The following is a 57,056-nucleotide window of genomic DNA, read 5'->3' as shown; positions in this document are numbered from 1 at the left end:
TGTCGATCATGGACAGCGCGGAACCTTCGCCGGTGGCCCAGTCCGGCCCGAGGTCATCGAGGCCGGCGTCGCGGTAGCGCTGTTTGCCGCGGTCCAGGGCATCACGCACCAAAGAGATGCACTGGTCCAGGCCGTAGCTGCCGTAGTGGACGTCTTCCTCCGGTTCGGGCGTGGTGGAGAGCATGTCGTCCCCCTCGCGCACCATGTTCCTGAGCCGGAATTCCAGGGGATCCATACCGATGCCAACAGCCAGCTCATCGATGGCCGACTCGATCGCGAAGATCGTCTGGCTCAGCCCGTAGCCGCGGAAGGCCCCGGCGGGCACGGTGTTGGTGTAGACGGCGTGTGCGTCCACTTTCTTGTTGTCGCACTTGTACACGGCCAGCGATTCGCCGCAGCCGTGGAACAGAACGCCTGGGGCGTGGTTGCCGTAGGCGCCGGTGTTGGTGACCACGTCCAGCTGCAGCGCGGTGAGGAGTCCGTCCTTGCTGGCGCCTGCCTTGAGCTTGATGGTGAAGGGGTGCCGGGTGGTGGCGGCCGTGAACTGTTCCGTGCGGGTGAACTCCAGCTGCACGGGCCGGCGCAGCGCGAGCGCGGCGAGGGCAACGAGGTCCTCGGTGAGCATTTCCTGCTTGCCACCGAAGCCGCCGCCCACGCGTCCGGCGACCACGCGGATGCGGTCCTCGTGCAGGTCGAAGACGCGGCCCAGGGTGCGCCGGACCAGGAACGGCACCTGGCTGGAGGAGCGGACCACAAGGCGGTCTTCGTCGTCGAACCAGGCAATGGAGGAGTGCGTTTCCATGGCAACGTGCTGCACCCGCTGGGTCCTGTAGGTGTGTTCGTGGATGAAGTTGGCAGCGGCGAAGCCGTCCGCCACGCTGCCCAGTTCCGAGTGCAGCTCGACCACCACGTTCTGCCGCGGGCGCGAGATCCTGGCCTTTACGGCGTCCTTGTCCCCGTGCAATGCCGGGGCGCCGGGAAGCATGGCGTCCTGCGGGCTGAAGACGGTGTCCAGCAGCTCGTATTCCACCTGCAGGGCACGGGCTCCGGCCTCGGCGGCGCCCACGGATTCGGCCACGACGGCGGCGACCCGCTGGCCGATGAACCGCACCACGTCATCGAGCACGCGGGTGTCGTCTGGATCGTCCGTGTACAACTCGTGCTGGGCGGTGGAGAAGAACTGCGCCGGGGCGTCCTCGTGCGTGAAGACCGCCACGACGCCGGGCACCTGGAGTGCGGCGTTTTTGTCGATGGCGACGATCCGCGCGTGGGCGTGGGGTGAGCGGAGCAGTTTCAGGTGCAGCAAGCCCTGGAGCTCTTCGGCCGGGACGTCAAGGGTGTAGCGGGCGGTGCCGGTAACGACGGCGGTGCCCGCCGGGGCGGGCACGTTGTCGCCGAGCTGCCCGGCCCGGGATGCGGTGGCGCCGGCCGTGCCAGCCGCCGCGCCGGCGTCGTAATTGTGCTTGTCGCGGGTCCCGCACACTGCGTCGGCGATGGAACGGTAGCCGGTGCAGCGGCACAGGTTGCCCTTGAGGCTGCGGGGCAGATTGGCCTTCTGTTCGTCGTCGAACGTGGCTGCGGTCATCATCATGCCGGCCGTGCAGAAGCCGCATTGGAAGCCCTGTTCGGCCAGGAACTGCTCCTGCACGGGGTGCAGACCGCCGCCCTTGGCGAGCCCTTCGATGGTGGTGACGGCCTTGCCCTCGGCGCGGACGGCCGGGTAGATGCAGCTGTGTACCGGGGTGCCGTCCACGTGGACGGTGCAGGCTCCGCAGTCGCCGCCGTCGCAGCCCTTCTTGACCCCGAAATTGCCCTGTTCGCGCAGGAAGGTGCGCAGGCACTGGCCGGGGCGGGGGCCGGCCGAGGTGGCGGTGCCGTTGATTTCGATTGCCATGCTCAGCCCTCCTTCTGCTGCGGGTTCTGGGTTGATGGGTGTTATGGTTGCGCGCTCGGCTGCGGCGACGTGGCGTGCGGCGGGCCGGAAGGTCCGGTCCAGAAATCGCCCGAAACGGTGAGCCGTTCTTCAAGCAGTTCCGCACGGATCTCCTCCGCGAGCCGGAGGGTCATGTCCCGGCGCCACTCGGGCAGCCCGTGGATGTCGTTGTGGTACAGCTCCGCCGGGATGGCCTTCCCGACGGCGGCCGCCAGTGCCGTGGGGCCAGGCATCTTGGCGGCGGTGAACCGCAGCTGCACGGGGCGTTTGGTGGCGGCGGTGACGGTGATAACCAGGCCGCCGTCGGCGTCGCGCCGTCCGATCAAGAGCACCCCGGAGCGGCCGAGGTTGCTGAGCGAGAGCCGGCGGAAGGCCACCTTTGACGACAACGACGACGCCGGCAGGTGGATGCTGCGCAGGAGCTCGCCGGGTGCCAGGCTGTTTTGCCCGTCCCCGGTGACGAACGTGGCCACCGGGACCGTGCGGCTGCTGCCGCCGGGGCCGAGGATGGTGGCGGTGGCGTCCAGCCCTGCGCAGAGCGAAATCATGGGACCGGCCGGGAGCGAGGTGCACAGGTTGCCGCCCACGGTAGACATGTTCCAGACCTTGAACGAGGCCACGAAGGAGTCGCAGGAGGGGCGGACCAGATCCAGGGCGGGCCAGTCCCGGCCCGCCACGGCATCCGAAGCCGGCAGGGCGTAGAGCTCGGCCACGGTGCAGGTGGCGGCGAGTTCGATTCCGGCGTCGCCCACGGTCACGGCCGGCCAGCCCGCTTCGCCCAAATCCAGCAATCGCTTCAGGACGGTACTGCCGTAGGAGAACAGGACGGTGCCCCCGGCCAGCCAGGCATCACCGTCGCGCCAGTCGGCCGGGTCCGTAGTGGTGACAACGGCCTCGATGGTGTTCATGTCCATGGGTCCTCCTGGCGGGGTTCGTGCGCAGAGCGTGGTTCTGATGTGGGGTGGATGGGGCCGGAGCCGTCCTTGAGCGGCGCCAGCGAGGCCTGGCTGTGTCCGGCCCGGCCACGGGCGGCGATGATCTCGGCCGTGATGGACACCGCGACCTCGGCGGGCGTGACGGCGCCAAGGTCGAGGCCGATGGGCGAATGCAGCCGTTCCAGCGCTTCCGCCGGGGTGCCGTCCGCGAGCAGCGCGTCGATGCGCTGGCGGTGGCTGCGGCGCGAGCCCATGGCGCCCACGTAGGCCAGCCGCAGGCGGAGAGCGGTTTCCAGCAGCGGGATGTCGAATTTGGGGTCGTGGGTCAGCACGCACACCACGGTGCGGCCGTCCACGCGTCCCGCGGCTGCTTCTGCGGCAAGGTAGCGGTGCGGCCAGTCAGTGACCACGTGGTCGGCGGCGAGGAAGCGGCTTTGCCGGGAGAACGCGGGGCGGGCATCGCAGAGCGTGACGTCATAGCCGAGGAGTTTGCCGGCCGGGAGCAGCGCGGCGCCGAAGTCGTTGGCCCCGAAAATGAGCATGCGTGCGACGGGGAGCCGGCTTTCCACGAAAAGGGTGATGGGTTCGGGGCGGGTCTGGTCCGTGCTGTCGGAGCAGCCATCGGGTGGTGCCAAGCGGACCAAACCGGTGCGGCCGCCTTGGAGCAGTGGCTCGAGCTGGGCGGCTGCCGCGTAGACAGTAGCGGGATGGTCACCCACCAGCCGGGCAAGTTCCGGGGACTCCATGGCGCGGAACCGCACAGGATCCTGCACGACGACGACTCCCCCGCCGGCGTCGAGCCTGCGGATCAGTGCCACGGCCGCGGTGGAATGATGGCCCGCCAGGCTGTTCAGCATGGCGACGTCCATGGCCTCCAACGAGTATCCGAGCGGCTGGATGTGGACTTCCAGCTCCCCTCCACAGCTCAGCCCGACGGCGAACGCGTCCTCGGCACTGTAGCCGAACAACTCAAGGCGGCTGCCGCCGTCGCGCATTGCCGCAAGGGCGGCGTCCACCACGGCGCCTTCCACGCATCCTCCGGAGAGGCTGCCGAGGACGTCCCCGTGCTCGGAGACCACCATGGAGGTGCCGAGCGGCCGGGGCACGGAGCCGCCCGCGGCAACGATGGTGGCGACGGCGCAGCGCTGGCCGGAGACCGCGGGCCGCCAGCTTCCCAGTGAAGGTATTAGGTCCAGCATGGCAACACGTCCTTTACCACTGAGGTCCCGGACGGAAAGCTTGTCCGGAGCAGTACGAGGTCATGCCTCATAATCTCATTCCTTGCTGGTGTAGAGGGAGAGTGAAGGGAGTTGTTTAAGAGGACCGGGGCGGGGCCTCTAATCCCGCCCCGGTCCGTGACGGAGCAGCCGCACTCCACCGCCGCCCGCCGTCGTGGGTTCCGGTGCTGCGGACCACGGCGGCGGACGCCTACTCAATGCGGTGGGTGCGGATGGACCGCCGTTTGAGCCGCCCGCATGGGCGGTTACGCCGGGGGCCTACACGCCCATCAGGGCGTTGATGGGTCCCCGGGCGAAGTAGATGATGAAGCCCGCGGTGACTACCCACATGAGCGGATGGACCTTCCTGCCCCTGCCGGACGCCGCGCTGACCACGGCGAAGGAGATGAAGCCGACGCCGATTCCGTTGGCGATCGAGTACGTCAGCGGCATGGTCACGATGGTCAGGAAGGCCGGCAGCGCAATGGCGAACTTGGTGAACTTGATCTCGCTGATCTGCGCCATCATCATCGCGCCCACCACCACCAGGGCGGCTGCTGCCACCTCGAGCGGCACCACCGAGGTCAGCGGCGTAAAGAACATCGAGCCCAGGAACAGCACGCCAGTGACCACGGAGGCCAGGCCGGTGCGGGCTCCTTCGCCGATGCCGGCCGCGGAGTCGATGTACACGGTGTTGGACGAGCCCGACGTCGCACCGCCGGCTACCGCACCCAGGCCTTCGACGATGAACGCCGACTTCAGCCTGGGGAACGTGCCGTCCTTGTGCGCCACCCCGGCGCTCTTCGCGAGACCGGTCATGGTGCCCATGGCGTCGAAGAAGTTGGTGAACACCAGGGTGAAGACGAGCATCGTGGCGGCGAGGCCACCGATCCGCGAGAACGAGCCGAAGATGTCGAACTGGCCCACGAGGCTGAAGTCCGGGGCGGACACCAGCTGGCCGGACAGCACGGGGGTGTTGAGGTGCCAGCCGCCGGGGTTGTCGGCGCTGCCGGGTCCGATGCGGAACACGGCCTCAGCAACAGCCGCGAGGGCAGTGGTGGCGACAATTCCGATCAGAATCCCGCCCTGGACCTTGCGTGCCACGAGGATGCCCATGGTCAGCAGGCCCACAACGAATACAAGCGTGGGGATCGAGGTAATGGATCCGTCCGTTCCAAGCTGGACCGGCGGACCGCCCTTGGTGGCACGGACAAAGCCGGAGTCCACAAAGCCGATGAAGGCGATGAACAGGCCGATGCCCACGGTGATGGCGGCCTTCAGCTCCTTGGGAACGGCCCGGAAGATGGCAGTCCGCAACCCGGTGGCGCCGAAGATGACGATCAGGATGCCGTTGATGACCACGAGGCCCATGGCTTCAGGCCAGGTGACTTCCTGGATGACGGCCACGGCCAGGAACGAGTTGATACCCAGCCCTGCCGCGAGGCCGAACGGAAGGTTCGCGATGAGCCCGAACAGGATGGTCATCACGCCGGCCGTAAGCCCGGTCACAGCGCCCACCTGGGCGGCAGAGAGCCATCCGCCGGCAACGTCTGTGGGGGCCTTATCCGCGCTGAAGCCGCCCAGGATCAGCGGGTTGAGGATGACGATGTACGCCATCGTGAAGAAGGTGACCAGGCCGCCACGGAATTCGCGGGCCAAGGTGGATCCGCGTTCGGTGATCTGGAAGAAGCGGTCCAGGGCGGCGTTGGTTACCGGAGGCTTGGCCGGCTGCTTTAACCGCTTGACCTGGGGTTCTCCGCTTTCCGGTCCGACGTGCTGCCCGTCAATGATTGTCATGTCAGCCACCGGCCCTAGTAGTCGATCCTGGAGTCAAGCGTGTTCCAGGTGTTGAACGGTTCCAGCGGCGCGGGCGCCTGAGGGTCGCCCAGTTCCAGCTTGGCTACCGGCATCAGGGCGCCCCGGTTCTCGTTCTCGAAGAATTCGTAGAAGACGGCGTCGTCGAAGCCCACCGAGGCGGCGTCGTGACGGTCCGCGGCGAAAACCACACGGTCAATGCGGGCCCAGAGTGCGGAGGCCAGGCACATGGGGCATGGCTCGCAGCTGGTGTACAGGATGGCTCCACTAAGATCGAACGTACCGAGTTCGCTGCAGGCCCGGCGGATGGCCGTGACCTCTGCGTGTGCGGTGGGATCGTTAGTGGCGGTGACGCGGTTGACGCCGTCGAAGGTTTGACCGTCGGCGGTGACGATCAGGGCGCCGAACGGGCCCCCGTTGTTCAGGACGTTGGCAGTTGCCAACTGGATGGATCTGGCCAGAAATGCTTCGGCCGTGACGGTGGTACTCATGGTGCGTACTCCCTTTGCTGTGGAAGCCGGTACCCCGTTGCGGGACCAAAAGAACCAGTTGCGACGGTTACCAGGCTTCAGCATGTGCTGTGAAGGTTAAGTTGCGCCTGGTAGATAGCTTCCCGGGTAGGGCGCCCGCCTTTGGCAATATTGAGACTAGCACCGGAATGTGAGCCGCGCCATAGTTTTTGGAAATTTAATTTCGCCATGTGAAATCCGTGGTTCCGAACTGTCACAATCGGCGGGCGTTGACGGGTTGCCGTGAGCCACTTTACGCTGATGGCGGGCCGCCACTTTCGCAGTGCCGGTCACCTGGATCAGCAGACAGGGCCTCACTGAGCTGGAACCTTTCGGCACCGAAAATCTTCGGCACCAACAGACAAGGAACCGCACATGACCCTGACACGTCCGCACGCCGCCGCATCCAGGCTCTGGATCAAAAACCCTCTCTCCGCCTTCACGGCGAACGGCCTCGACGCCTCAGGCGGCCTTGTGGTCGCCGGCGGAAAAATCGTTGAGGTCCTGGCCGCCGGGCAGCAGCCGTCCGCCCCCTGCCAGGAGACGTTCGACGCCGGCAACCACGTGCTGCTCCCCGGCCTGATCAACACCCACCATCACTTCTACCAGACCCTCACCCGGGCCTGGGGGCCGGTGGCGAATGCCCCGCTGTTCCCCTGGCTGCAGAACCTTTACCCGGTCTGGGCGCGCCTGACTCCGGACAGTTTGGAACTCGCGGTGAAAGTGGCCCTGGCCGAGCTGCTGCTCTCCGGCTGCACCACGGCAGCCGACCACCACTACCTGTTCCCCGCGGGGCTTGAGGACGCGATCGACGTGGAGGTCGGCGTCGTACGCGAACTGGGCATGCGGGCCACACTCACGCGCGGCTCCATGACGCTCGGCGAGGACGACGGCGGCCTGCCGCCGCAGTCCACGGTGCAGCACCCGGAGATCATTCTGGCGGACAGCGAACGCCTTATTTCCCAGTACCACGAGCGCGGCGACGGCGCCGTCATCCAGATTGCCCTGGCCCCGTGTTCGCCGTTCTCGGTGACCAAGGAAATCATGGCCGAGAGCGCAGCCATGGCCGAACGGCTGGATGTCCGGCTGCACACGCACCTCGCCGAGACCATCGACGAGGAGGACTTCTGCCACTCGATGTTCGGCCTGCGCACCGTGGACTATCTGGAAAGCGTCGGCTGGCTGGGCAACCGCACCTGGCTGGGCCATGGCATCCACTTCAACGACGACGAGATCGGCCGGCTAGGTGCCGCGGGCACCGCCGTCGCCCACTGCCCGACGTCGAACATGCGGCTCGCGTCAGGCACCGCGAGGGTGCTGGAACTTGAGGCCGCCGGGGTGCCGGTGGGACTGGGCGTGGACGGATCGGCGTCAAACGATGCCTCCAACATGATCCTCGAGGCCCGGCAGGCGCTCTATCTGCAGCGGCTGCGCTACGGCGCCGATGTTCCGGTGGAACGCGCGCTTGGGTGGGCCACGCGGGGCTCCGCCGCCGTCCTGGGCCGCAACGATATCGGCCAGTTGGCACCCGGGATGCAGGCCGATGTGGCACTCTTCCGCCTCGACGAGCTTCGATTCTCCGGCAGCCACGATCCGGTGGCGGCGCTGCTGCTGTGCGGGGCGGACCGCGCGGACCGGGTGATGGTGGGCGGAGAATGGCGCGTGGTGGACGGGCAGATCCCGGGCCTGGACGTCGCGGGGCTCGTTGCGGAACACTCGGCAGCGGCGCGGAAGCTGATGGCCGGGTAGGTCTATTCTCGCCGTTTCCATGGTTCCCTGCGCACACGACGCTCAGCGACGTCGTACCTGCAGGGGACCGTCGAAACGGGGCCCAAACACCAGGTCTGGCTGCCACATCCGATCGTTGCTAGCGTGGCGGAATGAGCCCGTCGAAGACCCCGGCCGAGATCCTCAACATTGCCGGCACCGAGGTGCGCATCTCGAGTCCGGACAAGGTGGTGTTCCCCGATCCCGGGCTGACCAAGCTCGCTCTGGTGCGCTACTACCTCGCCGTCGCGGATGGGGCGCTGCGCGGTGCGGGCGGCCGGCCAATGGTGCTCAAGCGCTTCCCTAAGGGCATCGACGCTGAGCCGTTCTTCCAGAAGCGCGTGCCCGAAAACCACCCCGACTTCATCGACACGGCGACGTTGCACTACGCGTCGGGGACGTCGGCTAAGGAGGCCGTCATCCGGGATGCCGCGGGCCTGGCGTGGGTGCTGAATCTTGGCTGCCTCGACCTCAACCCCCATCCCGTGCGCGCCGAGGACCTCGAGCACCCCGACGAGCTCCGCGTCGACCTCGATCCGATGCCGGGAGTCGGCTGGTCCCAGATCGTTGATGTCGCGTATATCGCGCGGGAAGTCCTCGACGACGTCGGACTTGTGGCGTGGCCGAAGACGAGCGGGTCGCGCGGACTCCACATCCTGGTGCCCATCGCGCCGCAGTGGTCGTACCGCGACGTGCGGCTCGCCGCCGAGACCCTGGCCCGCGAGGTCGAGAACCGCGCTCCCGGCCTCGCCACCGCGCGGTGGTGGAAGGAGGAGCGCGGCGAGAGTGTATTCGTCGACTTCAACCAGAACGCAAAGGACCGCACCGTGGCATCCGCGTACTCAGTCCGGTCCCTGCCCGATGCCCGGGTCTCGACTCCGCTCACATGGGACGAGGTCCGCTCCATCCGGCCGGATCAGTTCACTGTGCCTACGGTGCTCAAGCGTTTCGCAGAGGTGGGAGACCCGCACGCCGGCATCGATGACGCGGTCGGCACACTCGACGAACTCCTCGCCTTGGCTGCCGAGCTCGGCCGCGCCGAGAAGCCTCCGCGCGGCGGAGACGGCTCCGGCCGCCGGCAGTCGGTGATGCCTCTCATTGAGATGGCCCGGACCACGTCCAAGCCCGAGGCGCTCGCGGCGCTCGGCGAGTGGAAGTCCCGGCATGCGGATCTCGTCCCGGCCCTGCATCCGGCCGATGTGCTCGTCGACGGAATGCGCGGGACAAGCTCGCTCTGGTACAGGGTGCGGGTGAACCTGCAGCACATCCCCGAAGCGGAGCGTCCCACGCAGGAGGAGCTCATCGCCAATTACGACCCATGGGCCGGCAAGGAGTGGCTGGGGCGCCCGGGGCAGCAGCTCTAGGGACGCCGGCCGCCGAAGCCCGGCAGGCCGTGGACCCAACGCGAGAAGCGGCCCGGAACATGCTCCCGGTCTGCGGGCAGATAGAAGTCCGGATCCGTTCCGCCTCCGAGGGGGAGGTAGAACTCCTGGACGGCGGGTGCTGCCGTGTCTTCCGGCGCGACCGGCGTTGTGTCCTGCTGGTACATCTGATCCTCCTTCGAGGTGGTTGAGGGGTACTGCGATGATTCCGCAAAGTGGAAAAGAACTTTTGCTATGTGAAATAGCCTAGACTGCCGGGTCTCGGTACGTCAACGTTCCAGGAGACTCTCAGTCACAAAGCGATTTTTCAGATTGTGATGTACACCACCCCCTAGCTGGGCTATTCTGTACCTAACTCGTGGCGCAAGTCACGTAACCTGGGAGCAGCAGGCAGGGTCGTAATGAGCTGGCATCAATGGATGTCGGCTCTTTTTTGTTGGGTCGGCTCCACCAGAAACGCGCTTGAAACACGCGCTTAATTTCGTTGGTGGACCTTTAGGGTTCCACCTCGCAGAAGTTGGGATATGACCATGAGCAACAAAATCGTCCTCGGCGACAACCAGTACGGCAAGGCAGAAGTCCGCGTCGTCAAAGTCACCCGCGACACCGACCGCCACCAGATCGAAGACCTGAACGTCACCTCGCAACTGCGCGGCGATTTCCAGGCTGCGCACCTCCAGGGCGACAACGCACACGTCGTCGCCACGGACACCCAGAAGAACACCATCTACGCCTTCGCCCGGGAGGGCGTTGGCTCCCCCGAAGCCTTCCTGCTTCGCCTCAGCGAGCACTTCACCTCGGGCTTCGAATGGGTCACGGGCGGCCGTTGGGAAGCCGAGTCCTACACCTGGGACCGGATCCAGGCGCACGGCTCCGAACACGACCACAGCTTTGTCCGCAACGGGCAGGAAGTCCGCACCGCCGTTGTGGTCCGCGAAGGCGCCACAACGCACCTGATCTCCGGACTCAAGGACCTGACCGTTCTGAAGACCACGCAGTCCGGCTTTGTCGGCTACCCGCGCGACAAGTACACCACACTGCCGGAGACCACAGACCGCATCCTGGCCACGGACGTCTCGGCCCGCTGGCGCTACAGCACCGGCCTGGATCTCGGGGCCACGGACTTCAACAAGAGCTACGACGACATCAAGGGACTCCTCCTTGAGGGCTTCACGGAGAACTACTCCCACGCCCTGCAGCAGACCCTGTTCGACATGGGCAAGAAGGTCCTGGAGGCACACGGCGAAGTGGACGAGATCAAGTTCTCGATGCCCAACAAGCACCACTTCCTAGTTGACCTGTCCCCGTTCGGCCTCGACAACCCGAATGAGGTCTTCTTCGCCGCGGACCGCCCCTACGGCCTGATCGAGGCCACGATCCAGCGCGAGAACTCGGGCTCGGCCCCCGCTGCGTGGAACGGCATCGCCGGGTTCTGCTGACCCGCACCGTCACCACCCCGCCCCGGCCTGGAGTTTTTGTCCACTTAAAGCGACTTCAGTACCCGTGAACCCGCTGCATCTGCCCAAAAACTCCGGGCTGGGGCGACCCAGCCGAACAAAGTTAGCCAGACCACGTTAGCCAGACAAAGACGTCTGCCATGAACCAGAAAGTCTGCTGTGAACCTCAAGAAAAAGTCCCCCAGCTTGGCCGCCAAGACCGGCCGCCAGCCCTCCGACCGTCCCGAAGACCAGCGCCTCTCCATTGGCAGCAGCTTCGCCTACGGCTTCCAGCACGTCCTGACTATGTACGGCGGCATCATCGCCCCACCGCTCATCATCGGAGCCGCAGCTGGCATGTCCTCAACGGACATCGGCCTGCTCATCGCGGCTTGCCTGTTTGTCGGCGGCCTGGCCACCATCCTGCAAACCGTGGGCATCCCGTTCTTCGGCTCGCAGTTGCCGCTGGTCCAGGGCGTTTCGTTCGCCGGGGTCTCCACCATGGTGGCCATCGTCCACGGCGGCGGGGGCATCCAGTCCGTCTTCGGCTCGGTCATCGTCGCCTCGCTCATCGGCCTGGCCATCACCCCATTGTTCTCCAGGATCATCCGATTCTTCCCGCCGGTGGTCACCGGCACCGTCATCACCACCATCGGCCTGACGCTCATGCCGGTGGCCGCCAACTGGGCCATGGGCGGCAACAGCAAGGCACCCAACTACGGCAGCGTGGCCAACATCGGCCTGGCCGCCGCCACCATGGGCATTGTGCTGTTGCTGAGCAAGGTGGGCAGCGCCACGATCTCGCGGCTGTCCATCCTGCTGGCGATGATCATCGGGACGGCCATCGCGTTCGTCACCGGCATGGCCGACTTTTCCAAGGTGGGACAGGGCGAGATCGTCGCGTTCCCCACCCCGTTCGCCTTCGGCCCGCCCACGTTCCACATTGCGGCCATCATCTCCATGCTGATCGTCATCCTGGTGACCCTGACCGAGACCTCAGCAGACATCATCGCCGTCGGCGAGATTGTGGGGACCAAGGTGGATTCCAAGCGCATCGGCGACGGCCTGCGCGCAGACATGCTCTCCAGTGCGATCTCGCCGATCTTCGGCTCCTTCACCCAGAGCGCCTTCGCCCAGAACGTGGGCCTGGTTGCCATCACCGGCATCAAGAGCCGCTTTGTGGTCAGCGCCGGCGGCGTCATCCTGGTGGTGCTGGGGCTGCTGCCGGTCCTCGGCCGGGTGGTAGCGGCGGTGCCCACGCCCGTCCTGGGCGGTGCCGGCGTCGTACTCTTTGGAACGGTGGCCGCCAGCGGCATCCGGACGCTGTCCAAGGTGGAGTACAAAAACAACATGAACCTGATCATCGTGGCGGCGTCCATCGGCTTCGGCATGATTCCGATCGCGGCGCCGGCCTTCTACGACCAGTTCCCGTCCTGGTTCGGCACCATCTTCCACTCCGGCATCAGCTCCGCGGCCGTAATGGCCATCCTGCTGAACCTGCTCTTCAACCACCTGAAGGCCGGCAACTCGGAGAACCAGTCCGTATTTGTGGCCGGCACTGGCCGGGTGGTCACCGAAGCTGACGTGAAGTGCCTCGCCGACGGCGACCGCTTCGAGGGCGGCAAGCTAATCGACGCCGAGGGCAAGGAAGTCCCGGTGGAGTCGTCGTCGAAGTCTGACCACTAGGCAAACCGTCCACCCCACCACCACGCAAAGCGCGAACTGGCAGCAAATGCCCTCAAATGTGGAATTTGAGGGCATTATCTGCCAGTTCGCGCTGTTTTGGTTGGACGCTGTTGTGGTTGAGGTAGGACGACGGCGGGACGCGTCAGTTCTGGTTGAGCTCCGCCGAGATCGCCATCGCGGCCTGGCGCAGCAGCGGCACGGCACGGTCGGCGAAGCTCTGGTCCACCCGCGTGATCGGTCCGGAGACCGAGATGGCGGAGGGGGTCGGCGCGTTGGGCACGGCCATCGCGAAGCAGCGCACGCCGAGCTCCTGCTCTTCCTCGTCAATGGAGTAGCCGCGCTCACGGATCAGCTTGAGATCGGCAAGGAGGGAATCGATATCGCCGATGCTCTTGGCCGTGGGGGTGGGCATGCCGGTGCGGGAGACGATGCCGCGCACCACGTCGTCGTCCAGCTGGGCCAGGATCGCCTTGCCGACGCCGGTGTCGTGCGTGTGGGCTCGGCGGCCCACTTCGGTGAACATGCGCATGGAGTGCATGGAGGGCACCTGGGCCACGTAGATGACCATGTCCGAATCCAGCACGGCCATGTTGGAGGTTTCGCCGAGGCGCTCGACGAGGTTCTTCAGCTGCGGGCGGGCCACGGCTCCAAGCTGCTTGTTGGCGCCTTCGCCAAGCCGGATCAGCCGGGGTCCCAGTGCGTAGCGGCGGTTGGGCAGCTGGCGGATGTACCCAAGCGAGACCAGGGTGCGCAGCAGGCGGTGGATGGTGGGCAGGGGCAGATCCGTGGAGGAGGAGAGCTCGCTGAGCGTAACGTCTCCGCCGGCGTCTGTGATGAGTTCCAGCAGTTCGAAGACGCGCTCGACGGACTGCACGCCTCCGGAGGCTTTTTCGGCCATTCCGTTGTCTCCTAGTGGCTCAGATTCTGACAACTCATATCCACATCGTGAAAAGAGTTGCTTAGAACACTCAAGATACAGCACAACAGGGCCGTGAGCGATGCTTCCAAACACGACCGTCAGGGGGTTGCATTTCCACCTTGCAGATAATAATATCCATAATACGAAAACATTTGATTTAAGCGTGGCCCGGATTGGGCCTGTACGAGGAGGAAATTCAATGGCGAACCCGAGCCCCGGAAATTCGATCACCCTGCGCGTCGCCGCGCCGTCGAGCTTCACCGCCACCAGCGAACTGGCTGCGGCCGTCGCTGCCGCCGGCGCAGCCATCACAGCACTTGACGTCACGGAATCCCACCACGACACCTTGGTTGTGGACGTCACCTGCAACACCATCGACGACGACCACGCCACACGCGTCAAGGACGTCCTGAACGCGCTCGACGGTGTCACGGTCCAGCACGTCTCGGACCGCACCTTCCTGATGCACCTGGGTGGCAAACTCGAGGTAGTCCCCAAGGTGGCCCTGCGCAACCGCGACGACCTCTCCCGTGCCTACACTCCGGGCGTCGCGCGCGTCTGCCTCGCCATCGCGGAGGACCCGTCAGCGGCCCGCAACCTGACCGTCAAGCGCAACACGATCGCCGTCGTCACCGATGGTTCCGCAGTGCTCGGCCTGGGCAACATCGGCCCCGCCGCCGCCCTGCCGGTCATGGAAGGCAAGGCCGCATTGTTCAAGCAGTTCGCCAACGTGGACGCCTGGCCGGTCTGTCTGGACACCCAGAACACCGAGGAAATCATCATGATCGTCAAGGCTCTGGCCCCGGTCTACGGCGGCGTGAACCTTGAGGACATCGCAGCCCCGCGCTGCTTCGAGATCGAAAACCGCCTGCGCGAGGAACTCGACATTCCCGTGTTCCACGACGACCAGCACGGCACCGCGATCGTCACCCTCGCAGCCCTCCACAACGCGCTGCGCGTGGTGGACAAGAAGCTCTCCGAGGTCCGCATTGTTGTCTCCGGCGTCGGCGCTGCAGGCTCGGCCATCATCCAGCTACTCAAGGCCCAAGGAGCGCAGCACATCGTTGGCGCCGGCCGCTCCGGAGCCATCCACTCGGGCCAGCAGTACGACGACGAGCACCGCTCCTGGATCGCCGAGAACACCAACGAGGAAGGCTTCTCCGGCACCCTGCACGAGGCCATGGCCGGTGCCGACGTCTTCATCGGTGTCAGCGCCCCGCACGTGATCGGCGAAGAGCAGGTCGCCTCCATGGCAGAGAACGCGATCGTCTTCGCCATGGCCAACCCGACGCCGGAGATCGACCCTGTCATCGCGGCCAAGCACGCCGCCGTCGTGGCCACGGGCCGCAGCGATTTCCCCAACCAGATCAACAACGTGCTGGCCTTCCCGGGCTTCTTCCGGGGGCTGCTCGACGCCGGCGCCAGCGACATCACGCCGGAGATGCTGGTGGCCGCCGCAGACGCGATTGCCAACCGGGTAGCTGACGAAGAGCTCAACGCGAGCTACATTATCCCCAGCGTCTTCGATCCTCATGTCGCCGCCGATGTGGCTGCCGCCGTGGCAGGCGCAGCTCACGCCGCCAGTGCTCTCTAGAAAAGGACTTACGAACATGGCTATCACTGTCACTGACCGCCAGCCGGTCGCCCGTGCCGAAGAGATCCTCACCCCCAAAGCCCTGGCCTTCGTCGAGGAGCTGCACCGGCGCTTCGCCGGCAAGCGCAACGAGCTGCTCAAGGCTCGCGAGGCCAAGCGCGACGGCGTCGCCCGCACCAGCCGCCTGGATTTTCTCCCGGAGACGCAGGAGATCCGCGACGGCGACTGGAAGGTCGCCGAGGCGCCCGCCGCGCTGCAGGACCGCCGCGTGGAGATGACCGGCCCGGCCACCCCGGCCAAGATGGCCATCAACGCCCTGAACTCCGGCGCCAAGGTATGGCTGGCGGACCTCGAAGACGCCAGCACACCCACGTGGCCGAACGTCATCGATGCCATCCTCAACCTGCGCGACGCCGCCCAGGGCACCTTGTCCTACACCTCATCCGAAGGCAAGGAATACACGCTCCGCACCGACGCTCCGCTCGCCGTCGTGGTGGCCCGCCCGCGCGGCTGGCACATGGAGGAGCGCCACCTGCTGATCGACGGCGCCCCCACCGTGGGTGCGCTGGTGGACTTCGGCCTGCACTTCTTCCACACCGCCAAGCAGCTGCTGCTCAACGGCCACGGCCCGTACTACTACCTGCCCAAGATGGAATCGCACCTTGAGGCTCGCCTCTGGAACGAGGTCTTCGTCTTCGCCCAGGACTTCCTCGGCATCCCGCAGGGCAGTGTCCGCGCCACGATGCTGATCGAAACCATCCCGGCCGCGTTCGAAATGGACGAGTTCCTCTACGAACTGCGCGACCACGCCTCCGGCCTGAACGCCGGACGCTGGGACTACCTGTTCAGCATCATCAAGTACTTCCGCGACGCCGGCGAGGAATTCGTGCTGCCGGACCGCGCCACCGTGGTCATGACGGCTCCGTTCATGCGCGCCTACACCGAGCTGCTGGTCAAGACCTGCCACCGGCGCGGCGCCTTCGCCATGGGCGGCATGGCCGCCGTCATCCCCAACCGCCAGCAGCCCCAGGTCACGGCCGCGGCCTTCGACAAGGTCCGTGCCGACAAGACCCGCGAGGCCAACGACGGATTCGACGGCTCCTGGGTTGCCCACCCAGACCTTGTGTCCACGTGCCGCGAAGTGTTCGACGCCGTCCTGGGCGACCCGGGAAAGGGCGGCCGCCCCAACCAGCTGGACAAGCAGCGCCCGGAGGTCAGCGTCACGGCCGACCAGCTGATCGACGTCGCGTCCGCCAGCGGGGACATCACCGAGGCAGGCCTGCGCCTGAACCTCTACGTCGCCGTCGCCTACACCGGCGTGTGGATCTCCGGCAGCGGTGCTGTCGCCATCCATAACCTGATGGAAGACGCCGCGACCGCGGAGATCTCCCGCTCGCAGGTGTGGCAGCAGATCCGCAACAAGTCGGTCCTGGCGGACACGGGCAACACCGTGACCCGCGAGCTTGTCAGCCGCATCCTGGGCGAGGAAACCGAGCGCCTGCGCATCGAGTTCGGCGACCAGCAGTTCAAGGCCTACTACGAGCCGGCTGCCAAGCTGATCAAGGACATCTGCCTGTCCGAGGACTACACAGACTTCCTCACCACGCCTGCCTACGAGTTGGTGTAAGGATGGCTGCGCAGTCCCTGACCGCGGCGGACCTCGCCGCCATCGACACACAGCTGGCCGCCACCGACCAGCTGCTGGAACGCAATTACCCCGGCGACGACGGCACCCGCCAGCCCGTGCACACCGTGTACGTGCCGGCGGACCGTTTCACGCCGTCGTTCGCTGCCGACTGGGGCGCCCAGGCGCTCACGACGGCGGAGGCACACGGCGGACTTGAGAAGCTCGGCGCGCTGCTGGGCCAGGAGCCGGAGCTCGCTGCCGCCGTCGCCGCACGGGTCGCCGCCAAGCTGCGGACGGAACCGATCGAGGACCTGCGCCTCGATTTCGAGGATGGCTTCGGCGACCGCGGCGACGAAGCGGAGGACGTGGCAGCGGTCGCGGCGGCCCGGGCTGTCAGCGAAACAGTGGCCACCGGCACTGCGCCGCCGTTCATCGGTATCCGTTTCAAGTGCTTCGAGGCGCCCACCCGGGCACGCGGCCTGAAGACCCTTGACCTGTTTGTCTCGACGCTGGCCTCCGCCGGCGAACTTCCTGCCGGGCTCATCCTGACCCTGCCCAAGGTCACCACCGTGGCCCAGGTGCAGGCGATGGACTTCGCAGTGTCCCGCCTGGAGGAAGTCCATGGGCTACCGGCCGGCCGGCTCCGCTTCGAGGTACAGGTGGAAACGCCGCAGCTGATCCTCGGGCCGGAAGGCAATTCTCCCGTGGCGCAGTTGCCGCACGTGGTTCCGGGACGCATCAGCGCCCTGCACTACGGCACCTACGACTACAGCGCCTCACTGCAGATCTCGGCCGAGTACCAGTCCATGGAGCACCCGGTGGCGGACTTCGCCAAGGAAGTCATGCAGTTGGCCGTCGCCGGCACGGGCATCCGGCTCTCCGACGGTTCCACCAACATTATCCCGGTGGGCGACGCCGTCGAGAATGCCTGGACGCTGCACGGACGACTCGTCCGCCGCTCGCTTGAACGTGGCTACTACCAGGGCTGGGACCTGCACGCTGCCCAGCTGCCCAGCCGTTTCGCTGCCACGTACGCTTTCTACCGTGAGGGCCTCCCGGCCGCCGCTGCGCGTCTGCGCAACTACGTGGAACGCACCGAAGGCGGGGTCATGGACGAACCCGCCACGGCCCGGGCCCTGGCCGCCTTTGTCCTGCGCGGCGTCCAGTGCGGCGCGGTCGGGATCGAAGAGGTCCAGGCGCTGGCCGGCGTCGAACTCCCCCACCTGACTGCACTGGCGCACCCGCGGCTGGCACAGTCCACTTCGAAGTAAGGATCCAATGATGGGCAAGTACTACTACCCCCAGGGCGGTCTGCCGCCGCAGACGCACCTCACCACGGAACGGGCAATCGTCACGGAGGCCTACACGGTCATCCCCAAGGGCGTCATGACCGACATCGTGACCAGTATTCTGCCTGGTTTCACCAACACACGTTCCTGGATCATTGCCCGCCCGATCTCCGGCTTTGCCACCACGTTCTCGCAGCTGATCGTTGAGATCGGCCCGGGCGGCGGCGCTCCCAAGGCAGAGTTCGAGGCCGGCGTGGAGGGCGTCGTCTTCGTCACCAAGGGCAAGGTCAACTTGACCCTCGATGGGGAACTGCACCAGCTCGAGGAGGGCGGCTACGCCTACCTGGCTGCCGGTTCCACCTGGGGGCTGGAAAACGTCTCGGATGACATCGTCTCCTTCCACTGGATCCGCAAGGCCTACGAGCGGCTTGAGGGTTACGAGGCCAAGTCCTTCGTCACCAGTGACGCGGAAGTTGAAGCCGGCGCGATGCCTGACACCGAGGGCGTCTGGAAGACCACCCGCTTCGCGGACCCCAACGACCTGGCCCACGACATGCACGTGAACATCGTGACGTTCCAGCCGGGCGGTGTGATCCCGTTCCCGGAGACCCACGTTATGGAGCACGGCCTGTACGTCCTGGAGGGCAAGGGCATGTACCTGCTTAACAACGACTGGGTAGAGGTGGAGGCCGGCGACTTCATGTGGCTGCGCGCCTTCTGCCCGCAGGCCTGCTACGCCGGCGGTCCGGGCCAGTTCCGCTACCTGCTCTACAAGGACGTCAACCGCCAGATCCGCCTCACCTAGGCTGCCGCTTTACCGGCTGGCCGCCGAAATCGCCGGAACTGCGCCGGGTCGCCGCAAATTTGCGGCGACCCGGACACGGTTCCGGCGATTTCGCGTTGAGGTGAGCCTCTGTGACAAGACCTGCCACCGGCACCCCTGCTGGCACTCGTCACCGGCTGCAGCAAGCCCGCCGCCGGCGCCGACGGGCTGGCCGTCGTCGGGATCCTCGCCATGGCAGGGACCGCCAATGCGGCGTGGGCGCCGTTCACGGACGGTGTGCCTGCCGCAGCCGGCGGGCAGAAGGTAGCGGCCGGCGTCGTGGACCTCCCGGCGCTGTTCCCGGCGTCGCTGGACCATTTCGCTTACGACGGCAGTCTGACCACTCCACCCTGCTCGGAAGGCGTGCGCTGGCTGATCCTCACGACCCCCGTCGAGCTGGGAGTCGAACAGCTCGCCAAACTTCCTGCGGCCCACGCGGGCAACAGCTGGCCGGTCCAGCCGCTCAATGGCAGGGACGTCTTTGCGGTCGATCAGTAAAGTCGCCGCAGGGCACGCCGCTTCCTAGGTCAGACCGTGGCGGGGTCCGTGTTGGCGCCGCAGAGGATCACGGCCACGCGTTCCCCCTCCGCCGGGACGTAGGCGCCGGAGTGCAGGGCAGCGAAGGCCGTGGCCGCGCCGTGCTCCACGATGATGCGGTACTGCTCCCACAGCAGGGAGCGGGAGGCCACGATGTCCTCGTCGGAGACCAGCACAGCGTGGACGCCGGTACGGACGGCCACGTCGAAACCGATCCGGCCGATCTGCCGGGCCCCCAGGGAGTCGGCGGCGATCCCGGAGATGGTCACGTCCACGGGGGTCCCGGCCGCGAGTGCGGCGTGCAGGGTGGGCGTGGATTCGGACTCGACGCCCACCACTTTGGCCCGGCCCTCCACGGCGGCCGCGACTCCCGCCATGAGCCCGCCGCCGCCCACGGCCACCACCACGGTGTCCACATCGCCCAGCTGCTCCAGCAGCTCGGTTCCGAGGGTGCCGGCGCCGGCGGCAATCTCGGGCTGGTCGTAGGCATGGCAGTAGACCGCGCCCGTCTCGGCGGCGTAAGCCATCGCGGCGTCGTACGCCTCGGAGTACTCGGTACCGCGCTGGACCACGTTGGCGCCGATGGCCCAGAGCTTCTTGACCTTCACGGCCGGGGCAGTCTCGGGCACGAACACGGTGGCAGGGACGCCGAGGTGAGCCGCGGCGTAGGCGTTGGCGAGGCCGGCGTTGCCGCCGGAGGCCACCACAATGCCCACGTCGTCCTTCAGTTCGCCGCGCTCCCGGCAGGCCAGGACCCGATTGAACGCGCCCCGGGCCTTGAACGTGCCGGTGTGCTGCATGAACTCGCACTTGAGCCACACCTCGCCGGGGAACGGGCCGCGGTCTGCCTGCAGCACCGGCGTGACGCGGATCCTCCCGGCAATCCGGGCAACGGCTTCGTCGACGTCGGCGCGTGTGATCATGGGGGAATCCTCGTTCCGGGTGGGTTGCGTAGGTTCAACGCTTCAGGCTATCGCCCGTGTGGGCGGGCCTTAGACAACGCACGAAATATCCCCACGAGCGCCGGTGTTGCCCCGGATATGACAGCCATCGGAATCATCGGAGCAGGACACATTGGCAGCCAGGTTGCCCGCAAAGCGGTCGAAGTCGGCTACGACGTAGTGATCAGCAATTCCCGCGGCCCGCAAACGCTGGCCGCACTCGTCGCGGAACTGGGACCCCGGGCCCGGGCCGCGACGCCGGCCGAAGCGGCAGCGGCGGGCGATTTCGCCGTCGTGACTGTCCCCTTCAGGAGCCTCGGCAGCATCCCCGTGGAGCCGCTCGCAGGGAAGATCGTGATCGATACCGGCAACTACTACTGGGAGCGCGACGGCCACATCCCGGCCCTCGACGCCTTCGAGGCCACTTCCTCCGGGATGGTGCAGGGACACCTGCCCACGTCCAAGGTGGCCAAGGGCTTCAACCACATCCGGTACGGCGAGATCACCACCGACGGAACGCCCGCCGGCACGCCGAACCGCCGCGCCCTGGCCACCGCGAGCGACTACCCAGAGGCCAGCGAGCTCGTGACGAAGCTGTACGACGAGTTCGGCTTCGACACCGTGAACATCGGCCCGCTCTCCGAGAGCTGGCGCGCGGAGCGGGACCGCCCGGCGTATGTAGTGCGACAGAACGCTGCTGAACTCAGCGAGAACCTGGCCAAGGCACCTCGAACCATCTGACGGTTTAACTTGCGATGCCGGCCTGGGGCTATTAATCCATTCGGCGTATTATTCAGGGTGATCCACGTTCTCTTGGCCCCGACGCCGCCCAACCCTGACCGCTGACACTGAAGGATCCGTGAGCCACCTCAACCACAACCATGCGCCGCTGTCTGCCTCCGGCGCCGAAAAGCCACCCCGTACCCTCGGCAAGGACGTAGCCTTCGCCGTGATGATCGGGCTTCTGGGGGGTCTGTTTGGGCTGGCCCCGTGGCTGGTCACCGGCGCGCAGCTTCCACTGCAGAACCTCTGGGGCACGGAGGTGCTGCCGCAGCAGATGCCCCTGTCGCTCCTGCCGTTGAGCCAATACGAACTCACCACGCTCGTTGCTCTGATGACTGTGGGCGGTGCGGCCGCCGGCATGGCAGTGCGGCTCTGGTCCCCTGCCCGACGGCGGCTGGCTACGTGGTGTGCGGCGGCTGGTGTTCTCGCGGTGCAGGCCACTGCCGCGGTTCAGGCGTTCACGGTGCTTGCCGGCGGCTTGGCCGGCGGAACGACGTCGGGGCTCTATTTCGCCGGGCTGCTCTCGGGGGTCATCGCAGCCATCGCCGCGAGCATGGTGGCGCTCCTGCTCGGCTCGGCGAAATCCAGGGCCCTGACGGCCCTGGGCGTCGGACTCGTCGCCGTGCCCCTTGGCTCGTGGGTCGGCGAGTGGGCGGGGAACCTGGCAGGAGCGGGCAATGTCTCGCCCGCGGTGCGCTGGTTGCCCGCTTTGCTGGTCGGCGTGGCACTGGCATGGTGCGGACTCCGCCCCGCCCGCCGCGCAGTGGTATGGCTGGCGAACCTTGGTCTGCTGTGGGTGGTTCCGGCGGTGTTCATCTCCGTCAATTACGTCCTGGGCACACGCCTGCCGGAACGCGACCCGCAGGAATTGGCCCTGATGATCCGACAGATCCTGACGGCTACGCTCGGGCCCGACGGCGGGGCCGGCCCCACCGTGGTGCTGGCACTGGCCATCGGCCTGACAGGCACAGGTGTGCGAGAGTTGGTCCGCCGGCGTCGGCAGAGCTGAGAGCCGGACTCAGCGGGCCGGCACCAGAACTGCCTCCCCTGGCTAACCGTCCACCCAATGTGCCAGGACGGTGAAACCTCCGAGCACCCAACTACGCGGTGATTGGTTCGCCTTATGTACCCGCCGGCCGATCTTGCGCCGCAATAACCATCGGACTGGGTCAGCTCGGCCCAGCCTGGCTAGCCGGAGGTGATCTGCTGGTGGGCTTGATTCCGGGAGTCCTCCTGACGGAGGCAGGGTGGAGCCGACATAGCTTGATGTCACTGAGCCGGACGTACTGCCGTCGAGCGCCAACGATTTCGCATCCATACGCGCGTAGGCCAAGCTCGCGTCCCCCACCGGAAGACCCACCGACACGTTCCGGCTCAGGAGCCCTGATCCTGGTATCCGAACCCGTCGCGCCCCACGCCCCTCTTGACTCCCGCCCCCACCTTCTCTAAACTTTTCATAAAGCAGAATCTAAATTCCACAAAGCGGAAACTCAAGAAGAGCCAAGCAGCCGGGAAGATAGATCAAAGCCCCTCCTCGGAAGGACCTACGATGACGTACACAGTGAACTGCTCCATCCTCTTGACGGAGCTTCCCCTGCTCGAGCGCCCCGCAGCCGCAAAGGCTGCCGGCTTTGACGCCGTCGAGTTCTGGTGGCCCTTCGACACCTCCGTCCCCACGGACGCCCAGGTCACCGGGTTCGAGAACGCCGTCAAGGACGCCGGCGTCCAGCTGACCGGCTTGAACTTCAACGCCGGCAACATGCCTGGCGGCGACCGCGGCCTCGTTTCCTGGCCCGCACGCTCCACCGAATTCCTGGACAACATCGACGTCGTCGCAGGCATCGGCGAGCGCCTCGGCTGCAAGGCCTTCAACGCCCTCTACGGCAACCGCGTGGACGGCGAATCGGCCCAGAAGCAGGACACCATCGGCGCCGAGAACCTCGCCGCGGCAGCTGCCGGCGTCGCGGGCATCGGCGGCACCGTCCTCCTCGAACCCGTCAGCGGCGCCCCAAAGTACCCGCTCCTCACGGCAGCGGACGCCCTCAAGGTCATCGCCCGCGTCAAGGAAGAATCCGGCGCAGAGAACATCAAGCTCCTCGCGGACTTCTACCATCTGGCGGTCAACGGGGACGACGTCGCGGCCGTCATCGAAAACCACGCCAAAGACTTCGGCCACATCCAGATTGCCGACAACCCCGGCCGCGGGGCTCCCGGAACCGGTGAGCTTCCCCTCGGCCAATGGATCGCCCGGAGCCGCGAACTCGGCTACGACGGCTACATCGGCCTCGAATACAAGGAACCGGCGGAAACCGCCTTCGCCTGGGCCATCCGCCAGCGCGTCGCCAACTAAACCACTCAGCTAAATTGCCCACTCGCACTAAAACCCGACTTCAGTAAAGGAATCACAATGAGCAACGTTTCAGTCATCGGACTCGGAATCATGGGCCTGCCCATGGCCATCAACCTGGTCAAGGCCGGCCACACCGTCACCGGTTTCAACCTCAACCAGGACGCGATCGACAAACTCATCGCCGAGGGCGGCCAAGGCGCCACCAGCATCGCCGACGCAGCCAAGGGCGCCGACATCATCATCACCATGGTGCCGGACTCCCCCGACGTCGAAGGCGTAGTCAGCGGCCCGGAAGGCCTCTTCGCCAACGCCAAGCAGGGCGCCCTCTGGATCGACGCCAGCAGCATCCGCCCGGACGTGTCCAAGCGCCTGGCCGACGACGCCAAGGCAGCCGGCATCCGTGCCCTTGACGCCCCGGTTTCCGGCGGCGAGCAGGGGGCAATCGACGGCGTCCTCTCCATCATGGTGGGCGGCGAGGCATCCGATTTCGAGGCAGCCGAGGAAGTCCTGAACGTCGTCGGCAAAACCGTTGTCCACGTTGGCCCGTCCGGCTCCGGCCAGACCGTAAAGGCAGCCAACCAGCTGATCGTGGCCGTCAACATCCAGGTCCTGGGCGAAGCAATCGCCTTCCTTGAGGCCTACGGCGTAGACATGGACGCAGCCCTCAAGGTCTTGGGCGGCGGCCTGGCCGGCTCCAAGGTCCTGGACCAGAAGGGCCAGAAGATGCTGGACCGCAACTTCGATCCCGGCTTCCGCCTGGCGCTCCACCACAAGGACATGGGCATCGTCACCTCCGCTGCCCGCGAAGCCAAGGTGGCCGTCCCCCTCGGCGCCGTTGTCGCACAGCTCGTCGCCGCGACCGTCAACCAGGGCGACGGCGGACTGGACCACTCCGGCCTCTTCAAGCAGGTCCTCCAGCTTTCCGGTCGCAGCTAGTTAGCAGCTAAACCAGCCGCCCCCACAAGGGGCACCAGAACTCAAAAGGGAACAGCCGGCGTCGTACTTTACGACGCCGGCTTCCCCGAACACACCCAACTTCAGCCGGGTTTCGACAGGCTCAACCACCAGCAACCACCGGCAACCACCAAGACTTTCAAGGAGCACACCATGACTAAGATGCGCACCGTAGACGCTGCAGTCGCCATCCTGGAAAAGGAGGGCGCCATCGAGGCGTTCGGCCTGCCAGGCGCGGCGATCAACCCGTTCTACTCCGCCATGCGGGACCACGGTGGCATCCGCCACACGTTGGCCCGCCACGTTGAAGGCGCCAGCCACATGGCTGACGGCTACAGCCGGGCAAAAGACGGCAACATCGGCATCTGCATCGGCACGTCCGGCCCCGCCGGTACGGACATGATCACCGGCCTGTACGCCGCCTGGGCAGATTCCATCCCCATGCTCTGCATCACCGGCCAGGCCCCCGTGGCCAAGCTGCACAAGGAAGACTTCCAGGCCGTGGACATCGAGTCCATCGCCAAGCCGGTCACCAAGATGGCCATGACCATCATGGAGCCCGGCCAGGTTCCGGGTGCCTTCCAGAAGGCCTTCCAGCTGATGCGCTCCGGCCGCCCGGGCCCGGTCCTGCTGGACCTGCCCATCGACGTGCAGATGGCCGAGATCGAATTCGACATCGACACCTACGAGCCGCTGGCCGTCGAGAAGCCCAAGGCCAGCCGCAAGCAGCTGGAAAAGGCCCTGGACATGCTCACCGCAGCCAGCCACCCGCTGATCGTGGCCGGCGGCGGCATCATCAACGCCGGCGCCTCCGCGCAGCTGGTTGAACTGGCCGAACTGCTGAACGTCCCCGTCATCCCCACCCTGATGGGCTGGGGCGCCATCGCGGACGACCACCCGCTGATGGCCGGCATGGTTGGCCTGCAGACCTCGCACCGCTACGGCAACGAGGCCATGCTGGCCTCCGACTTCGTGATCGGCATCGGCAACCGCTGGGCCAACCGCCACACCGGCGGCCTGGACACCTACACCGCGGGCCGCAAGTTTGTGCACATCGACATCGAGCCCACCCAGATCGGCCGCGTTTTCTCGCCGGACCTGGGCATCGCGTCCGACGCCGGTGCGGCGCTGGACGGCCTGATCGAGCTGGCCCGCGAGCGCAAGGCTGCAGGCTCCCTGCCGGATTACTCCGCCTGGGTTGCCGAATGCGCCGAGCGCAAAGCCACCATGCACCGCAAGACGCACTTCGAGAACATCCCCATCAAGCCGCAGCGCGTGTACGAGGAAATGAACAAGTCCTTCGGCAAGGACACCACCTACGTGTCCACCATTGGCCTGTCCCAGATCGCCGGTGCCCAGATGCTGCACGTCTTCGGCCCGCGCAAGTGGATCAACGCCGGACAGGCAGGCCCCCTGGGCTGGACCGCCCCGGCCGCCCTGGGCGTTGTCCGCGGCAAGCCGGACGAGACCGTTGTTGCCCTGTCCGGTGACTACGATTTCCAGTTCATGATCGAAGAGCTGGCCGTGGGCGCGCAGTTCAACCTGCCATACATCCACGTGGTGGTGAACAATTCCTACCTGGGCCTGATCCGCCAGTCCCAGCGCGGCTTCAAGATGGATTACCACGTGTCCCTGGCGTTCGATAACATCAACTCCCCCGAGACCAACGGCTACGGCGTGGACCACGTCAAGGTGGCCGAGGGCCTGGGCTGCAAGGCCATCCGCGTGGAGGACCCCAACGATCTAGGCGCGGCGTTCGACAAGGCCAAGGCGCTCATGAGCGAATACCAGGTTCCGGTGGTTGTTGAAGTGATCCTGGAAAAGGTCACCAACATCTCCATGGGTGTTGAAATCAACGCCGTGAACGAGTTCGAGGACCTGGCCGAGACCCGGGAGGACGCCCCCACGGCCATCCTGGCTCTGCAGAAGTAACACCCGCACAACCCCTGCAGTACTGATTCAATGAAAGGAAGCACCGGCATGCGCGTTGTTATTGCCCCGGACAAGTTCAAGGGCTCACTGTCCGCCCCGGACGTTGCCCGGCACCTCGAGTTGGGGCTGCAGGCAGCTGCCGGTGGCAACCTTGAGGTAACGCTCATTCCAGTGGCCGACGGCGGCGAGGGCACCTTGGATGCCGCCGTCGGCTCCGGCTTCACCCGCCGGAGCGCCACGGTCAGCGGCCCCACCGGAAAGCCGCTCCGGGCAGAGTTTGCGGTCCGCGGCAGCGAGGCCGTCATTGAAATGGCTGCCGCGTCCGGGCTCGCCGCCCTTCCGGGCGGCGTCCGGGATGCGGGCGGGGCCACCAGCCTGGGTACCGGGGAACTGATCAGGGCAGCGCTCGACGCCGGCTGCCGGCAGATCATCCTGGGTGTGGGCGGCAGCGCCAACACCGACGGCGGTGCGGGAGTCCTTCAGGGCCTCGGCGCCAGGCTGCTCGACGCCGACGGCCGGGAACTCCCGGCCGGCGGCGCCGCCCTGGCCCGGCTTGCCAGCATTGACTTCTCCTCCTTCGATGTCCGGCTGGAGGAATCACGCTTTGTGCTGGCCAGCGACGTGGACAATCCCCTGCTGGGCGTTGAAGGCGCTGCGGCGATCTTCGGCCCGCAGAAAGGCGCCTCCCCGGAGGACGTCACAGCACTGGACAACGCTCTGGCCAACTTCGTGCGGGTTCTCGCGGGCGAAATCGGCTCCCGGGCCGAACGAGCCGCGGACGCTCCGGGAGCCGGCGCGGCCGGTGGCGTGGGCTACGCAGCCATAGCGGTACTGGCCGCGACCCGCAGGCCGGGCATCGACGTCGTACTCGAATTCACCGAGCTGGCGGACCGGCTTGCCGGCGCCGATCTGGTGATCACCGGCGAAGGCAGCCTGGACGAACAGAGCCTGCTCGGCAAAACGCCCATGGGCGTGGCCCGGGCCGCCTCCCACGCGGGCGTGCCCGCGATTGCGGTGTGCGGTCGCACCACGCTGGACCGGGAACAGCTCAGCGAAGCCGGCTTCGCACAGGTCTATGCTTTGACGGATCTGGAAGCCAATGTAGATGTATGTATAGCTGAAGCGGGACCGCTTCTGGAACAGCTGGGCAAGCACATCGGCGTGCTGCTCGCGGGCAACCAGCTCGCCGACACCAAGGAGGACCTCCATGTCTGAAGAAACCTATGACCTCGTCATCCGCGGCCGGCGCATCCTCACCACCGCAGGCATCACCGCCCGCGAAGTAGGCATCCGCGGCGGCGTGATCGTCGCCATCGAGCCGTTCGGCAACGGCCTCAGCGGCACGCAGGTCATTGACCTGGCCGACGACGAAACCCTCATCCCCGGCCTCGTGGACACGCACGTCCACGTCAACGAGCCCGGCCGGACCGAGTGGGAAGGCTTCGCCTCCGCCACCCGCGCAGCCGCCGCCGGCGGCGTCACCACCATCATCGACATGCCGCTGAACTCCATCCCGCCCACCACCACGGTGGAAGGCCTCAAGCTCAAGCGCGAAGTGGCCGAAGACCAGGCGTTTGTGGATGTCGGATTCTGGGGCGGCGCCGTGCCCGGCAACAAGGCGGACCTCCGCGGCCTGCATGACGAGGGCGTCTTCGGCTTCAAGTGTTTCCTCCTGCACTCCGGCGTGGACGAGTTCCCGCACCTCGAAGCGGACGAGATGGAGGAGGACATGGCCGAGCTCAAGTCCTTCGACTCCCTTATGATCGTCCACGCCGAGGATTCCCACGCTATCGACCGCGCCCCGCACCCCGGCGGCGACCACTACGAAACGTTCCTGGCCTCCCGCCCGCGCGGCGCCGAGAACAAGGCAATCGCCGAGGTCATCGAACGGGCCCGCTGGACCGGCGCCCGCGCCCACATCCTGCACCTCTCGTCCTCGGACGCGCTGCCCATGATCGCCAGTGCAAAGCGCGACGGCGTCCACCTCACCGTGGAGACGTGCCCGCACTACCTCACCCTGATGGCCGAGGAAATCCCCGACGGCGCCACCGCGTTCAAGTGCTGCCCGCCGATCCGTGAGGCCTCCAACCGCGAGCTGCTCTGGAAGGGCCTGCAGGACGGCACCATCGACTGCATCGTCTCGGACCACTCCCCCTCCACCCTGGATCTGAAGGACCTGGAAAACGGCGACTTCGCCGTGGCCTGGGGCGGCGTCTCCTCACTGCAGCTGGGGCTCTCCCTGATCTGGACCGAGGCCCGGCACCGCGGCATCACCCTGGAACAGGTGGTTTCCTGGATGGCTGAGAAGCCCGCCGCTTTGGCCCGCCTGCACAACAAGGGCCAGCTGGCCCTCGGTTACGACGCGGACTTCTCCATCTTCGCGCCGGACGACGCATTCGTCGTCGACGTCACCAAGCTCAAGCACAAGAACCCCATCACGCCCTACGACGGCAAGGCGCTCTCCGGCGTCGTCCGCAAAACGTTCCTTCGCGGCAACGAGATTGACGGCCGCAAGCCCAGCGGCAAGCTGATCCGCCGCGGCGGCGTCTGAGGCACAGCGCGATGGCCGTCGACATCCATGCCCCGTACCCGCGGCCGCGCGCAGGCTCCCGACCGGGAGCCCGTCCCGGCCTCCAGCCAGGGCTTCAGCCGCGCGGCCTGGCGGTGTGGCTCCAGCCTTGTGAAGGCCAGGAGATCGACCCGGCGGTCTGGGCCCAGGCCGCCCAAGCGGTCCTGGCACGTGCCCGCCAGCTTGCTCCGGTAGCGGACGTCCACCTGTGGACTGCGGCCGGAACCGCAGCGTCCGGCGTCGAAGGTTCAGACGCTTCCGACGGCGGCACTGAAGTTCCCGGAACGGCTGTTTCTGGAACCGCAGAGTCCGACGCCGGAAACGGCACCGCCGCGCTCAACCCGTCAGTATCCCTGGCCGGCCGGCGCAGCATCGTGGCAGTGGATCTGGCCGCGGACACCGTCCTTCTGGACGGAGTCCCGGTCAGCTTCACCCTCATGGAATTCAGCCTCCTGAGGTACCTCGTGGAGAACCAGTCGCGGCCGATTCAACGTGAAGAATTGCAACGCATTCTGGAGTCCCTGGACTGCCCCGGCGCGGCATTCCGCTCCATCGACGTGTATGTTGGACGCGTCCGGCGCAAGCTGGGCTTGGCCCGCCACGCCATCGCCACGGTGCGTGGGGGCGGCTACCAGTTCGTCCCCGGACCGGGCAGCACTGTCCGCGGACCCGCGGAATACTGCATCTAGGCAGCCCGTTGCACCCATAGATTGATCGCCGGCCACGGCGGTTGCCCTACAAGCCAAGGATCGCTACATGACCCAGAAACTCCTCGCCGGAACCCAGGCCCCCGATTTCGCACTGCTCAACGCCGGAGGCCATAAGGTCTCCCTCTCCGATTACCGCGGACGCAACGTCATTGTGTACTTCTACCCGGAAGCCGCCACCCCCGGCTGCACCACGGAGGCCTGCGACTTCCGCGACAACCTCGCCAGCCTGCAGTCCTCCGGCTACGAAGTCCTAGGCATCTCCCCGGACGCGCCTGAGAAGCTGGCAGCCTTCACCGGCGACTTCGCCCTGACCTTCCCGCTGCTCTCCGACGAAGACCACGCTGTGGCGCTGGCCTATGGCGCCTGGGGCGAAAAGCTCGTGAACGGCGAAGTGGTTGACGGACTGGTCCGTTCCACCGTGGTGCTTGACGCCGAAGGCAAGGTCACGCTCACCCAGTACCAGATCAAGGCCCAGGGCCACGTCGCAGCGCTCAAGGCAGAACTCGGCGTCTAGGGATCGCCGTCGCTCCAGCCCAGGCAGTAGTTCTTGACGCAGTGCCGGACCGGTCTTAGTGTCGCAGGGATGTTGCGGTGAACTGGGTCAAGACTGCGCCCTCGGGTCAGAAACAGCGGACGACGGCGGGCCCTCCCGCCGTCGTCCGCTTCCGTTGTGTGCTTGGTTGTGGCCTTCAGGCGTCCGCCCGCGTGATGCCTTCTGGACTCGAGGGTGCCCAGATCGCGGCGATGACGTCGTCCCGAAGGAAATACTGCCGGCCTTCCAAGGGCGTGAGGTTCCCACGGACTATGTAGTAGCCCCGGCCTTCACCCGGACCGCCGGCGGCCCGGTCAAAAGCGTCGAGCATATAGCGGTCCAGCTGCTGGTCCGGGCCGCGCTCCCGAAGTGCTGCCAGTGCGTCCGGCGCGAGGGAACTGATGAGCCCTTGGATATTCGTCATTTCATGCACATCCTTACCGGCACCACTCGGGACATGGTTAATGGCTGCCCCCGCGGGCGGACCCGGGGGGGGTGCCTGCACTGGCTGCATCCATCCCCCGAGTGTAGGACCGGGCCTGAGATCAGGCCAGACCCTATTTCGGGGTTGAGCCGCCCCGACGCCCAGCTCCCGGTTGCCCGGCAGAGGTTGCTCAGAGTGCTGCCCGGAAGCCTTCGACAAACAGCTGCGCCCTTTCGTCCGCGTACTTCTCCAAGGGCACAAGACCCGTGGCGATATCGGAACGTCCGCTCCAGCCCGCCGAATAATTCGGCCGGCCACCGCCCATCAGAGAATGCCGGGCAACCCCTCTGGACCACCGCTTTCCGCCACCCCGGGTGCGCCCGGCGCCGAAAGCCTGTGCTTACTCAGAGTCCCGGGATCCCGCCGAGAAAGAGACCACATGATCAAGCGCCATTCGGACCTCGTCCTGGAAGTCACAGCCCACGATCCTGACACCGTCGAAAACGACCTCAACACCGCCGTGGAAATGGCCCGCGAACACGCCATGCAGGAAAGCCGCCCCGGCATCCTGGTCACTCAACACAGCTTCACCAGCTACACCGTCGCCGTCAGCCGCGACGTCCCCTACGGGCAGACGCACGAAAGGCGCGATCTCGCGTAGCAGTGAAGCAAGCGGACGACGGCGGAACCTCCCGCCGTCGCCCGCTTGCGTTTAGGTCCGTTCCCGCACGGTGCGTTCTAGCTGCGTGTAGACGGCGTTTTGGACGTCTTGGCGTCCACGACGTCCAGTAGCCGGACAGTGCCGTTATTCCAGTTGGCCCTAAGCGCCGCAATGCATCCTTCGACGTCCCCGTTGATGAGGCGCTCCGCTATCTCCTCATGCTCCGAGGCTGACCGCTCGATGACCTCGGTGCCGGCCACAAGTGATCTTTCATAGCGGCGCAAGGTGAGCTTCAGCGACGCGATGATTTCATGGAGGCGCCGGCTCGGACAACCGGAAGTCAGCAGGGTGTGGAACTCATCGTCCCGCCGATCGATTTCACTTGAAGATTCCATTGATGCCGTGAACGACTGGGCCTCCTGCAGCAGCCTGGGCGCGATCTTGTCCAGAGCCTCCTTGGGGGTCAGGTCAATGGCCAACGCCTCCATGGCGGCAATGATCTGGACTACCTCCGCGAAGTCAGCCGCGCTGACCGGAGCCCAGCGGAAGCCTTTGCCGGACTCCCGTTCGATGACGCCCTGCTGAGTAAGCGATATGAGGGCCTCCCGCAAGGGAGTCCTACTGACCCCGAGCTCGGCAGAAAGCGCCACCTCGTTGATCGACGTGCCCATCTTGAAGTCACCGGCACCGACGCGGTCCATGATCACGGTCTCGATCTGCTCGCGAAGCGACTGACGCTGTATGGACATGTTCATCTCCTAGTGAGGTGGCCCGAGTCGCGCCACCAAAATCATGATCGACCATCCCAGCCTAGGCGGCTCATTGCCCGGTCTCTACATTCAGTATACTGTACACAGCAGAGAGGGGGCGACGTTGCCAGAACCATTCATCATCGGACTCATAGTTAATCCGGTCGCGGGGCTAGGCGGACCCATCGCCCAAAAAGGCAGCGATGCGCCGAACATCCGGGAAACTGCCCTTGCCGCCGACGTCGAACCCCAGGCACCTGCACGCGCGCGCCGGGCGCTGGAACAGCTCGTCAGCATGCTTGGGCGGAACGGCCGGAAGTGCCTCGTCATGACGGGCAAAGGAGAACTGGGCGCCGACGCCGCCGACGGCCTGTGCCCCATGGAACTGCTCTCCTCGCGGGACGAATCCGTCCCCGAACGGACCGGTTCTTCCGCAATCGACACCCGAAGGCTCGCCGCCGCCATCAAAGACGCCGGAGCCGAGCTACTCCTCTTTGCCGGCGGAGACGGCACCGCTCGCGACGTCCTTGACGCTGTCGGGGCGGACCTGCCGGTCGTGGGCATCCCCGCCGGCGTCAAGATCTACTCGGCCGCCTTTGCCCTGACGCCCGTGACCGGTGGCAGCTTGGCTGCCGCCTGGCTGATCTCGGACCGGCGGCAAACCTCAGAACGCGAGGTGGTCGACATCGACGAGGACGCCCTGCGGGCAGGCTCTGCCTCACCTTCGCTCCATGGCTGGCTTCGCGTCCCGGTCGACCCCAGCCGTCTCCAAGACAGGAAAACTCCGACGCCGGCAAGCGATAGTGCCGCTGTGGAAGCCCTGGCACGAACGGTCGCCGGCTCCATGACCCCGGGCCGCAGTTATGTCCTGGGGCCGGGCGGCACCACGCACGCCGTCGGCCGGGCCCTGGGCTTGGATCTGAGCAGGCTCGGTGTGGATGTAGTGCGGGACGGCCTGCTCGTGGCACGCGATGTGACCTCCAACCAGCTAGAGCATCTCCTCGACGGCACGCAAGCCACGGTGGTCCTGACACCCTTGGGCGGCCAGGGCTTCATCGTGGGCCGCGGAAACCAGCAACTCACGGCCGCCCTGGTTGACGGCGCCAGCGTTCAAGTCATCGCGACGCCGGCGAAGCTCGCCTCCCTCGGCGGCAGCCCCCTGCACGTTGATACCGGCAGCCCGGAAGGCGATGCCCGGCTGAGCGGTTTCGTCAAGATCCTCACCGGGCCAGGCACGGCAACCGTGTACCCGGTCGGCAACTTCACCACCGAACGATTCGCTACACATCAATAAGAATGGAGAACGGAATGCGACTGCAGAACAAGAAGGCGCTCATCACGGGCGGAGGCTCGGGCATTGGCCGCGCGACAGCCCTCGCCATGGCGGCGGAGGGTGCCGACGTCGCAGTGGTTGATATCAACCTCGCGGCCGCGCAGGCAGTGGCAGCGGAAGCTGAGGCGCTGGGCGTCAAGGCACTCGGCATCGGCGGCAACGTGGCCGACGAAGCCTCCGTGCAGGCTGCCGTGGCCGAAGCTGCCAGCGCGTTTGGGACCATCAGCGTCCTGTTCAACAACGCCGGAATCATTCGCCGTGCAAACGTCATCGACACAACGACGGCGGAATGGGACCAGGTAATGGGCGTCAACGTCCGCGGCGTCTTCCTGATGTGCAAGTCCGTAGTGCCCCTGATGATCGCCAACGGCGGCGGCTCCATCATCAACACCGGCTCGGGCTGGGGCCTGAAGGGCGGCGGCGATGCCCTGTCCTACTGCGCCTCCAAGGCTGCCGTAGTCAACATGACGCGCGCGCTGGCCATCGACCATGGCAAAGACGGCGTACGCGTCAACTCGGTCAACCCGGGCGACACCAACACACCCATGTTGCGCGAGGAAGCCCGTCAACTGTCCCAGGAAGAGGCCAGCTTCCTGACCGAGGCCAACGACCGGCCGCTGCAGCGGATGGGCACGCCGGAAGAGATCGCAGAGGCAGTCGTATGGCTTGCCAGTGACGCCAGCAGCTATGTGACCGGGTCCGCCCTGGTGGTCGACGGCGGCGGCATCGCCTGACCTGTGTGAGGGGAAACAGTGAAGCCCCGTCCTGCGTGCAGGACGGGGCTTCACTATGGACAGGAAACGCCAGCGGTCACTCTTCGCGGTGCGCGAGCCACACGGCGAGGTCAATGAACAACGCGGCCGACCAGCCGAAACCAGTCGTCGCACCGGCCGCCCTCCGGCCGGACAGAGGATTCCAGTACTCGTGCAGTCCGCCACTGCAGACCACCATTTCCACCGTCTTCTCCGCCAGCGCGGTGGCCTCGGCCTCGAGCCCGCTGCGCAGCAGGCCCTGGACTACCAGCCAGTTTACGTTCAGCCAAACGGGTCCGCGCCACATCCGGTCCTGGTTGAACTCCGGCTCGGAGAGCCCCACGGTAGGCAGCGGGGAAGGTGCGCCCAGGGACGCCGGATCCGTCAGCTGCGCGGCCACCGCGGCTTTGACCGGTTCCGGCAGGCGCCCGGTGAGCAGCGGCATCAGCGCAAACGGGGTCACCGTAGTCCGGCGCCCGGCCGGAGTCAGGGCCACAAAGCGCCCCAGCGCCGGATCGAAGCGCCGGTCCACCAGCTGTGCCGCCGTCTTGTCAGCCAAGGAGCGGTGGCTGGCCGCCGTGGCGGCGTCGCCGGCGTCCTCGGCCAGGTCGGCCATTGCGTCCAGGGCCACCACGAGATAGCTGGGGAGGTCCGGCGCGAACACCGGGCCGCCGTCGTCGAACAGCGGCGAATCGTCCAGCCCGGAGGAATAGACGTGCTCATACCCGGGGAGGCCGTCCGGCGTGGGCCGGGCGAACCACCACCCGTGCAGCCGGTCAAGCCCGTCCTTGAGCTCACTCTGGAGCGACGTTCCGCCTACGGCATCGATTCCGCGGGCCGCCCAGGCCGCCAACGGCGGCTTGGTGATGGGCATGTCGGCATCGGTGATCATGGGCGAGTCCGCCCCATGGATCCGGGCCAGCGCGGCCAGGTCGCCGGGCGGCATGTCCCCCACGCAGGCCAGCGTGCCGTGGTCGTGGACCACGTCCGGCAGCCCGCCGTCGGTCGCCTGCTCGGCGAAGAACAGACGAAGCTGGTCTGCCGCCAGCCCGGCATCGCCGTGGCGCAGCCCGATGCTGATGAAGTAGGAGTCCCACTGCCAGGCGGCCACGTAGCCCTGCTTGGAAGGCACGACGGCGTCGATGCCGGGGTGCGATTCCAGCTGGACGATGTTGCTGGCCAAGATCCACCAGGCGTAGCGGACCAGTTCCAGATCACTGCCGCGGACCGCCGGCAGCCGCGCGAACCAGTCCGTCCACCGGCTGGCCGCGGCCGCCAGCAGTGCGGCGTGGCCGCCCGGTTCCGGGACCGCGGCCACCGGTCCCCCGATCCGCAGCAGCAGGCTGCCGCCGGGCTGTATCAGCACCCGGACGGCGCCGTGCACTTCAGGGGAAGCGCCGGCGCCCTCACTGCCGAGCCAGTGGATGGGCATGGCGTCCACCTCGGAGACTGCCTGACCGTCCGCGTCGATGCCGAAGGGCTCCAGCAGCACCGTCACCGGTCCGCCTGTGGCGGACGCGCCGATGCTCAGACCGTCGGCGCCCACCAGCGTCAGGGACGCGGCCGAGGCCCCGAAAGAAATGCCTTCCGGGCCCACGGTGGCGATCTCCAGCGGCCGGCCCGCCCTGTCCAGCACGGCGATCCGGCGCAGATGCGTGGACGTGTCCGGGCTGCGCTCGTAGACGGCGCCGGCGATCCGAAGACCGCCGCCGTCGCCGTCGTTCTTGAACACCAGCAACCGTGATCCGCGGTCCGTCAGCGGCACGTTCAGGAGGTCAATGAGCTGGTCCGCCCCCTCCCAGGCCCGCATCAGGAACCGCCCATGCCGGACATGGCCATGGAGTTGAGGATCTTGCGGTTGCCGATCAGGAAGGCGATCAGCATTGGAACGATGGAGATCGCCGAGGCGGCCATGACCAGCGAGTAGTTGATCCCGCCGTATTGGCCGGTGAACTGGGAGAGCAGCAGCGGCACGGTGAACTGGTTTTCGCTGTTGAGCACGATCAGCGGCAGGAAGAAGTTGTTCCAGGCCCCCAGCGCCACCACGATGGACAGCGCGGCCAGGCCGGGCTTAATGTTCGGCAGCACAACGCTGAACAGGATCCGCCAGCGCCCCGCCCCGTCCAGACGCGCGGCTTCCTCGAGCTCCACGGGCAGCGAACGGATGAACTGGCGGACCAGGAACACCGCAAAGGGATTGCAGAGCACGGCCGGGATGATCAGCGCCAGATGTGTGTCCACCCAACCCAGGGCCGAGAACACCATGTACAGAGGCACGATGGTCACCTGCTGCGGGACCATCTGGGTGGCCAGGAAGAGCACGAACAGGAACTTGCTGCCGCGGAAATCAATCCGGGCAAACGCATAGGCCGCCATGGACGCCGTCAAGATGGTGCCGGCAACGGTGAGCACGCAGATGTAGATGCTGTTCCAGTAGGCCAGCCCGAACGGCGCCGCGTTCCAGGCGTCGGCGTAATTCGCGAAGTTCCACGGTGCCGGGAACAGTCCCAGCGGGTCCGTGATGATCTGCTGCAGGGACTTGAAGGACGTCAGCAGCATCCACAGGAACGGTGCCACCATCAGGAAGCCGCCTACACCCAGCAGTACGTGCAGAAGCACCCTGGAGACCGCGCCGCTGCCGCCACGGCGCCGGGCCGGAGCGTCGGCAATTGCCGGGCTGACCGGGGGGACTTGGATCAATGTTGTTGCCACGGAGTCAGCTTTCGTAGTGGACAAACCGGCGCTGCAGCCCAAGCTGCACGGCCGTGACGAGGAGGGTGAGGAGCAACAGGATAATCGAGGCGGCGCTTGCCATGCCGAACTCGAAGTTCTTGAAACCGTCCTCATAGATCTGGTAGACGATGGTCCGTGCTGAGTCGTCCGGTCCACCGCCATTGGTGAGAATGAAGACGACGTCGAACGTCTGGAAGGAGCTGATCACAGCCACCACGGTGGAGAAGAACACCACCGGGGACAGCAGCGGAAGCCTGATCCGGAGCATGGTGCGCAGCGGGCCCGCGCCGTCCACCTTGGCCGCCTCCAGGATGGCCGGAGAGATGCCCTGCAGACCGGCCAGGAAGATGATCACGTTCAATCCCAGCGAGGACCAGATGGTCACGACGCACACCGCCGGCAGCACAAAACGCGGATCCCCCAGCCAGTCCGGCCCGGGGATGCCGAACACCGTGGCGAAGGACGCGTTCAGGGGCCCGTCCGCCCGCAGGATCTGCTGCCACACCAGCGAGATGGCGATGGAGCTGGTCATCACCGGGGCGAAGTACATGATCAGGTAGCCCGTGCGCCCCCGCAGCCGGTCAAGTCCGACGGCGATCAGCAGGGACAGCGCCAGCCCCACCGGGACGGTGATGAGGGCGATGGCCACGGTGTTGATGATGGCCCGCAGGAACTCCGGGTTGCCCAGTTGGGCGGCAAAGTTCTCCGTGCCCACCCATTCCAGTGCCGTGAGTCCGTCCCATTTGGCGAAGGCCAGGACCATGCCGACGGCGAACGGCAGCAGGACAAAGACGATCATGCCCAGCAGCTGCGGGCTGACGAAGACGAGCCCCATCCAGCGGTCGAGCTTGCGCCAGCCCGCTTCCTTACGTTCCACGGTCGCGGCAGTGTGTGTGCCACCGCCCGGGCGGCCGCCGGAGCGGCCGCCGGTCAGCGTAGCTGCCACGATGTCAGGCCGCCTTGTCCATCAGTGTGGTCAGGGATGCCAACACATCGTCCACGCCGGCCTTGCCCTCGTACAGGGAGAGCATCAGTTCGCTGACGTCCGAGGACAGTCCGGGAACCTTGGCCTCCTTGGCGTAGTTGGAGAACCCGGCGTCACGCAGGTCCAGGAAAGTCTGGGCATGGGCCGGGTAGGACCCGTCCAGCACCACGGCGTCGGCGCCCTTGATCGAGGGGACGGCGTTGCCGCCGTCGGCCAGGCGCAGCGCCTGGCCCTTGGCGCTGAGGAAGCCCACCAGGAAGGTGGTGGCTGCCTCGGGCGACTTGGACTTGGCGTTGATGACCAGGTAGGAGGCGGCCACGCCGCTGGCGCCCGGCTTACCGGAGGCGGACGGCCACGGCGCGATGTCGTAGTCATCCTTGTTCCCGGACTGCTCCGCGGTGGCAATGCCGTAGCGGCCCTGGACGTAGAAGCCTGCCTTGTGGGTCGCGAAGAGGCTGTCGCCGCCGGATCCCTCGGGCAGTGTGTCGGCCACTGTGAACAGCTTCTGCTGGAAGGCCTCGCCGAGGCTCTTCAGCGCCGCCTTGCCGGTGGCGTCCTGCGGCAGGACAAACGTGCCGGCGGCGTCAAAGACGGTTCCGCCGTTGGCCGCAACCCAGCTCCAGTGCGTGGCCCAGTAGTTCCAGAACAGGGCGCCGTGCATCCCGGCACCGGCCAGCTTGGAGCACATCTCCAGGAACTTCTCCACGGTCCATTTGCCCGCAGCTGCCAGCTCGGCGGGGTTCTCGGTGATGCCGGCGGAGGCCAGTGCCTTCTTGTCGAACCACATCACATCCGGGTTGCAGTCGTTCGGCAGGGCGAAGAGGCCCTTGTCCGTCTTGGCCGCACCGAACAAAGCGGCGTTGAAGTCAGCTAACTTGATGGATCCGTCGGCGGCGTTCACCACAGAGTCCAGGTTCATCAGTACGCCGGAGTCGACAAACTTGCCCATGTAGTCATCGCCCACGTAGAAGACGTCCGGTGCCGTGCCGGACGTCAGCTGGGTGAGGAGCTTGGAGTGGTAGTCCGAGTAGGACGGCACCATCTGCAGCGTGGCGGCGATGTTGGCGTGGTCCTTCTTGAACTGCTCATTGAATTCCTTGAACCGCTGTCCCTCCTCCGGGGTGCCCCAGGTGGACCACGTGATCTTGGCCGACTTGTCGGCAGCTGCCTGTCCGCCGCTGCCGCAGGCCGCGAGGGCCAGCAGTGAGGCCGCACCAAGCGAACCGGTAAAGAACGTACGGCGGTTAAGGGTGGAACTAGTCATGGTGTTCTCCTAAGCAGTGCGGGTGGACGGGTGTCAGCGGACAGCGGGATCGGCGACGGCGGCCGGGGCGGTGGTCTGGGCCGGACCGGCGCCGAAGTACTTGCGCTGGTAGGCGCGCCAGGTGATGGCCCAGCGCTCCGGCGCATCAAGATCGTCGTGGTGGATGTGGTGGACCGTCTGGTTGTGCGGGGCGGTGCGCACCGTTTCCGGCTCCTCACGGCATTCCCGCACCACCTCGGCCAGGGCCGCCACGTACTCGTCGATCTCGGACTTGGAATAGGACTCCGTGGGCTCCAGCGTGAAGGGCTGCGCCACCAGGTAGGGGTGGTGGCTGGTCCAGTAGTGCATGCCGAAATCGGAAAGCCGGATGCCGATCTCCTCCGAGGAGATGCCAGTCTCCTCGAAGAGGTCCTGCCAGGAGTAGCGGACCTGCTCGATGCGGCGCTTGCCCTCGGCGTAGGGGGCGCTGGCGCCGGGGATGGCAAGGACCTGGCCAAGCAGGTAGTTGTTGTTCAGCACGGCGATCTCGGCCACCTGGCGCAGACCCTCGGCACCGAGGGCCATGATCCAGGCGTAGGCGCGGATGACGTTCGGGGTGACGCCGTAGAACGGGGCGATCTTGCCGACCGACTGCGGGCGGTCGCCGTTGATGACGAACTTGTCGCCCACCTTGTCGATGGTCGGCCCTGGCAGGAACGGGACCAGCTTGGCCGAAACGGCGCTGGCGCCGGCGCCGGGGCCGCCGCTGGCGTGCGGTGTGCTGAAGGTCTTGTGCAGGTTGAAGTGGCACAGGTCAAAGCCCGCTTCCCGGGCCCGCGTGATGCCAAGGATGCCGTTGGCGTTGGCTTGGTCGTAGGCCGCGAGGCCACCCACGCCGTGCACCAGGTCCACGAACTCGCGGATCCGGGCGTTGTAGATGCCGGTGTCCTCCGGGTTGGTGATCATCAGCGCTGCGGTGCGCGGGGAGATGGCGGCCTTGAGGGCCTCGATGTCCGGGTAGCCGTCGGCGTCTGGCATCAAGGTGATGACCTTATAGCCGGCGGCCTTCGCGCAGGCCGCGTTGGAGGGGTGGGAGAAGATCGTAGTGATGACCTCGTCGCGGGTCCGGCCCTCACCGTTCGACTCGTGGTAGGCGCGGATCATGGCGATGTTGGACCAGATTGCTGCCGATCCGCCCTGGGTCTGCAGGCTCACGCGCTCCAGGCCGGAGATTTCCGCCAGCAGCTGCTCTGTCCGCCAGAAGATCTCCAGGATGCCCTGGACCTTGGCCTCGTCCTGCAGCGGGTGCAGGTCCATGGCCTTGGTGGTGCGCAGCACTACCTCGTTGACCTTCGGGCTGTACTTCATGGTGCAGGTGCCCTGGCCGATGTCGACGTTGAAGTCGGCGCCCAGGTTCTCCTGGCTCAGGCGCAGGAAGTGGCGCACCACGCGCATCTGGGCCAGTTCGGGCAGGACGGGGGCGGCGCTGCGCTTCACGGCAAGCAGCTGGCTGGCCTGGCGCTGCAGCGCCTCGAACTCCTGGGCCGCGGGGCGCTGGACCAGCACGCCCCGTTCGCCGGGGGTACTAAGTTCGAAGATGATCGGCTCATCCCAGCTGGCCTGGTGGAAACGGCGTAGGGCGGGCTTGGGTGCTACAGGAAGGCTCATCTCAGTTTTCCTTGAAGGTCGTTGCCAGCGCGGCCGCCAGCTGGTCGATGTCGGTGGTGGCGGTCAGCTCGGTGACGCACACCAGCAAGCTGTGCTCATCGGCCACCACGCCGGCGTCGATGTCCTTGGCGCGGAGCAGCTCCACCAGGCGGCGTGCGCTCACACCGGTGGCGGCGAAGTCGATGGTGAACTCGCGCAGGTGCAGCGCCGTGTCGGTGAGCTCGACGCCGTCGAGCGCGCCCAGCGTCTGGCGGGCGTAGGCGGTGCGGGCCAGCAGGGTCTCGCCCAGTTCGGCCATGCCGGCCGGTCCCATCACGGAGAGGTACACGCCGGCGGCGATGCCCCAGAGGGCGGCAGCGGTGCCCACCCACTCCTTGCCCTCTTCGCGCAGTGCAAAGGACGTCCGGTCCCAGGCGACGTCGCCGAAGCCGTACTCGCCGGGCACGGTGGTGCTTTCGATGCCGAAGAGGCGCGAGGGCATCTCCAGCACAAATGTGGGGTCGTCGTGGACGGCGATGAAGCCGCCACGGCCGCCGCCGAACCACTGGCGCACGCCCAAGGACTGGATATCGCCGCAGACGATGTCGGCTCCCCAATCGGCAGGCGGGGCCAGCACGCCGTAGCCGATCGGGTCGGTGCCGACCACCACAAGCGCCCCGCGGTCGTGGGCTGCTTGGGCGAGCGCGGCGCCTGCCGCTTCGAGGGCGCCGAAGTAGCTGGGAGTCTCCAGCCAGACGGCGGCCGTCTCGTCGGTGATCAGGCTGCGGACCGCGGCCAGGTCGGCCGTGCCGTCGATAGTGGGCACAACCACCAGGTCCAGGAACGGCCGGACGTAGTCGCGGACCTTGGACATCTTGTCCGGGTGCACATCGCTGGCCACGATGACCGAGCGGCGGCCGGTGATGCGGCCGGCCATGGCCAGCGACGTCGCTGTGGCCTGGTAGCCGTCGTAGGTGGGCACGTTGACGACGTCCATGTTCAGCAGCTCGGCCATCAGCGACTGGTACTCGAACAGGGCCTGGAAGCGGCCGTGGTCCTCATAAGGCTCCCCGGCGTAAGCCGTGAGGAACTCGCTGCGGTTGATGACATCCTCCACCACGGCGGGGATGTAGTGGTTGTAGGTTCCGGCGCCCAGAAAGGTCAGGTATTCGCGGGTGCTGGTGTTCTTGGCCAGCAGCGAGCTGACATGGCGTTCCAGGTCCGCCTCAGCCAGGAAAGGCTCGGGTAGGTTCAAGAGGCCCTTGACCCGCAGTTCGGCGGGGATGTCGGCGTAGAACTCCCCGATGCTCTCCGCGCCGGTGGCTGCCAGCATGGCTGCCCGGGACTCGGGGGCGGTGTTCGGGATATAGGGATGGACGGTTTGTTCCGTCATGAGGTCACCTCTGCTGTTGGAATGGAAATGGTCGTCGAAAAAGTTGTGGTGCCGTCCGCCTCGGGGTAGAGGACGACGGCGTCGGTGTGGGCGTGCTGGACGATCAGCACGCCGCGGGCGGGAAGGGTGTGGACGGTTGACTGGCCGCCCGTGGACCGGCCGTCGGCGATCAGAAGGGTGGCGCCGGCGGGAAGCCGGGCCGCCACCGGGTCCGTGCCGCGGTTGAGCACGAAGGTGAACGAGGAATCGGGTCCGCGGCGCACCACCAGCTCCACGGCCTCGCCGGCCGCGGCGGTGGCCGGTGCCGGGCGCAGGGTCACGCCCGCCTCGTCGAGGATCTCCCCGACCAGCGCGCGCAGGCCGTCGTCGTCCAGGGCCGCGCTGAGGTACCAGGCGCTGCCGGCCCCGTGCGTCCGGACGGTCACGGCGGCGCGACCGTCGAGCTCGCCGCCGCGGTAGCTGGCCACGGTGCGCGCGTCAACAGGCTCCAGCCATTCGCTGATGGTGTGGACACGGTGCGGCGTGCCGGCGAGCACGATCTCCCCGGCCTCGCCGTCGGGCAACGGCCACACCTCGTCCACTTCCACCCCCAGCAGGGCTCGAAGCGGCCCGGGGGCGCCGCCGTCGTGCATGTGGTCGTTGGCATCCACCACACCGGAGAACGGCCCGACGACTACGGTCCCGCCAGCGTCGGCGAAGGCCTCCAGCTGGGCGGCCAGCGCGGCCTGCACCAGGTAGAGGTTGGGGACCAGGAGGACCTTGTAGCCGGACCAGTCAGCCCCGGCGCGGACCAGGTCCACGGTGGCGCCGCGACCGAAGGCGGCGCGGTGCCAGGACCGGGCAGCCTTGATCCAGGTCAGCCGGTCAGTCGGCAGCGAGTCCGGGGCGGCCAGCGCCCAGTTGGAATCCCAGTCGCAGAGCATGGCCACCTCGGCAGCCACCCGGCTGCCCTTCACGGCGCCCAGCCCGGCCAGTTCTGCGCCGAGGGCCTTGCATTCGGCGAACGTGCGGCTGCGTTCGCCGCGGTGGCCGAGGATGGCGGCGTGGAACTTCTCCGGGCCAAACTTGGCGGCGCGCCACTGGAAGTACATGATGCCGTCGGCGCCGTGGGCCATTGCCTGGTAGCTGTCCAGCCGCATCACGCCCGGGGCCTTGGGCACGTTGACCTCGCGCCAGCTGACGGCGCTCGCGGACTGCTCCAGCAGCAGCCACGGCGCGCCGCCCTTGGCCCCGCGCATCAGCGCGTAGTTCAGCGCCGCCTCCACGTGGGCGCGGGGGTCGGCCGGGTCCGGGTACGCATCGTCGGTGACGATGTCCTCGGCGTCGGCGAACTTGAAGTAGTCCAGATCATGCAGGATGGACATGAAGTTGGTGGTCACCGGCAGCTCCGGCGTCACCTCACGCAGCACCGCCACCTCGGCGGCGAACAGCTCCAGCATGGCGTCGGAGGAGAAGCGCTCGAAGTCCAGGCGCTGCGTGGAGTTGATCGGACCGGTGGCCAGCCGCGGCGGCTCGATGGCCTCGAAGTCCAGGTAGTGCTGTCCCCAGCAGCTGGTCCCCCAGGCCTCGTTCAGCGCGTCGATGCTGGCGTACTTGGCCCGCAGCCAGGTGCGCAAGTGCGCCCCGGAAACCTCGCACCAGCAGCGCGAGACGTGGTCGCCATACTCGTTGGAGACGTGCCACAGCCGCACGGCGGGGTGGTTGCCGTAGCGCTCGGCCATCGCACGCGTGAGCTTGAGTGCGTATTCGCGGAACACCGGCGAGCTGAAGCAGTAGGCCTGCCGGGAACCAAACTCGAGACGCACGCCGTCGGCCGTCACCGGCAGGATCTGCGGATGCTTGCGGACCAGCCAGGCCGGCGGGGTGGCCGTGGCGGTGGCGAGGTCTACAGCGATCCCGGCGCCGTCCAGCAGCTCGATGACCTCATCGAGCCAGCCGAAATCAAAGCGCCCCTCCTCCGGTTCCAACAGCGGCCAGGAGAAGACAGAGACGGTGATGAAGTTGACTCCTGCCTCTTTCATCAGGCGCACATCCTCGCGCCAAACCTCCCGCGGCCACTGCTCGGGGTTGTAGTCGCCCCCGAACGCGATGCCGTCGAGTTTCACGGTGCGCGTCACCCTTTGACCGCCCCTCCGAGGCGCCCGTCGGCAACCGTAACCTCAGAGACCCGGCCCCACGCGGGTATCTCGCCGGAGACTGTCGCATTAGCGAACTTGAGCATTTGACTTCCTTGTCTCAACCAAAATTCTGTATACAGTACACACTGTACAACATTGATTGTGATCGTCAACACATTTTGGCGCGCGGAAGCGCAGACCCGCGGGGCATCCCGCCGTCATCCGTTTTTTCGTGGGCCGGTCCGCAGCCGTGGGCGTAGTTTGGTGGCATGACGGAAAGCTACCGGTACGACGTGGAGGTCCTGCATCTGCTGGTCTCGCCGGCGCACGCCTACTTCGGCCGCGCCCGCGAGGGGGCAGCTGATATCCCCACCACCGATGCCGAGCGAGTGGAGCTCGCGGCGGGCAAGGGCATCGTCGGTGATCGGTTCTTCGGCAAGGCTGCGCACATGGACGCCGCAGTCACCGTGTTTGCCATCGAGTCCCTCGAGGCCATCGCCTCAGAGCTGGGAACGGGGCCATTTGACCCGCTCCTGACCAGGCGCAACATCGTGCTCCGAGGCGCGCACCTGGCTCCGCTGCTGGGACACGACTTTGCTCTCGAATCGCGCGGAAACCTGGTGCGCCTCACGGCCGGGCGCCCCGCGCACCCCTGCGTCTGGATGGATGAGATGCTCGCCCCGGGCGCCCACAAGGCAATGCGCGGGCGGGGCGGCGTGCGGTGCCGGGTAATTTGCGACGGCGTCCTGCACCGCGGACCGGCAGTGCTGGTCAGCCCCGTGCCTCTTGAGCCCGGGCGCGCCGGCGAGGCCACAGTGTTGCGGGCGTCGCGGCTGCCCTAGTTTGCGCATGCCGCCCAGAGGTCAGACGTGCTGATCCACGAGCACCGGGTTGCCGTCCGGATCCACGACGATAAAGCTCCCCGGACCGGTTGTGGCCTCGTCAGCCTCGGACACGAAGTTCGCGCCCTGGGCCCTGAGTTCCCGCTGGAGGTTGCGCACATCGGTGAAAGAGTCCAGCGCAACTGGTCACCGCCGGCGGCGTCAAGCTCACATACACCCCCGACGACGTCACTTTCCTCGTGAGCCTCGCGGACGAAACCAAGTATCAGGCGGTCATCGACCGGACCTACAACCTGGCCGACGTCATCGAGGCCCACCACTTCGTGGACACCGGACGTCCTGCGCGTCCACCAACTCCAGGGACAGACTCCGAACCACTGACGGACAATGGCGGGACCTCCCGCCGTCGTCCGTCTTTAGTTATGCGGTGCGCTAGGGCTTTTTGGCGGGCTTGGCCGGACTCTTAGCGCTGGTCTTCGCCTTGGGCTCCCTGGGGCTGTCTGCGTCCTTGAGTTCCTCCTCCGCGGTGGCCTGAATCAGGGCAAGCAGGTCGGGGTCGAGCCCCGGAGCGAACTCCTCACGGCGTTCAGGTGAGATGGCCATGGGGAAGCCTTGGGGCGAGACCTCCGTGCTGAGTTCGGTGCCGTCATTTGAGGAGAGGCTCCGCGGTAAAGCTTCCCGGCCTCGCTGAGGTTGTCTGTGCGATGGTGGACCGCGCAGTTTTGTTTTCCGCCATCTCGTAGATCCGGCACTTCTGCAGCCGGCCCGTGGATTCCAGCATGAGGTTGTACAACAGGTCCAGGACCAGATTGCCGCTGTTGTAGACGTAGGATCCGCTCCAGGGGTTGCCCGCAGCGTCCACCCGGTAGTGGTGGATGTTGCTGGTGTCCAAAGCTATTTTCAGGGGTGTGGCACCTTTGGCGCCCGGCTCATCCACGGGATCGGTTTTCTTGCCTTGGTACCGCGGCGATCCGTCCAGTAGCTGGGAAATGGTGGTGCCGATGAGCTCGACGTGGCTGATCTCCTCAGTGCCGACGCCCTGGAGTAAGTCCTTGTAGGGCTTGGAGGCAGGATCGCCACGGAAGTTCATACTCTGGAACAGGTACTGCATCATGGTCCGCATCTCGCCGAACTGCCCGCCAAGTCCCTCCTGCAGCGCGTTGGCTGCAGCGGGATCGGGCTCATCGGCGGCGATTTCGTTGATCAAAAGCTGTGTATGAAGGTACATGTGCTTCCTCGCTCATTGATCTGATGGCGGGTGCTGACGTGGTCCGCGGCACTACCCTAAGCATCCTGAGCAACCAATTGGCAAGCATGCTTATTATTTAGGCATGCTCGAAGGCCCGGGCACGGCAATGGACGCCCCAGATGACAGATCCAGGGGCACCGCCCGCTGGATCATTTCTTCTCTCGGGATCCCTCGCCCTCGGCGTCCGCGTGGTTCCCGATCAGATCGTCTTTGTGGCGGGCGTCCTGGAGATGGTGTTCCAACTTTTCCTCCGCCTCGCGCCGACGTTGGCCCACAGTCCGCATTTGCTGCGTTGTCGGAGCCGCGTGGGCATGCTGGTGCGGGCCGTGATCATGGATGCCGTCAGTGCTGTTCTCACTCATACTGAAATCGTCCCACCCCACGGAAGAGTCCGGAAGGCTTAGCTACAGGCGCGAAGAACGACGGCTGGACCTCCCGCCGTCGTCCCTTTGCACGTTCACGCCCTGCACGGGGAAGGTTCCCGTGGCACGTTCCCGGTACACGTAGCCCTCGTCTAGGAGCTCCTTGAACGCCTGGCGCACGGGAGCGCGGCTGACGTGGAAGCGCGTGATGAGAGCTTCCTCAGTCATCGCAAGGCCGTCGGTACCCGCCCCGACGCGCATTTTCGTCGATCAGGATCTGTTTAATCTGACGGTACAGGGACCCCGGATGCCCGATCGAGAGTCGCAGAAGTCATCAGCATCAACTGATGCCGTTCTTTATAACAAAGCCCCGCAACGCCGCCGGTCGCCGCGACGGGCGGCGACCTCCCGCCGTCGTCCGTTTGCGTTCAGTGCCGCTGATCTTCGGCGCCGACCAGCCGCCGTGGCGCGGCACGTGGAAGTATTCAGGTATGACTATCGATAAAGATGCTGCCAACACTCCGGCGCTAATGGACTCACACGGCACAGATGACTCGACCGAAGTCAGCCGCGGTTGGGACCACATCGGGGCCATCATCGTCGATGCCACGCTTCAGCGACGCCAGAACTACAACGAAACCGTCAAGCCGCGCGTCGAAGCCCTGGTCGCGGAATGGCCGGATGCCGCCACAACGAGTGGATTCCGACGGCACCTCGATACGGGAAAGCTCTCGGAAGTCATCGACTGGCCGTCGCCTGGCCGGCTGGCCCAGATAGAGGACATCACGAAAGTGTTCGAGCGTGAGGGAATCGAAACGGTATCGGAACTCCGCGGCGCGCTCGGTGACCTGACCGAGGGTGCCGCTCTTCGGGAAGCCCTTGCGCTGGTGCGGCACGTCAGTCCCAAAACGCTGGATTACATTGGCACGCTGAGCGGGATCTCAACGGGTGCGGACGACGACCAGGCTGCTGGCATCGAGGACTTGCCCTAAGGGCACATCGGCATACTCCGGGCGGGGCGCTTCGCCACCATGGCAGATGTCGCAGCGGTCCTCAAAGCCGTCAACACGGTCATCTCCGCGAGGAAGGTGGAGCGAACGACGGCGGGACCTCCCGCCGTCGTCCGCTTGCGTTAGGGGCCGTTCCCCCGCGGCGCCAGGCACAAAGCAGCGCGAACTATATTGAAGGTCAGCTCTCGGGTAAGCGCCCGGCCAGTCCTTGGAGCGACGGTTCACGGCCCAGCTCCACATGTGCGAAGGCCAGCGCCGCCGCCAGGTCCGCCTTGCCGTCATAAATGGCCTTGCACAGGCTCAGGTGCTCCGCGCACTGAACCTGGGGGTCACGGTGCCCGGTCAAAGTGAAGAGCCACTGCATCCTGCCCAGCAGAGGCTTCATGGAGTACTCTAGCAGCGAGTTGCCCCCCATCGCTACGATCTCTGCATGCAGGGCCGTATTGCTGAGCGGTATCTGCGCATGGTCGTGGCGCAGGGTTGCTTCTTCTGCCTGGTCCATCATCTGCTGCAGCCGCGACGACGACTGGCCTCTTGCCGCGGCCTGGGCTGCGAGGCGTGCGGCGAGGACTTCCAGGCTGAGCCGCACATCAAAGAGTTCGTTGACGTCCCGCAGGGTGATCTGCTTGACGGTGGCACCACGCCGGGGGGAGGCGTCAATGAAGCCTTCGGCTTCGAGCTGCTGGAGGGCTTCCCGGACGGGTACCCGGGAAACAGCCAGACTCTGGGACAGGTCACGTTCCCGGAGCCGGGACCCTGGCGCGAAGTCACCGGAGATGATCAGTTCCCGGATCCGTGCCCGGGCAGTGTCAGCCGAGGACGCGGGAGCTTCCGCTTGGACTGTCATTCATGCCTCCCGTTATTGCTGCGACGTCTTACTTCCGCGCTTACTCAGTTATTCAGTTCCACGCGGGTGCCAACCCCCTGATTGAGCGCAGCGTCGTACAGGAGCCGCCCGATGGCAAGATCCTGCAGACCGATACCAACCGAGTTGAACAAGGTTACGTCCTCATCACCATGGCGACCTGCTTTTGTCCCCGCCGCCACGTCACCAAGCTCGGCTTCCACGTCCTCAAAACTCATCACACCTTCGGCCACCGGGATGATCAGCCCGCCGGATTTGGCTCTGGCCGTTGCCAGGCTGTCCACGAAGACCCTCGCCCTCACCATGCCCGCCGAATCAATCTCCCGGTGGTCCGCCCGGGGACGGGACCCGACGGCGTTCACGTGCAGTCCGGGCTTGAACCACTCGCCCTTTACCAGAGGCTCGACGGCCGGCGTGAGGGTGCACAGCACGTCGGCAGCCTCCACAACTTCCTGGACGCTGGACGCCCGTGTGATGTTCAGGCCGTAATGGGAAATCTCGCTGCAAAAGGCTGCAACGGTGTCCGCGGAACGGGACCACACCACCACGTTTTCAATAGGAAGGACGGCCAGCATGGCTTCCACGTGTGCCACTGCCAGGGCGCCTGCACCGACCAGTCCCAGGGTTGTGCTGCCGGGCCTCGCGAGGAGCTTCGTCGCCACGGCACTGGCGGCGGCAGTGCGGACCCGTGTGGGGACTTTGCCGTCTAGGATGGCCAGGGTTTCGCCGGTTAGCTGGGAGACAAGCATGATGGTGGACCGCTGCGTGGGCAGGCTGGACTCCCGGTTCGCCGGGATGTCCGCCAGTAATTTGACGGATGCCAGCTCCTCGGCGCTGGACAGCGCTGCCATCGGCAAGAACCTCGCGTCCGAGGACGGCAAGAGAAGGGAATCCGGCGCCGGCTGAATGGCGGTGCCTCGGCTGAGGCCGGCAAAGACGCGTTCGACGGCGGCAATGGTCCCGGGCATATCGGCCAGGGCCTGGAGCTCGGAGGCTTTAAGAATCAAGGTCATGGGTGGCTTTCTGGATTGGGAGGGCGCGTTTGCTCGGGCAGGAGGAAGGTGGGAGGGGACAGCGTCGCGCTTATCCATAACGACCGATCAGAGGTCATTCCGTACAAGGACTCCCTGGGCCACCACTGCCCGGATTTCTTCCAGGGCCGAGGCGCTGTTCAAGGGATCAGAGTCCACGATGACGGCGTCTGCAAAGGAACCGCGCACCAGGCGTCCTGCACTCTCACTCCAGCCGAGCAGGGCGGCGGCATTGACTGTCGCGGCCCTCAGCGCGTCCAGTGGCGAAAGCCCGGCCTCAGCAAGTAGACGCGCTTCTGTGCCTATCGGGGTCACATCGGATCCGAAGGAGTCCGTCCCTGCGACCACCGTCACACCGGCTTCATGGGCAGCCCTCACAGCTGCTTTGATGATGGGCGTGTACTCCGTGCCGCGGGCGGCAAGGACCGGGTTGGAAGAGCCTGCCATGCTCGTGATGGCGTCCAATGTGGGAGTGAAGTAAGTGCCACGGCTGGCCATCCGGGAGATGGTCTCTTCACTGACGAAGACGCCGTGCTCGATGCTTCGCACACCGGCCCGGACGGCACCATCTATCCCCTCGGCGCTGTAGGCGTGGCAAAGCACGCCTGCTTTGCCTGCGGCCTTGACCACCGCAGAGAGCTGTTCGTAGTTGTAGACCAGTTCGCGGGGGTCTTGTTCCGCCAGGCCCGCCCGGGGGTTGGCTCGGGTCTTGATCACCTGGGCACCGCGTTTCAGGTTGACGCGGGTGAGGTAGGCGAGGTCCGTCGGCTCTGTGACTCCCCCGGACAGGGATGCCAGCGGTGCAAGGTCCGGGTCTGCGAGGAGCGAGTCCCCGAGATCGGGTGAGATGAACAGCCCGGCCGGGCTCATCCGGGGCGAGGCGCCGGCGGCCCAGGCAGGCAGGGCAGCGAGGGCGACGTCCTGATAGAAGCTGCTTGAACCACTTCTGACGCTGGTCGCTCCGCCCTGCAGGATGGCCCGCGCATCCGAAAGCGCGTTCGCATGAACATGCACGTCGATGAGGCCGGGAAGGACCCACCGCCCGGAGGCATCCACGATGCGGGCGCGGCCTGCAAGGGCGGCTACTGCACGCCGTGTTTCCTCTCGGGTGCCGACCGCGGTGACCTTGCCTCCTTCCAGCACAAGGACCCCGTCTTGCACTGCATTGCCCGTCTTGGGGTCCACTATGGTGCCGCCCTCGATGATCATGGGCGGGGGCGAAGCGGGGCGGTCACGGTGGCCGGGTCTTAATGCGTTGCCCTCTGCCCTCGCTGCCGGGGCACTTCCAAGCTGGGCAGCCAGGCTTGCCACCGAGATTCCCGCCAAGGCGGCCGCCCCGGCCAGGATGCCGCGGCGTGGAACCGCGGTTGGAGGCAGGGCAGGGGTGTGATCGTGCAGGCACATTATTCTCTCCAATGGGAAGGGCCCAGCCGGAGGAGCGCGGGTCCGATGTCAACAGGTCAAAGTCGTCGTTCTACCGAGGGCGGATGAGCTTCCCCCGCAATGTGCTGGTAGCCCTCGCATGCCCTCATCATACCGACTCTGGTATACCAAGCCAAGAGTGATCAAATGAGGAGTCGAAGGTTGCGGTCGCTACGGGGCAGTGACCGACTGTGCGATTTCCGCGCGTGGATAGGTGGGCGGAAACAGCTCGTCAGGCTCCCTGAGCTGGACGTCCCGCACCGAGTAGGCCGCCCGCATCTGGTCGAACAGCTGCTGCCCCTCGGCCCGCAGGGCGTCGAGGTCCAGGCCGGGCAGGCCACGGTCGACGACGACGGGGTGCCCTGCCACGAACGTATCGGTCACCTGGCGGGCCGTGCCGTTCAGCACGAGCGTGCGCAGCGGGTCTTCGACGACACCGTCCCCGAAGTGACCCAAGGAGACTACGGTAATGTCGGCCTGCATACCGGGTGCAAGCCTGCCCAGGTCAGCCCGCCCGAGGGCCTGCGCGCCGCCAAGGGTGGCGGCATCGAAGTAGTCCGCCAGAGTCCCGGCGTCGGGCCTTTGCTCGACCAGCCGGGCCAGGTGCATACCGGCGTCCATTCCGCGCACAAGGTCCGGCGGAAACGAGTCGGTGCCCAGGCAAATGTTGATGCCTGCCTTGCGGAAACGGTCGAACGAAACAAGCTGCTTCTGATAGCGGAACGATGTCAGCGGGCAGTGGACAATGCTGACGCCGTGGCGGGCTAGCGTGTCAAGCGGGCCGCCCGGCGCTGACGCGGCAGGGTCCTTGCCGTTGATCACCACACCATGCGGGATGAGAAGCCGCGTGCCGAACAGGCCGGTGGATTCGAGCAGTTCCAGGACGCCGCGTCCGGCGGAATGCTGCAGGAGTTCGTCCTCGAGAGGTGACTGGAGGCAGTGGAGCCGGACGAGCGCGTCCCGCTCCCTGGCGATCCGCGCCGTCTCGCGCATGAGGTCTTCGGACAGCGTCTCAATGCGGCACGGCAGCAAGGCCCCGGTGACGAGCGGGTCTGCGAGACCCGCGGCGTAGTCCATGAAGCGCTCTGCGTCGCGCAGGCCTGCCAGCCCCCGGGCCTCGTCGAAGTGGACCTCGCGGTCGCCGGCGGCAGTGATGACATGGACCCCAGACCGGTAGGCCGGCCCAAGGTAGCCGCGCAGTCCGATCCGCCGGCTTATCTCTGCCATGTCCACGAGCTCATCGAGGCCCTCAGCCCAGGAACTGTGGATTTCCGAGGCGATCGGCATGTAGGTCGTAATGCCATGCAGGGCGAGCTGCGCCAAGGCGAACTCGCGGACCGTGGCGCGTTCCGATGGCGTGAACACGTCCCGGCGACGGTTGGTGAAGTAGTCCTCCGACCACAGGTGGCCGGCGGCGACATCGGGCGAGGGCCACGAGTCCAGGATGAGGTGATCGATGTCGGCGAGGGCGTCCAGATCTATCAGGCCTGGCATGACCAAACTCTGGCCATAGTCGCGCTCCTCATCGACCGGGCCCTCGTAGTTGCGCCCCACGAAGGCGATGGAATCCCCCTCGAAGACGACTTCGCCGTCCTCGATAAGCGTGTGCCGTGTTCCGTCGAACCCCAGAACGTACCGGGCCGAGATTTTCGTGTACAACGTGCCTCCTTGGCGAACTGCCGATAAATGTGACTTGCCTCTCAATGGGTACGAGTATACAGTCACTTGGTATACCAAGAGTCGGATTCCGCAATGCGGGTTCTGATCCCTGATCCCCCCTCGAAAGGCCTGCGTCATGCGCAATGAAGCGAAGACCACAGTCGGCTCCGCGCCTGCCCTAGTGGACGCGTCACCTACGCGTTCTTTCCGTGCCCGTCCCGTCATGTGGTTCGCGATGATCGGGATCTCCACCGCCATATGTGCCGTAGCCATCACGATCGGAACGCATAAGTTCCACCTCGGACCGGCCGCCATCGTCCTGATGCCCATCCTATGGACCGTGCTCATTGGCGGATTCCTTGGAGTCCAGAGATGGAAACCGATTGGAGGGCGTGCCCGTGCCGTGTCCACGCATCTGATGGACGTATCCATTGTTTTCTTCCTGGCAGGCCTCGGCACCCAAATCGGACCATCGCTGACGAAGTTCACAAACATTGGCCCTGCGATCCTCCTGCAGGAGGTCGGCCACGTGGTGGGCACGGTGATCCTGGCACTGCCGGTCGCAGTTGCGCTCGGCTTGGGCCGCACTGCGATCGGCGCCACCTGGTCGATCGACCGTGAGTCCTACCTTGCCTTCGCCATCCAGCGCTTCGGTGTCCGCTCCCCCGAGTACCGCGGCGTCTTCGCCGTATGGGTGCTGGGCAGCGTCTTTGGCGCCGTGTTCATCTCCCTCCTGGCCGGCCTTCTCGGCGGACTGGACTTCTTTGACCCCCGGGCCCTCGCGCTGGGCCTCGGACTCGGGTCCGCCTCCATGATGCTCGGCGGCGTCGGCGCCCTGTCCATCCTGTATCCGGAGATGGCAGGGGAAATCATGGCCCTCGCAGCCCTGTCCAACCTCGTCACCAACATCGTCGGGTTCTACGCAGGTGTCTTTATCGCGCTGCCGATGTGCCAGAAGCTCTACAAGATGTGGTCCCGTTTATTCGGACGGGATGATCTCGGCCGCCGTGTCCGGAGCGGCGCTCTGGTTGGTGCTGAAGACGGAACCCGTGCGGGCTATTCAAACACGGCCCGCCAAAGCGGGGCAGCGACCGAACCGGATAAAGCGCCGGGCAACGACACCGTGGACGTCAACAGCATCGAAGAGGACCCCACTGTTGTCCGATCGCCTAGGACGTGGCTCATCGCGTTCGCCGCGACCGGTGTGGCCGGCTTCCTGCTCAACGCCCTCGGCACCGGTTCAGCGCGCCCATTGGACGTCGTCGGTGTGCTCATCCTGCTGGCCCTCACCGGCATCGCGCTCGTGCTTGCCAAGCTCGTCCCGGCGGTCCCGTCCAGCATCTGGGTCCTGGCCTTGGCCACCATTGCCTCTGCGACCTTCATGCCCACCGGACCCTTCATCGCCTCCACCACGCAGCACATCAACGTCCTCTTTGCTGGCTTGCCCATGATCGCCCTGATTGGCATGTCCCTCGGGCGCGACGTCAAGGCGCTGCGCTCACTGAGCTGGAAGATTGTCATTGTCGCCCTGATGACGTTCACGGCGAGCTTCATCGCCGCGGCAGTCATCGCCCAGGTTGCCTTGAACTTCTAGTACACGCTCCGGCGGGGAAGGCACCGGTCCCGCGGGATCAGTGCCCTCCCCGCCGTTCACAGCATCAGCCGAAAGGAATGAACCATGCTCATCACCAATGTCCGCCCCTGGGGCGGGGACGCCGTAGACATCGAGGTGCGGGAGGGGCGCATTGCAGCCATTCAGCCAGCGGGAACCGCCGTCATAGTCCCGGATGCTGACGGCGGGGCAGTGGACGGACGGGGCCGGATCGCCATGCCTGCATTCACCGATGTGCACGTCCACCTCGACTCGACCCGCATCGGGCTGCCGTTCCGGGAGCACACCGCTTCGCCCGGGGTGTGGAACATGATGTGCAACGACCGGGAAAACTGGCGCGATACCCCCATCCCCTATGGGGATGTAGTGGCGGGAACGCTGGAACGGATGATTGGACGAGGCACCACGCGCGTCCGTTCCTACGCCCAGATCGACGTGGACTGCAAGCTTGAGCGCTTCGAGGCAGTCATGGCCGCCAAGGAACGCTTCGCCCACGCCGCAAAAGTAGAAGTCATGGCTTTCCCCCAGGCAGGCCTCCTGCTCGAGGACGGCACCATCCCCCTCCTCGAGGAGGCCCTCCGCGCAGGGGCGACGACCATCGGCGGCATTGACCCCTGCCAGCTGGACCGAGACCCGGCCCGCCACTTGGACATCGTCTTCGGCCTGGCTGAGAAGTACGGCGCCGACGTCGACATCCACCTGCACGAGCCTGGCCACCTGGGGGTCTTCAGCGCGGAACTTGTCTTCGAACGCACCCGCTCGCTGGGTATGGAGGGACGCGTCTCGCTGTCCCACGCTTACGATCTCGCCAATGTCCACCCCGATGTGACCGCCCGGCTCGTGGAGCAGATGGCCGAGCTCGACGTTGCCTGGGCGACGGTCGCCCCGGCAAGCGGCGGCACGCAATTCGACCTCGCCCAGATGACCGAGGCGGGGATCCGTGTCGGCTTGGGCGAGGACGGGCAGAGGGACTACTGGAGCCCATACGGCAATTGCGACATGCTCGACCGCACTTGGCAGTTGGCGTTCACACACCGGCTGCGCAAGGACCGGCTGATCGAGCACTGTGCGGCGATCGCCACCATTGGCGGCGCGTCCATCATGGACCGTACCGTCCAGCGCCTCGCTAGTCCCGACGACCGTCCGGGCCTGGCTCCCGGAGATCGGGCCGACATCGTCCTGGTTGACGGCGAGACCGTCACGAGCACCGTCATGGACCGCGGCACCGACCGCACTGTCATCCACGATGGCAGGCTCGTCGCCGACGGCCTGGTCGTTCTTCCGAACCCGGCCGCGTAGTTAGCCCGCTGCCCAGAAGTTGACGCGGTTCCCGCTCAGAGGAGATGACGGCCAGGGAGTTCGCTGCAGCGTGGACGAGAAATGTTGATGAGCTCTGCCAGCTGGCCCTCATAAAGTTCGACGACGCCGAGAAACTCACGCTGTAGCGCTGGGACGGCGGCGGCGGGCTGCTGGCGTCTACGCAGACCGACGGCTCCCGTGCCTAGCGATTTCGGGCAGCATCATAAGTTTGCGGCTTCCTGCTCCGCCAGCCTGATCATACGAAGTTCGTCTTCCACCGCGCGGGACGGCCAGTAGTCCTTCGCCAGCTCACTCGCCCGGGTTAGATCCGCTGCCTGGAAGAGCTTTCCGAGCCGTCCGGCCGCCTGAAGCAGGGCGATCAGCACTATGGTCCTGGCATCGGATGCCTTGGAATCAGGCTTTGCATCAGGCGCCTCGAGATCGGCCGGCGCACCGCTGAGGGCGGCCTGGATCTTTTCCAGGAGGGCCGCCTCCGGAGCATGGTCCTTCTCCGGGTACCGCACGGCCCGGAACCGACCCAGGTGCTTTTCACCGACATGTTCCACGATGCCCAGTGACGCCATCCCCTCGTAGACACGCTGCACTTCGGCGCGACCCTCCAGCATGCCCACCCACGCCTTGGGAGTATGGGGCCGGGACTTGCCCCGGATGAGTTCCAGCTCGTGCTGGAAGTCCGTTTCCGGGGCGGTGCCGGTTGCCCTGACGCGCTTACCCTGCAGCTCGATCGCACCAATCAGGTCCAGCTCGGCCAATACTGCCCCTGCCACAGTGGTCCTGAGTGCGAATACCGGCACTTCAGCTTTGCCGTTCTTGTCGTTCGTCGGACATCCCCGTCCCCGGATCATCAGCAGCGTCCCCGGCAGCCGGTGCCAGGCCGGCCACCTTGCCCCGGTCGGGCCGGCCCGCCGAGGCGCCGCAGCGTACCGCCGCCACGGGATCGTACCGGCCGGCAGCGCCAGGCCGGGTTCCTGTCGGATGCGGCTTGCACAGAACCGCCTGAGGCGAAGCTCCAGGATTCTGTCTTCGCCTCAGGCTGGCCCCGGTCAGCGGATCGCGGTTGGATGGTCAGGGTGATGTTTTTGTGGAACGTATTTGCGTAGCCGACCTTGGCCGGGTTGTGTGCCGGTAGGGCTGCCTTCGGCGTCCACTGGAGTTGTGGCCACCGTATCGGTGAGGGCGTCAGCGTAGGTGGGTCGGGCGAGCTCGTAGTGCCGGTACAGCCTGTCCGTTTCGGCGGTTTCCAGGTCGAGGTCTGTGGCCAGCTGCGGGGCGTCGGTGATCTGGTCTTTGGTGTAGGGCACGCGGATGTCCTGTCCCTCGGTCAGTGCGCCTTCGACCGGGACGAAGGACTCTGAGATTCCGAATAGTCCTGTCCTGACGGTGATCCAGCTGGGCCGTTCGGTGTAT

Annotated in this window: 51 protein-coding genes and 1 pseudogene (2 of these 52 only partly in view); 25 read left to right on the top strand and 27 right to left on the bottom strand. The window is 66.3% G+C overall.

Annotated features, from left to right (window positions below; all coding sequences use genetic code 11):
- From ACZYZ4_RS00535 to ACZYZ4_RS00515, 5 genes are all read right to left on the bottom strand, one after another.
- On the bottom strand, positions 1-1,894 hold the 5' portion of the coding sequence (locus ACZYZ4_RS00535; RefSeq protein ID WP_463857252.1) for a molybdopterin-dependent oxidoreductase. The gene continues 908 nt to the left of window position 1, outside the view; 1,894 of the gene's 2,802 nt are visible here — the first part of the coding sequence; it begins with the start codon at positions 1,892-1,894; the stop codon falls past the left edge of the window.
- 41 nt (positions 1,895-1,935) lie between these two features.
- On the bottom strand, positions 1,936-2,847 hold the full coding sequence (locus ACZYZ4_RS00530) for an FAD binding domain-containing protein (protein WP_463857250.1): 912 nt from the start codon (positions 2,845-2,847) through the stop codon (positions 1,936-1,938).
- Positions 2,838-4,067 carry an XdhC family protein gene (locus ACZYZ4_RS00525; protein WP_463857248.1) on the bottom strand — a complete coding sequence of 410 codons (1,230 nt, stop codon included), beginning with the start codon at positions 4,065-4,067 and terminating at the stop codon, positions 2,838-2,840. The genes ACZYZ4_RS00530 and ACZYZ4_RS00525 overlap by 10 nt, the downstream gene beginning before the upstream one ends.
- A 297-nt stretch (positions 4,068-4,364) precedes the next feature.
- Positions 4,365-5,882: an NCS2 family permease gene (locus tag ACZYZ4_RS00520; RefSeq protein WP_463857246.1), complete on the bottom strand. Its 1,518-nt coding sequence runs from the start codon at positions 5,880-5,882 to the stop codon at positions 4,365-4,367.
- 14 nt (positions 5,883-5,896) lie between these two features.
- Positions 5,897-6,391 carry a nucleoside deaminase gene (locus tag ACZYZ4_RS00515; protein WP_463857244.1) on the bottom strand — a complete coding sequence of 165 codons (495 nt, stop codon included), beginning with the start codon at positions 6,389-6,391 and terminating at the stop codon, positions 5,897-5,899.
- Between the two features lie 393 nt (positions 6,392-6,784).
- Between ACZYZ4_RS00515 and ACZYZ4_RS00510 the strand changes: the two genes are divergently transcribed.
- Complete coding sequence (locus tag ACZYZ4_RS00510) at positions 6,785-8,158, top strand: 8-oxoguanine deaminase (protein ID WP_463857243.1); 1,374 nt, start codon at positions 6,785-6,787, stop codon at positions 8,156-8,158.
- Between the two features lie 131 nt (positions 8,159-8,289).
- Complete coding sequence (gene ligD, locus ACZYZ4_RS00505) at positions 8,290-9,540, top strand: non-homologous end-joining DNA ligase (RefSeq protein WP_463857241.1); 1,251 nt, start codon at positions 8,290-8,292, stop codon at positions 9,538-9,540.
- On the opposite strand, the gene ACZYZ4_RS00500 is transcribed toward ligD, so the two are convergent.
- The gene (locus tag ACZYZ4_RS00500) at positions 9,537-9,725 is read right to left on the bottom strand and encodes a hypothetical protein (RefSeq protein ID WP_463857239.1); all 189 of its coding nucleotides are present in this window, start codon (positions 9,723-9,725) and stop codon (positions 9,537-9,539) included. The two genes, ligD and ACZYZ4_RS00500, sit on opposite strands and share 4 nt — an antisense overlap.
- Positions 9,726-10,082: 357 nt before the next feature.
- Between ACZYZ4_RS00500 and pucL the strand changes: the two genes are divergently transcribed.
- The gene (gene pucL, locus ACZYZ4_RS00495) at positions 10,083-10,997 is read left to right on the top strand and encodes a factor-independent urate hydroxylase (RefSeq protein ID WP_463857237.1); all 915 of its coding nucleotides are present in this window, start codon (positions 10,083-10,085) and stop codon (positions 10,995-10,997) included.
- Between the two features lie 177 nt (positions 10,998-11,174).
- The gene (locus ACZYZ4_RS00490) at positions 11,175-12,680 is read left to right on the top strand and encodes a nucleobase:cation symporter-2 family protein (RefSeq protein WP_463857235.1); all 1,506 of its coding nucleotides are present in this window, start codon (positions 11,175-11,177) and stop codon (positions 12,678-12,680) included.
- A 142-nt stretch (positions 12,681-12,822) separates the two neighbouring features.
- On the opposite strand, the gene ACZYZ4_RS00485 is transcribed toward ACZYZ4_RS00490, so the two are convergent.
- Entirely contained in the window at positions 12,823-13,578 is a 756-nt protein-coding gene (locus tag ACZYZ4_RS00485; RefSeq protein WP_463857233.1) for an IclR family transcriptional regulator, read from the bottom strand.
- 220 nt (positions 13,579-13,798) lie between these two features.
- Between ACZYZ4_RS00485 and ACZYZ4_RS00480 the strand changes: the two genes are divergently transcribed.
- From ACZYZ4_RS00480 to ACZYZ4_RS00460, 5 genes are all read left to right on the top strand, one after another.
- Entirely contained in the window at positions 13,799-15,193 is a 1,395-nt protein-coding gene (locus tag ACZYZ4_RS00480) for an NAD(P)-dependent malic enzyme (protein ID WP_463857231.1), read from the top strand.
- A gap of 16 nt (positions 15,194-15,209) precedes the next feature.
- Positions 15,210-16,820 carry a malate synthase A gene (gene aceB / locus ACZYZ4_RS00475; protein WP_463857229.1) on the top strand — a complete coding sequence of 537 codons (1,611 nt, stop codon included), beginning with the start codon at positions 15,210-15,212 and terminating at the stop codon, positions 16,818-16,820.
- Between the two features lie 2 nt (positions 16,821-16,822).
- A complete protein-coding gene (locus ACZYZ4_RS00470) occupies positions 16,823-18,091 on the top strand; it encodes a DUF6986 family protein (RefSeq protein ID WP_463857227.1) in 1,269 nt (422 codons plus the stop codon).
- 10 nt (positions 18,092-18,101) lie between these two features.
- Positions 18,102-18,914 (top strand): bifunctional allantoicase/(S)-ureidoglycine aminohydrolase, encoded by an 813-nt coding sequence (locus ACZYZ4_RS00465; RefSeq protein ID WP_463857870.1) that lies wholly within the window; start codon positions 18,102-18,104, stop codon positions 18,912-18,914.
- Positions 18,915-19,034: 120 nt separating this feature from the next.
- Entirely contained in the window at positions 19,035-19,430 is a 396-nt protein-coding gene (locus tag ACZYZ4_RS00460) for a carbonic anhydrase family protein (protein WP_463857868.1), read from the top strand.
- A 29-nt stretch (positions 19,431-19,459) separates the two neighbouring features.
- Here the strand turns inward: ACZYZ4_RS00460 and ACZYZ4_RS00455 are convergent, their stop codons facing one another.
- A complete protein-coding gene (locus ACZYZ4_RS00455) occupies positions 19,460-20,392 on the bottom strand; it encodes a threonine/serine dehydratase (protein WP_463857225.1) in 933 nt (310 codons plus the stop codon).
- A gap of 117 nt (positions 20,393-20,509) precedes the next feature.
- On the opposite strand from ACZYZ4_RS00455, the gene ACZYZ4_RS00450 reads away from it, so the two are divergent.
- The 9 genes from ACZYZ4_RS00450 (at position 20,510) to bcp (ending at position 30,222) form a co-directional block, all read left to right on the top strand.
- Positions 20,510-21,151 (top strand): NADPH-dependent F420 reductase, encoded by a 642-nt coding sequence (locus ACZYZ4_RS00450; protein WP_463857223.1) that lies wholly within the window; start codon positions 20,510-20,512, stop codon positions 21,149-21,151.
- Between the two features lie 118 nt (positions 21,152-21,269).
- Entirely contained in the window at positions 21,270-22,202 is a 933-nt protein-coding gene (locus ACZYZ4_RS00445) for a hypothetical protein (protein WP_463857221.1), read from the top strand.
- Positions 22,203-22,742: 540 nt separating this feature from the next.
- Positions 22,743-23,543, top strand: a complete 801-nt coding sequence (locus tag ACZYZ4_RS00440; protein ID WP_111909447.1) for a hydroxypyruvate isomerase family protein — start codon at positions 22,743-22,745, stop codon at positions 23,541-23,543.
- Between the two features lie 57 nt (positions 23,544-23,600).
- Positions 23,601-24,479, top strand: coding sequence for a 2-hydroxy-3-oxopropionate reductase (locus tag ACZYZ4_RS00435; protein WP_463857219.1), 879 nt, complete (start codon positions 23,601-23,603; stop codon positions 24,477-24,479).
- A 171-nt stretch (positions 24,480-24,650) separates the two neighbouring features.
- The gene (gene gcl / locus ACZYZ4_RS00430; RefSeq protein ID WP_463857218.1) at positions 24,651-26,429 is read left to right on the top strand and encodes a glyoxylate carboligase; all 1,779 of its coding nucleotides are present in this window, start codon (positions 24,651-24,653) and stop codon (positions 26,427-26,429) included.
- A 48-nt stretch (positions 26,430-26,477) separates the two neighbouring features.
- A complete protein-coding gene (locus ACZYZ4_RS00425) occupies positions 26,478-27,644 on the top strand; it encodes a glycerate kinase (RefSeq protein ID WP_463857216.1) in 1,167 nt (388 codons plus the stop codon).
- The gene (gene allB, locus ACZYZ4_RS00420; RefSeq protein ID WP_463857214.1) at positions 27,637-28,980 is read left to right on the top strand and encodes an allantoinase AllB; all 1,344 of its coding nucleotides are present in this window, start codon (positions 27,637-27,639) and stop codon (positions 28,978-28,980) included. Before ACZYZ4_RS00425 ends, allB begins: the two co-directional genes overlap by 8 nt.
- A gap of 11 nt (positions 28,981-28,991) precedes the next feature.
- Positions 28,992-29,687 carry a winged helix-turn-helix domain-containing protein gene (locus ACZYZ4_RS00415; protein WP_463857212.1) on the top strand — a complete coding sequence of 232 codons (696 nt, stop codon included), beginning with the start codon at positions 28,992-28,994 and terminating at the stop codon, positions 29,685-29,687.
- A 67-nt stretch (positions 29,688-29,754) separates the two neighbouring features.
- Positions 29,755-30,222 (top strand): thioredoxin-dependent thiol peroxidase, encoded by a 468-nt coding sequence (gene bcp, locus ACZYZ4_RS00410; RefSeq protein WP_463857210.1) that lies wholly within the window; start codon positions 29,755-29,757, stop codon positions 30,220-30,222.
- Positions 30,223-30,397: 175 nt separating this feature from the next.
- Here the strand turns inward: bcp and ACZYZ4_RS00405 are convergent, their stop codons facing one another.
- Positions 30,398-30,664 carry a hypothetical protein gene (locus ACZYZ4_RS00405; RefSeq protein ID WP_463857208.1) on the bottom strand — a complete coding sequence of 89 codons (267 nt, stop codon included), beginning with the start codon at positions 30,662-30,664 and terminating at the stop codon, positions 30,398-30,400.
- Positions 30,665-31,103: 439 nt separating this feature from the next.
- On the opposite strand from ACZYZ4_RS00405, the gene ACZYZ4_RS00400 reads away from it, so the two are divergent.
- Positions 31,104-31,325: a hypothetical protein gene (locus ACZYZ4_RS00400; RefSeq protein ID WP_463857206.1), complete on the top strand. Its 222-nt coding sequence runs from the start codon at positions 31,104-31,106 to the stop codon at positions 31,323-31,325.
- A gap of 77 nt (positions 31,326-31,402) precedes the next feature.
- Here ACZYZ4_RS00400 and ACZYZ4_RS00395 read toward each other — a convergent pair whose 3' ends face one another.
- Positions 31,403-32,074: a GntR family transcriptional regulator gene (locus ACZYZ4_RS00395; protein ID WP_463857204.1), complete on the bottom strand. Its 672-nt coding sequence runs from the start codon at positions 32,072-32,074 to the stop codon at positions 31,403-31,405.
- Between the two features lie 124 nt (positions 32,075-32,198).
- Between ACZYZ4_RS00395 and ACZYZ4_RS00390 the strand changes: the two genes are divergently transcribed.
- Both ACZYZ4_RS00390 and ACZYZ4_RS00385 read left to right on the top strand, forming a co-directional pair.
- A complete protein-coding gene (locus ACZYZ4_RS00390; protein ID WP_463857202.1) occupies positions 32,199-33,368 on the top strand; it encodes an ATP-NAD kinase family protein in 1,170 nt (389 codons plus the stop codon).
- A gap of 14 nt (positions 33,369-33,382) precedes the next feature.
- Entirely contained in the window at positions 33,383-34,141 is a 759-nt protein-coding gene (locus ACZYZ4_RS00385) for an SDR family NAD(P)-dependent oxidoreductase (RefSeq protein ID WP_463857200.1), read from the top strand.
- 76 nt (positions 34,142-34,217) lie between these two features.
- Here ACZYZ4_RS00385 and ACZYZ4_RS00380 read toward each other — a convergent pair whose 3' ends face one another.
- The 7 genes from ACZYZ4_RS00380 to ACZYZ4_RS00350 are packed head-to-tail and all read right to left on the bottom strand — an operon-like array spanning position 34,218 to position 44,277.
- Positions 34,218-35,969, bottom strand: a complete 1,752-nt coding sequence (locus tag ACZYZ4_RS00380) for an amylo-alpha-1,6-glucosidase (protein ID WP_463857199.1) — start codon at positions 35,967-35,969, stop codon at positions 34,218-34,220.
- Positions 35,969-36,871 (bottom strand): carbohydrate ABC transporter permease, encoded by a 903-nt coding sequence (locus ACZYZ4_RS00375; protein WP_463857197.1) that lies wholly within the window; start codon positions 36,869-36,871, stop codon positions 35,969-35,971. Before ACZYZ4_RS00375 ends, ACZYZ4_RS00380 begins: the two co-directional genes overlap by 1 nt.
- A gap of 4 nt (positions 36,872-36,875) precedes the next feature.
- Positions 36,876-37,838, bottom strand: a complete 963-nt coding sequence (locus ACZYZ4_RS00370; protein ID WP_463857195.1) for a carbohydrate ABC transporter permease — start codon at positions 37,836-37,838, stop codon at positions 36,876-36,878.
- A 4-nt stretch (positions 37,839-37,842) separates the two neighbouring features.
- The gene (locus ACZYZ4_RS00365) at positions 37,843-39,141 is read right to left on the bottom strand and encodes an ABC transporter substrate-binding protein (RefSeq protein ID WP_463857193.1); all 1,299 of its coding nucleotides are present in this window, start codon (positions 39,139-39,141) and stop codon (positions 37,843-37,845) included.
- Positions 39,142-39,174: 33 nt separating this feature from the next.
- Complete coding sequence (gcvPB, locus tag ACZYZ4_RS00360) at positions 39,175-40,788, bottom strand: aminomethyl-transferring glycine dehydrogenase subunit GcvPB (RefSeq protein WP_463857192.1); 1,614 nt, start codon at positions 40,786-40,788, stop codon at positions 39,175-39,177.
- A 1-nt stretch (position 40,789) separates the two neighbouring features.
- Positions 40,790-42,160: an aminomethyl-transferring glycine dehydrogenase subunit GcvPA gene (gcvPA, locus tag ACZYZ4_RS00355; RefSeq protein ID WP_463857190.1), complete on the bottom strand. Its 1,371-nt coding sequence runs from the start codon at positions 42,158-42,160 to the stop codon at positions 40,790-40,792.
- A complete protein-coding gene (locus tag ACZYZ4_RS00350; protein ID WP_463857188.1) occupies positions 42,157-44,277 on the bottom strand; it encodes a beta-galactosidase in 2,121 nt (706 codons plus the stop codon). The genes gcvPA and ACZYZ4_RS00350 overlap by 4 nt, the downstream gene beginning before the upstream one ends.
- A 269-nt stretch (positions 44,278-44,546) precedes the next feature.
- On the opposite strand from ACZYZ4_RS00350, the gene ACZYZ4_RS00345 reads away from it, so the two are divergent.
- Entirely contained in the window at positions 44,547-45,119 is a 573-nt protein-coding gene (locus tag ACZYZ4_RS00345; protein ID WP_463857186.1) for an MOSC domain-containing protein, read from the top strand.
- A gap of 21 nt (positions 45,120-45,140) precedes the next feature.
- Here the strand turns inward: ACZYZ4_RS00345 and ACZYZ4_RS00340 are convergent, their stop codons facing one another.
- The 4 genes and pseudogenes from ACZYZ4_RS00340 to ACZYZ4_RS00325 form a co-directional block, all read right to left on the bottom strand.
- Positions 45,141-45,296 (bottom strand): VOC family protein, encoded by a 156-nt coding sequence (locus ACZYZ4_RS00340; protein WP_463857866.1) that lies wholly within the window; start codon positions 45,294-45,296, stop codon positions 45,141-45,143.
- Between the two features lie 255 nt (positions 45,297-45,551).
- A pseudogene (locus ACZYZ4_RS00335) lies at positions 45,552-46,347 on the bottom strand (manganese catalase family protein).
- A gap of 170 nt (positions 46,348-46,517) precedes the next feature.
- Positions 46,518-46,730 carry a hypothetical protein gene (locus ACZYZ4_RS00330; protein WP_463857184.1) on the bottom strand — a complete coding sequence of 71 codons (213 nt, stop codon included), beginning with the start codon at positions 46,728-46,730 and terminating at the stop codon, positions 46,518-46,520.
- A gap of 42 nt (positions 46,731-46,772) precedes the next feature.
- Positions 46,773-46,958: a GntR family transcriptional regulator gene (locus ACZYZ4_RS00325; RefSeq protein ID WP_463857182.1), complete on the bottom strand. Its 186-nt coding sequence runs from the start codon at positions 46,956-46,958 to the stop codon at positions 46,773-46,775.
- A gap of 119 nt (positions 46,959-47,077) precedes the next feature.
- Between ACZYZ4_RS00325 and ACZYZ4_RS00320 the strand changes: the two genes are divergently transcribed.
- A complete protein-coding gene (locus tag ACZYZ4_RS00320) occupies positions 47,078-47,722 on the top strand; it encodes a hypothetical protein (RefSeq protein ID WP_463857180.1) in 645 nt (214 codons plus the stop codon).
- Between the two features lie 196 nt (positions 47,723-47,918).
- Here ACZYZ4_RS00320 and ACZYZ4_RS00315 read toward each other — a convergent pair whose 3' ends face one another.
- From ACZYZ4_RS00315 to ACZYZ4_RS00300, 4 genes are all read right to left on the bottom strand, one after another.
- On the bottom strand, positions 47,919-48,587 hold the full coding sequence (locus ACZYZ4_RS00315; protein ID WP_463857178.1) for a GntR family transcriptional regulator: 669 nt from the start codon (positions 48,585-48,587) through the stop codon (positions 47,919-47,921).
- A 44-nt stretch (positions 48,588-48,631) separates the two neighbouring features.
- Complete coding sequence (locus ACZYZ4_RS00310) at positions 48,632-49,618, bottom strand: ornithine cyclodeaminase family protein (protein WP_463857177.1); 987 nt, start codon at positions 49,616-49,618, stop codon at positions 48,632-48,634.
- 87 nt (positions 49,619-49,705) lie between these two features.
- Positions 49,706-51,040 carry an amidohydrolase family protein gene (locus ACZYZ4_RS00305; protein WP_463857175.1) on the bottom strand — a complete coding sequence of 445 codons (1,335 nt, stop codon included), beginning with the start codon at positions 51,038-51,040 and terminating at the stop codon, positions 49,706-49,708.
- 189 nt (positions 51,041-51,229) lie between these two features.
- A complete protein-coding gene (locus tag ACZYZ4_RS00300) occupies positions 51,230-52,717 on the bottom strand; it encodes an amidohydrolase family protein (protein ID WP_463857173.1) in 1,488 nt (495 codons plus the stop codon).
- 136 nt (positions 52,718-52,853) lie between these two features.
- Between ACZYZ4_RS00300 and ACZYZ4_RS00295 the strand changes: the two genes are divergently transcribed.
- Positions 52,854-54,311 (top strand): DUF3100 domain-containing protein, encoded by a 1,458-nt coding sequence (locus ACZYZ4_RS00295; protein ID WP_463857171.1) that lies wholly within the window; start codon positions 52,854-52,856, stop codon positions 54,309-54,311.
- Positions 54,312-54,395: 84 nt separating this feature from the next.
- The gene (locus ACZYZ4_RS00290; protein WP_463857169.1) at positions 54,396-55,628 is read left to right on the top strand and encodes an amidohydrolase family protein; all 1,233 of its coding nucleotides are present in this window, start codon (positions 54,396-54,398) and stop codon (positions 55,626-55,628) included.
- A 221-nt stretch (positions 55,629-55,849) separates the two neighbouring features.
- Here ACZYZ4_RS00290 and ACZYZ4_RS00285 read toward each other — a convergent pair whose 3' ends face one another.
- Together ACZYZ4_RS00285 and ACZYZ4_RS00280 are read right to left on the bottom strand one after the other, a co-directional pair.
- Positions 55,850-56,494, bottom strand: a complete 645-nt coding sequence (locus ACZYZ4_RS00285; RefSeq protein WP_463857167.1) for a GOLPH3/VPS74 family protein — start codon at positions 56,492-56,494, stop codon at positions 55,850-55,852.
- Between the two features lie 198 nt (positions 56,495-56,692).
- Positions 56,693-57,056, bottom strand: the 3' portion of a protein-coding gene (locus ACZYZ4_RS00280) for a PRC-barrel domain-containing protein (RefSeq protein ID WP_463857165.1). The gene runs 104 nt beyond the window's last position; the window shows 364 of its 468 coding nt (coding positions 105-468); the start codon falls outside the window, past its right edge; it ends in the stop codon at positions 56,693-56,695.

Source organism: Pseudarthrobacter adonitolis (assembly GCF_055412845.1).
Note: the sequence above shows the minus strand (reverse complement) of the source record. Positions and strands in the feature narration are given on the sequence as shown.

Coding starts and splice junctions, on each gene's coding strand:
- ACZYZ4_RS00530 (WP_463857250.1), bottom strand. CDS start 2,847: ATGGACATGAACACCATCGAGGCCGTTGTCACCACTACGGACCCGGCC.
- ACZYZ4_RS00525 (WP_463857248.1), bottom strand. CDS start 4,067: ATGCTGGACCTAATACCTTCACTGGGAAGCTGGCGGCCCGCGGTCTCC.
- ACZYZ4_RS00520 (WP_463857246.1), bottom strand. CDS start 5,882: ATGACAATCATTGACGGGCAGCACGTCGGACCGGAAAGCGGAGAACCC.
- ACZYZ4_RS00515 (WP_463857244.1), bottom strand. CDS start 6,391: ATGAGTACCACCGTCACGGCCGAAGCATTTCTGGCCAGATCCATCCAG.
- ACZYZ4_RS00510 (WP_463857243.1), top strand. CDS start 6,785: ATGACCCTGACACGTCCGCACGCCGCCGCATCCAGGCTCTGGATCAAA.
- ligD (WP_463857241.1), top strand. CDS start 8,290: ATGAGCCCGTCGAAGACCCCGGCCGAGATCCTCAACATTGCCGGCACC.
- ACZYZ4_RS00500 (WP_463857239.1), bottom strand. CDS start 9,725: ATGTACCAGCAGGACACAACGCCGGTCGCGCCGGAAGACACGGCAGCA.
- pucL (WP_463857237.1), top strand. CDS start 10,083: ATGACCATGAGCAACAAAATCGTCCTCGGCGACAACCAGTACGGCAAG.
- ACZYZ4_RS00485 (WP_463857233.1), bottom strand. CDS start 13,578: ATGGCCGAAAAAGCCTCCGGAGGCGTGCAGTCCGTCGAGCGCGTCTTC.
- ACZYZ4_RS00480 (WP_463857231.1), top strand. CDS start 13,799: ATGGCGAACCCGAGCCCCGGAAATTCGATCACCCTGCGCGTCGCCGCG.
- aceB (WP_463857229.1), top strand. CDS start 15,210: ATGGCTATCACTGTCACTGACCGCCAGCCGGTCGCCCGTGCCGAAGAG.
- ACZYZ4_RS00470 (WP_463857227.1), top strand. CDS start 16,823: ATGGCTGCGCAGTCCCTGACCGCGGCGGACCTCGCCGCCATCGACACA.
- ACZYZ4_RS00465 (WP_463857870.1), top strand. CDS start 18,102: ATGGGCAAGTACTACTACCCCCAGGGCGGTCTGCCGCCGCAGACGCAC.
- ACZYZ4_RS00455 (WP_463857225.1), bottom strand. CDS start 20,392: ATGATCACACGCGCCGACGTCGACGAAGCCGTTGCCCGGATTGCCGGG.
- ACZYZ4_RS00450 (WP_463857223.1), top strand. CDS start 20,510: ATGACAGCCATCGGAATCATCGGAGCAGGACACATTGGCAGCCAGGTT.
- ACZYZ4_RS00440 (WP_111909447.1), top strand. CDS start 22,743: ATGACGTACACAGTGAACTGCTCCATCCTCTTGACGGAGCTTCCCCTG.
- ACZYZ4_RS00435 (WP_463857219.1), top strand. CDS start 23,601: ATGAGCAACGTTTCAGTCATCGGACTCGGAATCATGGGCCTGCCCATG.
- gcl (WP_463857218.1), top strand. CDS start 24,651: ATGACTAAGATGCGCACCGTAGACGCTGCAGTCGCCATCCTGGAAAAG.
- ACZYZ4_RS00425 (WP_463857216.1), top strand. CDS start 26,478: ATGCGCGTTGTTATTGCCCCGGACAAGTTCAAGGGCTCACTGTCCGCC.
- allB (WP_463857214.1), top strand. CDS start 27,637: ATGTCTGAAGAAACCTATGACCTCGTCATCCGCGGCCGGCGCATCCTC.
- ACZYZ4_RS00415 (WP_463857212.1), top strand. CDS start 28,992: ATGGCCGTCGACATCCATGCCCCGTACCCGCGGCCGCGCGCAGGCTCC.
- bcp (WP_463857210.1), top strand. CDS start 29,755: ATGACCCAGAAACTCCTCGCCGGAACCCAGGCCCCCGATTTCGCACTG.
- ACZYZ4_RS00405 (WP_463857208.1), bottom strand. CDS start 30,664: ATGACGAATATCCAAGGGCTCATCAGTTCCCTCGCGCCGGACGCACTG.
- ACZYZ4_RS00400 (WP_463857206.1), top strand. CDS start 31,104: ATGATCAAGCGCCATTCGGACCTCGTCCTGGAAGTCACAGCCCACGAT.
- ACZYZ4_RS00395 (WP_463857204.1), bottom strand. CDS start 32,074: ATGTCCATACAGCGTCAGTCGCTTCGCGAGCAGATCGAGACCGTGATC.
- ACZYZ4_RS00385 (WP_463857200.1), top strand. CDS start 33,383: ATGCGACTGCAGAACAAGAAGGCGCTCATCACGGGCGGAGGCTCGGGC.
- ACZYZ4_RS00380 (WP_463857199.1), bottom strand. CDS start 35,969: ATGCGGGCCTGGGAGGGGGCGGACCAGCTCATTGACCTCCTGAACGTG.
- ACZYZ4_RS00365 (WP_463857193.1), bottom strand. CDS start 39,141: ATGACTAGTTCCACCCTTAACCGCCGTACGTTCTTTACCGGTTCGCTT.
- gcvPB (WP_463857192.1), bottom strand. CDS start 40,788: ATGAGCCTTCCTGTAGCACCCAAGCCCGCCCTACGCCGTTTCCACCAG.
- gcvPA (WP_463857190.1), bottom strand. CDS start 42,160: ATGACGGAACAAACCGTCCATCCCTATATCCCGAACACCGCCCCCGAG.
- ACZYZ4_RS00345 (WP_463857186.1), top strand. CDS start 44,547: ATGACGGAAAGCTACCGGTACGACGTGGAGGTCCTGCATCTGCTGGTC.
- ACZYZ4_RS00330 (WP_463857184.1), bottom strand. CDS start 46,730: ATGAGTGAGAACAGCACTGACGGCATCCATGATCACGGCCCGCACCAG.
- ACZYZ4_RS00325 (WP_463857182.1), bottom strand. CDS start 46,958: ATGACTGAGGAAGCTCTCATCACGCGCTTCCACGTCAGCCGCGCTCCC.
- ACZYZ4_RS00320 (WP_463857180.1), top strand. CDS start 47,078: ATGCCGTTCTTTATAACAAAGCCCCGCAACGCCGCCGGTCGCCGCGAC.
- ACZYZ4_RS00315 (WP_463857178.1), bottom strand. CDS start 48,587: ATGACAGTCCAAGCGGAAGCTCCCGCGTCCTCGGCTGACACTGCCCGG.
- ACZYZ4_RS00310 (WP_463857177.1), bottom strand. CDS start 49,618: ATGACCTTGATTCTTAAAGCCTCCGAGCTCCAGGCCCTGGCCGATATG.
- ACZYZ4_RS00305 (WP_463857175.1), bottom strand. CDS start 51,040: ATGTGCCTGCACGATCACACCCCTGCCCTGCCTCCAACCGCGGTTCCA.
- ACZYZ4_RS00295 (WP_463857171.1), top strand. CDS start 52,854: ATGCGCAATGAAGCGAAGACCACAGTCGGCTCCGCGCCTGCCCTAGTG.
- ACZYZ4_RS00290 (WP_463857169.1), top strand. CDS start 54,396: ATGCTCATCACCAATGTCCGCCCCTGGGGCGGGGACGCCGTAGACATC.
- ACZYZ4_RS00285 (WP_463857167.1), bottom strand. CDS start 56,494: ATGATCCGGGGACGGGGATGTCCGACGAACGACAAGAACGGCAAAGCT.